The organism is Pseudomonas migulae NBRC 103157 (assembly GCF_002091715.1).
Classification (GTDB): Bacteria; Pseudomonadota; Gammaproteobacteria; order Pseudomonadales; family Pseudomonadaceae; genus Aquipseudomonas; species Aquipseudomonas migulae_A.
This window is the reverse complement of the sequence record NZ_BDAG01000013.1, coordinates 1-55,932: the sequence shown is the minus strand read 5'-3', so window position 1 is coordinate 55,932 and position 55,932 is coordinate 1. Positions and strand designations below refer to the sequence as shown.

Annotated in this window: 55 protein-coding genes and 4 pseudogenes (1 of these 59 only partly in view); 23 read left to right on the top strand and 36 right to left on the bottom strand. The window is 59.3% G+C overall.

Features of this window, described 5'->3' with window-relative positions:
• The 5 genes from ubiD to PMI01S_RS12380 all read right to left on the bottom strand — a co-directional run.
• Positions 1-154, bottom strand: partial view of a 4-hydroxy-3-polyprenylbenzoate decarboxylase gene (gene ubiD, locus PMI01S_RS12400; protein WP_084320292.1) — the start only. It extends 1,313 nt beyond the left edge of the window; only the first 154 of its 1,467 coding nucleotides appear in the window; the start codon lies at positions 152-154; its stop codon lies off the left edge, out of view.
• Between the two features lie 61 nt (positions 155-215).
• Complete coding sequence (locus PMI01S_RS12395; RefSeq protein ID WP_084320290.1) at positions 216-2,171, bottom strand: acyltransferase family protein; 1,956 nt, start codon at positions 2,169-2,171, stop codon at positions 216-218.
• A 139-nt stretch (positions 2,172-2,310) separates the two neighbouring features.
• Positions 2,311-3,570, bottom strand: a complete 1,260-nt coding sequence (rho, locus tag PMI01S_RS12390) for a transcription termination factor Rho (RefSeq protein ID WP_007942421.1) — start codon at positions 3,568-3,570, stop codon at positions 2,311-2,313.
• A 250-nt stretch (positions 3,571-3,820) separates the two neighbouring features.
• A complete protein-coding gene (gene trxA / locus PMI01S_RS12385; protein ID WP_003206727.1) occupies positions 3,821-4,150 on the bottom strand; it encodes a thioredoxin TrxA in 330 nt (109 codons plus the stop codon).
• Positions 4,151-4,270: 120 nt separating this feature from the next.
• Positions 4,271-4,978: a FadR/GntR family transcriptional regulator gene (locus tag PMI01S_RS12380; protein ID WP_084320288.1), complete on the bottom strand. Its 708-nt coding sequence runs from the start codon at positions 4,976-4,978 to the stop codon at positions 4,271-4,273.
• A 255-nt stretch (positions 4,979-5,233) separates the two neighbouring features.
• On the opposite strand from PMI01S_RS12380, the gene PMI01S_RS12375 reads away from it, so the two are divergent.
• The 5 genes from PMI01S_RS12375 to ppx all read left to right on the top strand — a co-directional run bounded on the left by PMI01S_RS12375 (position 5,234) and on the right by ppx (position 9,817).
• Positions 5,234-6,019, top strand: a complete 786-nt coding sequence (locus tag PMI01S_RS12375) for a transporter substrate-binding domain-containing protein (RefSeq protein WP_084320286.1) — start codon at positions 5,234-5,236, stop codon at positions 6,017-6,019.
• A gap of 21 nt (positions 6,020-6,040) precedes the next feature.
• Positions 6,041-6,709, top strand: a complete 669-nt coding sequence (locus PMI01S_RS12370) for an amino acid ABC transporter permease (protein WP_084320284.1) — start codon at positions 6,041-6,043, stop codon at positions 6,707-6,709.
• The gene (locus PMI01S_RS12365; RefSeq protein WP_084320282.1) at positions 6,706-7,356 is read left to right on the top strand and encodes an amino acid ABC transporter permease; all 651 of its coding nucleotides are present in this window, start codon (positions 6,706-6,708) and stop codon (positions 7,354-7,356) included. Before PMI01S_RS12370 ends, PMI01S_RS12365 begins: the two co-directional genes overlap by 4 nt.
• Entirely contained in the window at positions 7,343-8,080 is a 738-nt protein-coding gene (locus PMI01S_RS12360; protein WP_084320280.1) for an amino acid ABC transporter ATP-binding protein, read from the top strand. The genes PMI01S_RS12365 and PMI01S_RS12360 overlap by 14 nt, the downstream gene beginning before the upstream one ends.
• A gap of 234 nt (positions 8,081-8,314) precedes the next feature.
• Positions 8,315-9,817: an exopolyphosphatase gene (ppx, locus tag PMI01S_RS12355; protein ID WP_084320278.1), complete on the top strand. Its 1,503-nt coding sequence runs from the start codon at positions 8,315-8,317 to the stop codon at positions 9,815-9,817.
• Between the two features lie 103 nt (positions 9,818-9,920).
• Here ppx and ppk1 read toward each other — a convergent pair whose 3' ends face one another.
• On the bottom strand, positions 9,921-12,143 hold the full coding sequence (gene ppk1 / locus PMI01S_RS12350; protein WP_084320276.1) for a polyphosphate kinase 1: 2,223 nt from the start codon (positions 12,141-12,143) through the stop codon (positions 9,921-9,923).
• A gap of 18 nt (positions 12,144-12,161) precedes the next feature.
• On the bottom strand, positions 12,162-13,175 hold the full coding sequence (gene hemB / locus PMI01S_RS12345) for a porphobilinogen synthase (protein ID WP_084320274.1): 1,014 nt from the start codon (positions 13,173-13,175) through the stop codon (positions 12,162-12,164).
• A gap of 208 nt (positions 13,176-13,383) precedes the next feature.
• Here hemB and PMI01S_RS12340 point away from each other — a divergent pair, with 208 nt between their 5' ends.
• Positions 13,384-14,016 carry a DedA family protein gene (locus PMI01S_RS12340; RefSeq protein ID WP_084320272.1) on the top strand — a complete coding sequence of 211 codons (633 nt, stop codon included), beginning with the start codon at positions 13,384-13,386 and terminating at the stop codon, positions 14,014-14,016.
• On the opposite strand, the gene PMI01S_RS12335 is transcribed toward PMI01S_RS12340, so the two are convergent.
• A complete protein-coding gene (locus PMI01S_RS12335) occupies positions 13,997-15,232 on the bottom strand; it encodes a sterol desaturase family protein (protein ID WP_084320270.1) in 1,236 nt (411 codons plus the stop codon). The genes PMI01S_RS12340 and PMI01S_RS12335 overlap by 20 nt on opposite strands.
• Positions 15,233-15,347: 115 nt before the next feature.
• On the opposite strand from PMI01S_RS12335, the gene elbB reads away from it, so the two are divergent.
• Positions 15,348-16,016 carry an isoprenoid biosynthesis glyoxalase ElbB gene (gene elbB / locus PMI01S_RS12330; RefSeq protein WP_084320268.1) on the top strand — a complete coding sequence of 223 codons (669 nt, stop codon included), beginning with the start codon at positions 15,348-15,350 and terminating at the stop codon, positions 16,014-16,016.
• 119 nt (positions 16,017-16,135) lie between these two features.
• Here elbB and PMI01S_RS12325 read toward each other — a convergent pair whose 3' ends face one another.
• The 5 genes from PMI01S_RS12325 to PMI01S_RS12305 form a co-directional block, all read right to left on the bottom strand.
• On the bottom strand, positions 16,136-16,591 hold the full coding sequence (locus PMI01S_RS12325) for a YaiI/YqxD family protein (RefSeq protein WP_084320266.1): 456 nt from the start codon (positions 16,589-16,591) through the stop codon (positions 16,136-16,138).
• A gap of 106 nt (positions 16,592-16,697) precedes the next feature.
• On the bottom strand, positions 16,698-18,596 hold the full coding sequence (locus PMI01S_RS12320; RefSeq protein WP_084320264.1) for an FTR1 family protein: 1,899 nt from the start codon (positions 18,594-18,596) through the stop codon (positions 16,698-16,700).
• 261 nt (positions 18,597-18,857) lie between these two features.
• Entirely contained in the window at positions 18,858-19,490 is a 633-nt protein-coding gene (rhtB, locus tag PMI01S_RS12315; RefSeq protein ID WP_084320262.1) for a homoserine/homoserine lactone efflux protein, read from the bottom strand.
• Positions 19,491-19,728: 238 nt separating this feature from the next.
• Positions 19,729-20,310, bottom strand: a complete 582-nt coding sequence (locus PMI01S_RS12310) for a mechanosensitive ion channel family protein (RefSeq protein ID WP_084320260.1) — start codon at positions 20,308-20,310, stop codon at positions 19,729-19,731.
• Complete coding sequence (locus PMI01S_RS12305; RefSeq protein WP_084320259.1) at positions 20,310-22,220, bottom strand: ATP-binding cassette domain-containing protein; 1,911 nt, start codon at positions 22,218-22,220, stop codon at positions 20,310-20,312. The genes PMI01S_RS12310 and PMI01S_RS12305 overlap by 1 nt, the downstream gene beginning before the upstream one ends.
• 50 nt (positions 22,221-22,270) lie before the next feature.
• On the opposite strand from PMI01S_RS12305, the gene PMI01S_RS12300 reads away from it, so the two are divergent.
• On the top strand, positions 22,271-22,735 hold the full coding sequence (locus PMI01S_RS12300) for a TIGR02444 family protein (RefSeq protein WP_084320257.1): 465 nt from the start codon (positions 22,271-22,273) through the stop codon (positions 22,733-22,735).
• Here PMI01S_RS12300 and PMI01S_RS12295 read toward each other — a convergent pair.
• Entirely contained in the window at positions 22,732-23,934 is a 1,203-nt protein-coding gene (locus PMI01S_RS12295; protein ID WP_084320255.1) for an AlgP family protein, read from the bottom strand. The genes PMI01S_RS12300 and PMI01S_RS12295 overlap by 4 nt on opposite strands.
• A 192-nt stretch (positions 23,935-24,126) precedes the next feature.
• On the opposite strand from PMI01S_RS12295, the gene PMI01S_RS12290 reads away from it, so the two are divergent.
• Positions 24,127-24,792: an FKBP-type peptidyl-prolyl cis-trans isomerase gene (locus PMI01S_RS12290; RefSeq protein ID WP_084320253.1), complete on the top strand. Its 666-nt coding sequence runs from the start codon at positions 24,127-24,129 to the stop codon at positions 24,790-24,792.
• Positions 24,793-24,856: 64 nt separating this feature from the next.
• On the opposite strand, the gene PMI01S_RS12285 is transcribed toward PMI01S_RS12290, so the two are convergent.
• The 8 genes and pseudogenes from PMI01S_RS12285 to PMI01S_RS32400 form a co-directional block, all read right to left on the bottom strand.
• On the bottom strand, positions 24,857-25,315 hold the full coding sequence (locus PMI01S_RS12285) for an Rsd/AlgQ family anti-sigma factor (protein ID WP_007899333.1): 459 nt from the start codon (positions 25,313-25,315) through the stop codon (positions 24,857-24,859).
• A gap of 178 nt (positions 25,316-25,493) precedes the next feature.
• Positions 25,494-26,045, bottom strand: a complete 552-nt coding sequence (locus tag PMI01S_RS12280) for a disulfide bond formation protein B (protein WP_084320251.1) — start codon at positions 26,043-26,045, stop codon at positions 25,494-25,496.
• Between the two features lie 330 nt (positions 26,046-26,375).
• Complete coding sequence (locus PMI01S_RS12275) at positions 26,376-27,614, bottom strand: heme biosynthesis protein HemY (RefSeq protein WP_084320250.1); 1,239 nt, start codon at positions 27,612-27,614, stop codon at positions 26,376-26,378.
• Complete coding sequence (locus PMI01S_RS12270) at positions 27,611-28,765, bottom strand: uroporphyrinogen-III C-methyltransferase (RefSeq protein WP_084320248.1); 1,155 nt, start codon at positions 28,763-28,765, stop codon at positions 27,611-27,613. The genes PMI01S_RS12275 and PMI01S_RS12270 overlap by 4 nt, the downstream gene beginning before the upstream one ends.
• 16 nt (positions 28,766-28,781) lie before the next feature.
• The gene (locus PMI01S_RS12265; RefSeq protein ID WP_084320246.1) at positions 28,782-29,549 is read right to left on the bottom strand and encodes a uroporphyrinogen-III synthase; all 768 of its coding nucleotides are present in this window, start codon (positions 29,547-29,549) and stop codon (positions 28,782-28,784) included.
• Positions 29,546-30,487, bottom strand: coding sequence for a hydroxymethylbilane synthase (gene hemC / locus PMI01S_RS12260; protein ID WP_084320244.1), 942 nt, complete (start codon positions 30,485-30,487; stop codon positions 29,546-29,548). Before hemC ends, PMI01S_RS12265 begins: the two co-directional genes overlap by 4 nt.
• A 138-nt stretch (positions 30,488-30,625) precedes the next feature.
• Entirely contained in the window at positions 30,626-31,372 is a 747-nt protein-coding gene (locus PMI01S_RS12255; RefSeq protein ID WP_008024350.1) for a LytR/AlgR family response regulator transcription factor, read from the bottom strand.
• A pseudogene (locus PMI01S_RS32400) lies at positions 31,369-31,578 on the bottom strand (sensor histidine kinase); the annotation flags it as partial. The pseudogene PMI01S_RS32400 and the gene PMI01S_RS12255, both read right to left, overlap by 4 nt.
• A 242-nt stretch (positions 31,579-31,820) precedes the next feature.
• Between PMI01S_RS32400 and argH the strand changes: the two are divergent.
• Entirely contained in the window at positions 31,821-33,215 is a 1,395-nt protein-coding gene (gene argH / locus PMI01S_RS12250; RefSeq protein ID WP_017341432.1) for an argininosuccinate lyase, read from the top strand.
• Between the two features lie 129 nt (positions 33,216-33,344).
• Here the strand turns inward: argH and PMI01S_RS12245 are convergent, their stop codons facing one another.
• A complete protein-coding gene (locus tag PMI01S_RS12245) occupies positions 33,345-34,004 on the bottom strand; it encodes a glutathione S-transferase family protein (protein WP_084320394.1) in 660 nt (219 codons plus the stop codon).
• A 125-nt stretch (positions 34,005-34,129) separates the two neighbouring features.
• Here PMI01S_RS12245 and PMI01S_RS12240 point away from each other — a divergent pair, with 125 nt between their 5' ends.
• The 3 genes from PMI01S_RS12240 to PMI01S_RS12230 all read left to right on the top strand — a co-directional run bounded on the left by PMI01S_RS12240 (position 34,130) and on the right by PMI01S_RS12230 (position 38,064).
• Positions 34,130-34,426, top strand: a complete 297-nt coding sequence (locus PMI01S_RS12240; protein ID WP_017341434.1) for a hypothetical protein — start codon at positions 34,130-34,132, stop codon at positions 34,424-34,426.
• Positions 34,427-34,790: 364 nt separating this feature from the next.
• Positions 34,791-35,036, top strand: coding sequence for a TIGR02647 family protein (locus PMI01S_RS12235; RefSeq protein ID WP_084320242.1), 246 nt, complete (start codon positions 34,791-34,793; stop codon positions 35,034-35,036).
• 184 nt (positions 35,037-35,220) lie between these two features.
• Positions 35,221-38,064 (top strand): class I adenylate cyclase, encoded by a 2,844-nt coding sequence (locus PMI01S_RS12230; RefSeq protein WP_084320240.1) that lies wholly within the window; start codon positions 35,221-35,223, stop codon positions 38,062-38,064.
• A 7-nt stretch (positions 38,065-38,071) separates the two neighbouring features.
• Here the strand turns inward: PMI01S_RS12230 and rnk are convergent, their stop codons facing one another.
• The 3 genes from rnk to cyaY all read right to left on the bottom strand — a co-directional run bounded on the left by rnk (position 38,072) and on the right by cyaY (position 39,303).
• Positions 38,072-38,482 (bottom strand): nucleoside diphosphate kinase regulator, encoded by a 411-nt coding sequence (gene rnk / locus PMI01S_RS12225; RefSeq protein WP_084320238.1) that lies wholly within the window; start codon positions 38,480-38,482, stop codon positions 38,072-38,074.
• Between the two features lie 265 nt (positions 38,483-38,747).
• Positions 38,748-38,966 carry a DUF1289 domain-containing protein gene (locus tag PMI01S_RS12220; protein ID WP_084320236.1) on the bottom strand — a complete coding sequence of 73 codons (219 nt, stop codon included), beginning with the start codon at positions 38,964-38,966 and terminating at the stop codon, positions 38,748-38,750.
• 4 nt (positions 38,967-38,970) lie between these two features.
• The gene (cyaY, locus tag PMI01S_RS12215) at positions 38,971-39,303 is read right to left on the bottom strand and encodes an iron donor protein CyaY (protein WP_084320234.1); all 333 of its coding nucleotides are present in this window, start codon (positions 39,301-39,303) and stop codon (positions 38,971-38,973) included.
• Between the two features lie 328 nt (positions 39,304-39,631).
• Here cyaY and lptM point away from each other — a divergent pair, with 328 nt between their 5' ends.
• From lptM to PMI01S_RS12175, 6 genes are read left to right on the top strand one after another with little or no spacing between them, the layout of a single operon-like run.
• Positions 39,632-39,805 (top strand): LPS translocon maturation chaperone LptM, encoded by a 174-nt coding sequence (gene lptM / locus PMI01S_RS12200; RefSeq protein WP_084320232.1) that lies wholly within the window; start codon positions 39,632-39,634, stop codon positions 39,803-39,805.
• 9 nt (positions 39,806-39,814) lie between these two features.
• Entirely contained in the window at positions 39,815-41,062 is a 1,248-nt protein-coding gene (gene lysA / locus PMI01S_RS12195) for a diaminopimelate decarboxylase (RefSeq protein ID WP_084320230.1), read from the top strand.
• 4 nt (positions 41,063-41,066) lie between these two features.
• Complete coding sequence (gene dapF / locus PMI01S_RS12190) at positions 41,067-41,897, top strand: diaminopimelate epimerase (RefSeq protein WP_084320228.1); 831 nt, start codon at positions 41,067-41,069, stop codon at positions 41,895-41,897.
• A 13-nt stretch (positions 41,898-41,910) separates the two neighbouring features.
• Positions 41,911-42,636: a DUF484 family protein gene (locus tag PMI01S_RS12185; protein ID WP_084320226.1), complete on the top strand. Its 726-nt coding sequence runs from the start codon at positions 41,911-41,913 to the stop codon at positions 42,634-42,636.
• Positions 42,637-42,638: 2 nt separating this feature from the next.
• On the top strand, positions 42,639-43,538 hold the full coding sequence (gene xerC, locus PMI01S_RS12180) for a tyrosine recombinase XerC (RefSeq protein WP_084320224.1): 900 nt from the start codon (positions 42,639-42,641) through the stop codon (positions 43,536-43,538).
• On the top strand, positions 43,535-44,242 hold the full coding sequence (locus PMI01S_RS12175) for an HAD family hydrolase (protein ID WP_084320222.1): 708 nt from the start codon (positions 43,535-43,537) through the stop codon (positions 44,240-44,242). The genes xerC and PMI01S_RS12175 overlap by 4 nt, the downstream gene beginning before the upstream one ends.
• A 202-nt stretch (positions 44,243-44,444) precedes the next feature.
• Here the strand turns inward: PMI01S_RS12175 and sutA are convergent.
• The 4 genes and pseudogenes from sutA to glnK all read right to left on the bottom strand — a co-directional run bounded on the left by sutA (position 44,445) and on the right by glnK (position 47,220).
• Positions 44,445-44,768, bottom strand: a pseudogene (gene sutA / locus PMI01S_RS12170) (dormancy-specific transcriptional regulator SutA).
• 101 nt (positions 44,769-44,869) lie between these two features.
• Positions 44,870-45,295, bottom strand: coding sequence for a secondary thiamine-phosphate synthase enzyme YjbQ (locus tag PMI01S_RS12165; RefSeq protein WP_084320220.1), 426 nt, complete (start codon positions 45,293-45,295; stop codon positions 44,870-44,872).
• Between the two features lie 213 nt (positions 45,296-45,508).
• Positions 45,509-46,846, bottom strand: a complete 1,338-nt coding sequence (locus PMI01S_RS12160) for an ammonium transporter (protein WP_084320218.1) — start codon at positions 46,844-46,846, stop codon at positions 45,509-45,511.
• Between the two features lie 35 nt (positions 46,847-46,881).
• Positions 46,882-47,220 (bottom strand): P-II family nitrogen regulator, encoded by a 339-nt coding sequence (glnK, locus tag PMI01S_RS12155; RefSeq protein ID WP_002555808.1) that lies wholly within the window; start codon positions 47,218-47,220, stop codon positions 46,882-46,884.
• Between the two features lie 418 nt (positions 47,221-47,638).
• On the opposite strand from glnK, the gene PMI01S_RS12150 reads away from it, so the two are divergent.
• Together PMI01S_RS12150 and PMI01S_RS12145 are read left to right on the top strand one after the other, a co-directional pair.
• Positions 47,639-47,899 (top strand): accessory factor UbiK family protein, encoded by a 261-nt coding sequence (locus tag PMI01S_RS12150; RefSeq protein ID WP_008030504.1) that lies wholly within the window; start codon positions 47,639-47,641, stop codon positions 47,897-47,899.
• 439 nt (positions 47,900-48,338) lie between these two features.
• On the top strand, positions 48,339-48,860 hold the full coding sequence (locus PMI01S_RS12145) for a BRO-N domain-containing protein (protein ID WP_084320216.1): 522 nt from the start codon (positions 48,339-48,341) through the stop codon (positions 48,858-48,860).
• 51 nt (positions 48,861-48,911) lie between these two features.
• On the opposite strand, the gene PMI01S_RS12140 is transcribed toward PMI01S_RS12145, so the two are convergent.
• Complete coding sequence (locus PMI01S_RS12140; RefSeq protein WP_054617025.1) at positions 48,912-49,217, bottom strand: HigA family addiction module antitoxin; 306 nt, start codon at positions 49,215-49,217, stop codon at positions 48,912-48,914.
• Between the two features lie 8 nt (positions 49,218-49,225).
• Positions 49,226-49,504, bottom strand: coding sequence for a type II toxin-antitoxin system RelE/ParE family toxin (locus PMI01S_RS12135; RefSeq protein ID WP_084320214.1), 279 nt, complete (start codon positions 49,502-49,504; stop codon positions 49,226-49,228).
• 597 nt (positions 49,505-50,101) lie between these two features.
• Here PMI01S_RS12135 and PMI01S_RS12125 point away from each other — a divergent pair.
• Positions 50,102-50,749: pseudogene (locus PMI01S_RS12125) on the top strand (magnesium chelatase domain-containing protein); the annotation flags it as partial.
• A gap of 94 nt (positions 50,750-50,843) precedes the next feature.
• Here the strand turns inward: PMI01S_RS12125 and PMI01S_RS12120 are convergent.
• The 4 genes and pseudogenes from PMI01S_RS12120 to PMI01S_RS12100 all read right to left on the bottom strand — a co-directional run.
• A pseudogene (locus PMI01S_RS12120) lies at positions 50,844-51,005 on the bottom strand (recombinase family protein); the annotation flags it as partial.
• 524 nt (positions 51,006-51,529) lie between these two features.
• Entirely contained in the window at positions 51,530-51,751 is a 222-nt protein-coding gene (locus PMI01S_RS12110) for a hypothetical protein (RefSeq protein WP_084320209.1), read from the bottom strand.
• Positions 51,752-51,800: 49 nt separating this feature from the next.
• Positions 51,801-52,460 carry a hypothetical protein gene (locus PMI01S_RS12105; protein WP_084320207.1) on the bottom strand — a complete coding sequence of 220 codons (660 nt, stop codon included), beginning with the start codon at positions 52,458-52,460 and terminating at the stop codon, positions 51,801-51,803.
• A gap of 510 nt (positions 52,461-52,970) precedes the next feature.
• Positions 52,971-53,540: a recombinase family protein gene (locus PMI01S_RS12100; protein WP_084320205.1), complete on the bottom strand. Its 570-nt coding sequence runs from the start codon at positions 53,538-53,540 to the stop codon at positions 52,971-52,973.
• 353 nt (positions 53,541-53,893) lie between these two features.
• Here PMI01S_RS12100 and PMI01S_RS12095 point away from each other — a divergent pair, with 353 nt between their 5' ends.
• Positions 53,894-55,771 carry a replication endonuclease gene (locus tag PMI01S_RS12095; protein ID WP_084320202.1) on the top strand — a complete coding sequence of 626 codons (1,878 nt, stop codon included), beginning with the start codon at positions 53,894-53,896 and terminating at the stop codon, positions 55,769-55,771.
• Positions 55,772-55,932: the final 161 nt, after the last annotated feature.

Genomic DNA, 55,932 nt, shown 5'->3' with positions numbered 1-55,932 from the left:
GGTTCTCGAACAACAGTGCCGGGCCTTTGGCCCGTAGCGTGCGGTCGCAGACTTCCGTCATCTCCAGCACTGGAGAGACGGGAATCTGGATGCGTTTCAACTCTCCGCGCTGCTCAAGTTGCTGCACGAAATCCCGAAGGTCCTTGAATTTCATTGAAGATGCCACCCCGAAAATAGGCGTACATCCTACCTGCTCTGGCGTTAAAACAGCACGATCAATTGTGATTTGCACCCAGCAGCATCGGCGTAAACAGCGGGCTCAGTCGGGCGCTGCCAGTGTCCGAAAGATGGTCCTCATCCTTGTACTTCGAATGACCATTGACCTCGATGCTGCAGACTTGGTCCGCACACATCAGTGGCGCTGGATCAATGACATGCACACCGGGGTCGGCTGCGCTCATCGAATCGAACAAGCGGCTGAGAAAATGCTGGCGAGCCAGGTGCTCTTCGAGCGGCCGCCCCAGTCCGTCGGCCGAACGCCCGATCCGGGCCAGGCTCGTCAATCGGCTGATCGCACCCTTGCGCTGCAGCGGTACTTCCTTGAACAGCCAGACTTGCGCGCCCGCGGCCCTGATCGCCGCCACCCGCGCTTCGATCGCCAAGGCCATGCGCGCCTCGGCCTGGGCCGTATTGTCGTGGGCGTTGAGCAGGACCTTTTTATCGCCGTCTTCACGCCCGTAAACGTAAAGACTCCAGTTGGATGCCAGCACCACATCCTTGATCTGCAGGCGACGAACCTGCTCCATGGTCTGTTCGTTGAAGTCCTTGCAGCGCTGGCGCGGGTCATCGCTGAGGATCGGCGGGCAGGCGCTCATGCTGTAAAGCCACACCGGGCGCCCCTCACGCTTGGCACCACTTTCGATCGCCGGCATCAGCGCCGCAGCGTGGCTGTCACCCCAGACCAGTCGGGTCGCCGGGACCTCTTGGTTGCCACCGAGCAGACAAGCCTTGTCGAATTTCTTGTCCTTGGTCACCAGCATGCATTTCATCTGCCCGGCCTGCCATTCCCGAGCCTGCGCATATTCCAGCGCTTTGCCGGTCAGACGTTGAGGGAAGCCCTCTTGCGAACGCACGACGGAACCCGTCACCGCGAGGACAGCCATCGCCATCAAGCCGCCGACCAGCACGGGCTTGCGTCCAGCCAGCAGGCGCTTTTCACGGAACGGCAACTCGACGAAGCGCCAGCTCAACCAGGCCAGGCCCAGCGCCAGCAACATCCAGCCAGCAGCCTCCCAGGGCTGAATACCATCGATGGAAATGGCATTGGCGTAGACGTAGACCGGCCAGTGCCACAGATACAAGGAATAGGAAAGTAAGCCGATCCAGACAAAAACACGCGCACTCAACAGCTGGCCGGCCCAGGTCGAACCCTGGCCGCCCGACCAGATCAGCGCGGTGGCACCGAGTACCGGCAACAACGCGGCCCAGCCTGGAAACACCGTACCCCGGTCAAACGTGAACACCGCCAGTAGAACAGCCCCCAACCCGGCCGCACCCACAGACTGGGCGAGCCAGGGTCGAACAGCGTGCTTGCGCGCTGGCAGGACCGCGAGCATGGCCCCGCACAACAACTCCCAGGCACGCGTTGGCAGCGAGAAGAACGCCACGTCGGGTTTGCGCTCGATATAGGCGATGTTCAGCCCGAAAGAGATCAACAGCACAGCAAACAGCATCCAACGCCAATGGCGAACATGGCGCATCAACAGCACCATCAGCAGCGGAAAGAAGATGTAGTACTGCTCTTCAACGGCCAGGGACCAGGTGTGAAGCAGCGGTTTCAAATCCGACGCGGGTTGGAAGTAACCGTCTTCGCGCATGAACAGAATGTTTGAAATGAACAGCGACTGATAACGAACCGTCCTTCCCAGCTCGGAGAAGTCCTTGGCCGTCAGCAACAACCAGCCGAGTGCCAGCGTCACCAATAGCACCACGCTTAGTGCCGGAATGATGCGTCGGGCGCGCCGCGCCCAGAAATCGACGAAGCTGAAACCCTGCGCGCTGATGTCGCGGAACAGGATGCTGGTAATCAGGAATCCGGAAATGACAAAGAAAACATCAACACCGACGAAGCCACCGCTGAACGTGCTGAAACCGAAGTGAAAGAGCACGACCGGAATAACGGCCAGAGCCCGCAAGCCGTCAATGTCACGGCGACTGCCAAATGTGTGCATAACATCCCTTGTCGTATCTGATACAAAAACGATCCGAAAGGGACATCGTGGCGGCATGAAAGTTATCAATCAAGACACAAATCTCATGCACAAAAAAAAGCGCCCGGTTAGGGGCGCTTTCTTTGCAGCGGACTGCGTGTTACTTGCGTTTCATCGACAGGAAGAACTCGTCGTTGGTCTTGGTCGTTTTCAGCTTGTCGACCAGGAACTCGATGGCGGCGATTTCGTCCATCGGGTGCAGCAGCTTGCGCAGGATCCACATGCGCTGCAACTCGTCGTCGGCGGTCAGCAACTCTTCGCGGCGGGTGCCGGAACGGTTGATGTTGATGGCCGGGAAGACGCGTTTTTCAGCGATACGACGATCCAGCGGCAGTTCCATGTTGCCCGTGCCTTTGAATTCTTCGTAGATCACTTCGTCCATCTTCGAGCCGGTTTCAACCAGCGCGGTGGCGATGATGGTCAGCGAGCCGCCTTCTTCGATGTTCCGTGCAGCACCGAAGAAACGTTTCGGTTTCTCCAGGGCGTGAGCATCGACACCACCGGTGAGCACTTTGCCGGAGCTCGGGATCACGGTGTTGTAGGCGCGAGCCAGACGGGTGATGGAGTCGAGCAGGATCACCACGTCTTTCTTGTGTTCGACCAGGCGCTTGGCCTTCTCGATCACCATTTCGGCAACCTGCACGTGGCGGGTCGGCGGCTCGTCGAACGTCGAGGCAACCACTTCGCCACGCACGGTGCGCTGCATTTCGGTCACTTCTTCCGGACGCTCGTCGATCAGCAATACGATCAGGTGAACTTCAGGGTTGTTACGTGCGATGTTCGCCGCGATGTTCTGCAGCATGATCGTTTTACCGGCTTTCGGCGGTGCAACGATCAGACCGCGCTGGCCTTTGCCGATCGGAGCGCACAGGTCGATGACACGACCGGTCAAGTCTTCGGTGGAACCGTTACCGGCTTCCATCTTCATGCGCACAGTCGGGAACAGCGGGGTCAGGTTCTCGAAGAGAATCTTGTTTTTCGCGTTCTCGGGACGATCGTAGTTGATCGTGTCGACCTTGAGCAGCGCGAAATAACGCTCGCCTTCCTTCGGAGGGCGGATCTTGCCAACGATGGTGTCACCGGTGCGCAAGTTGAATCGGCGGATCTGGCTCGGCGAGACGTAGATATCGTCCGGGCCGGCGAGATAGGAAGCGTCAGCGGAGCGCAGGAAGCCGAAGCCGTCCTGGAGAATCTCCAGCACGCCATCACCGGAGATTTCCTCGCCGCTTTTAGCGTGCTTTTTGAGCAGGGAGAAAATCACGTCCTGCTTGCGCGAACGGGCCATATTTTCTATGCCCATCTGTTCGGCCAATTCGAGCAGTTCGGTAATCGGCTTTTGCTTGAGTTCAGTCAGATTCATATAGGAATGACGTAATCATTTATGGAGGGGGGGAAATTAAGCTTTTGGCTTAATGAGGCCGCGCCGCAGAGAAGGCGACAGGATCGCGTACTTATTCGAAAAGGAGTGCGTCGGCGACGGCTAGCAGGGGGCAGTGGAGAAACCAGTGCGGGGCCGAATGTAACACCTGAGTTTCGGAGCGTCTAGCCCTCAATAACGAAAAAGCCCCGCAATATGCGGGGCCTTTTTTCGGACACTTTACAAACGACGCTTAGATGTTGGCGTCGAGGAAAGCAGCCAGTTGCGACTTCGACAGTGCGCCGACCTTGGTCGCTTCAACGTTGCCGTTCTTGAACAGCATCAGGGTCGGGATACCACGCACGCCATGCTTGGCCGGGGTTTCCTGGTTTTCGTCGATGTTCAGTTTGGCAACGGTCAGCTTGCCTTTGTAGGTTTCAGCAATCTCGTCCAGAACAGGAGCGATCATTTTGCAAGGGCCGCACCATTCAGCCCAGTAGTCGACCAGTACAGCGCCTTCGGCCTTGAGTACGTCGGCCTCGAAGCTAGCGTCGCTAACGTGTTTGATAAGATCGCTGCTCATGGAAGTCTCCAGGTTGTAAGCAAAAAAACGTGGCCCATCATAGCCGCCCTTCCTTCGTTCAGGAAGGTGCAGATGATTGAGTCTCGCTATGGTGGTGCATGAGTTTGGGTATAGCTCAAGTCAGGACGTGGCGGGAGCGACGAAGGCAATGCCGGTACGCAGGGCGGCGTTGCGCACATGTTCGTGCATGGCCTTCTGCGCCGCGCCGGACGAGCGCCGGGCCAGCGCGCGGAGGATTTTGCGATGCTCCTGCCAGGTTTCCATGGCCCGCTCTGCCCGGATGAACGGTAGCTTCTGGCTCTCCAGAAAGATGTCGGCGCTGGCGCTGAGAATGCTCAGCATCGCCTGATTGCCGCTGGCCAGCAGGATGCGCCGGTGAAATTCGAAGTCCAGGCGTGCCGCCGCCTCAAAATCGCCAACCTTCAATTCATTGCGCATCGCGGCGACGTTGTCCTCCAAAGCATCGAGCTCATCGGTGCTCAAGGTCACGGCAGCGAGACCGGCGGCAAAACCTTCAAGGGCATAACGCAACTGGAAGATATCCAGCGGCGAAGCCTGGGCCGCGAAGGGCCAGCCCGGTGCCGCATCGGATCGAGGCAATTCCACCGGCGCCTGCACGAACACGCCCTTGCCCGGCTGAATGCTGATCACACCCAACGCACTCAATGACGACAACGCCTCCCGCAACGACGCCCGGCTCACCCCCAACTGCACCGCCAGGTCGCGTTGCGAGGGCAAGGCATCCCCCGGCCCGAAACCTTGCTCGGTGATCAGTTTGCGGATGGCTTGCAGCGCCACTTCAGGTACGGCTCGAGAGATCGAGTTCATGGTTTTCAGATGAACCAGGCGAATGAGCGGCTAGTTTTAAAGCTATTCGTGGCGCCCGGCAAGTCGTGCCCCACTGGGGTTCGGCGAGGGTCGAAGATGCGCTATCGGAGTGCGTAACGCGGCGCGACTGTTCAGACCAGTAAGACCGTACAACGCCAGCAAAACCGTGGCTTCGCACCGCTAAAACCCGATGTTGGCATGGCCCGTGCTCTGTCGATCCGCAGAATTCTTTCCTCGCCGATCCGGAGATTTGCCATGACCCTGCGTTACAGCGCCCTCCTCGCTTCACTGTTTGCCAGCCTGATGCTGAGCCAGATGCCCGCCCACGCCGACGGCCTGGAGGAGGTGGTCAAACGCGGCGTCCTCAAGGTGGCCGTGCCTCAGGACTTCCCGCCGTTCGGCTCGGTCGGCCCGGACATGAAACCCCGCGGCCTCGATATCGACACCGCGAAACTGCTGGCCGACCAGCTCAAGGTCAAACTCGAACTGACGCCGGTCAACAGCACCAACCGCATCCCGTTCCTCACCACCGGCAAAGTGGATCTGGTGATTTCCAGCCTCGGCAAGAACCCCGAACGCGAGAAAGTCATCGACTTCTCCAGCGCCTACGCACCGTTCTACCTCGCCGTGTTCGGTCCGCCGGATGCCGATATCAAAGGCCTGGACGACCTCAAGGGCAAAACCGTCAGCGTCACCCGTGGCGCCATCGAAGACATCGAGCTGACCAAAGTCGCGCCTGAAGGCGTGACCATCAAGCGCTTCGAGGACAATAACTCGACCATCGCCGCCTACCTCGCCGGCCAGGTCGACCTGATCGCCAGCGGCAACGTGGTGATGGTGGCGATCAGTGAGAAAAACCCGAAACGCGTGCCGGCATTGAAAGTGAAACTCAAGGATTCGCCGGTCTACGTGGGCGTGAACAAGAACGAGCCGGCGCTGCTGGGCAAGGTCAACCAGATCCTCGCCACTGCCAAGACCGACGGTGCGCTGGAAAAGAATTCACAGACCTGGCTCAAAGAGCCACTGCCGGCCGATCTCTGATCGTCGCTCGGGAGACTTGATATGTCTTATCAGTTCGACTTCATACCGGTGGTGCAAAACACCGACCTGCTGCTGCGCGGTGCGCTGTTCACCCTTGAGCTGACGGCCATCGGCGCGGTGCTCGGCGTGGGCCTGGGCATCGTCGGGGCGCTGGTGCGGGCCTGGAATATCCGCCCGTTCTCGGCGATTTTCGGGGTCTACGTCGAGTTGATCCGCAACACACCGTTTCTGGTGCAGCTGTTTTTCATTTTCTTCGGTTTGCCATCGCTGGGCCTGCAGATTTCCGAATGGCAGGCGGCGGTGCTGGCGATGGTGATCAACCTCGGGGCTTACTCCACCGAGATCATCCGCGCCGGCATCCAGGCGATTCCCCGCGGACAACTGGAAGCCGCTGCGGCGTTGGCGATGACCCGGTTCGAAGCCTTCCGCCATGTGATCCTGCTGCCAGCGCTGGGCAAAGTGTGGCCGGCGCTGAGCAGCCAGATCATCATCGTCATGCTCGGCTCGGCGGTCTGTTCGCAGATCGCCACCGAAGAGCTGAGTTTTGCCGCCAACTTCATTCAGTCGCGCAACTTTCGCGCCTTTGAAACCTACGCCCTGACCACGTTGCTTTACCTGTGCATGGCGCTGCTGATCCGCCAATTGCTGAACTGGATCGGCCGTCGATACATAGCGAGGAGTGGCCAATGAGCGATTTCACCTTCTGGGACGTCGTACGCAACCTGCTCACGGGCCTGCAATGGACGCTGGCGCTGTCGCTGGTGGCGTTTATCGGCGGCGGGTTGATCGGCTTGCTGATCATGGTCATGCGCATTTCAAAGAAAGCCCTGCCGCGCAGTTTCGCCCGCACCTACATCGAGTTGTTCCAAGGCACGCCACTGCTGATGCAGTTGTTTCTGGTTTTTTTCGGTGTGGCATTGGCCGGCCTGGAGATTTCGCCATGGATGGCGGCAGCGATTGCCCTGACGCTGTTCACCAGCGCTTACCTGGCGGAAATCTGGCGCGGTTGCGTCGAGTCGATCCCTCATGGTCAGTGGGAAGCCTCGTCAAGCCTGGCACTCAACCCGCTGGAGCAATTGCGTTACGTGATCCTGCCGCAAGCCTTGCGCATCGCCGTGGCGCCCACCGTGGGTTTCTCGGTGCAAGTGGTCAAAGGCACTGCCGTCACGTCGATCATCGGTTTTACCGAGCTGACCAAGACCGGCGGCATGCTCGCCAACGCGACGTTCGAACCGTTCATGGTCTACGGCCTCGTGGCCCTCGGCTATTTCCTGCTCTGCTACCCCTTGTCCCTCAGTGCGCGCTACCTGGAAAGGAGACTGCATGCCTCTGCTTAGAATTTCCGCCCTGCATAAATATTACGGCGACCACCATGTGCTCAAAGGCATCGACCTCAGCGTCGAGGAAGGCCAGGTGGTGGCGATCATCGGCCGCAGCGGCTCGGGCAAATCGACGTTGCTGCGCACGTTGAACGGTCTGGAGTCGATCAACGACGGCGTGATCGAGGTCGACGGCGAATACCTCGATGCCGCCCGCGCCGACTTGCGCAGTCTGCGACAGAAGGTCGGGATGGTGTTTCAGCAGTTCAACCTGTTCCCGCACCTGACCGTAGGCGAAAACGTGATGCTCGCGCCCCAGGTGGTGCAAAAAGTGCCCAAGGCCAAAGCGGCGGAGTTGGCGCGGGAGATGGTGGAGAGGGTCGGGCTCGGGGAGAAGTTTGATGCGTTCCCGGATCGACTGTCCGGCGGGCAACAACAGCGGGTGGCAATTGCCCGAGCGCTGGCGATGTCGCCGAAGGTGTTGCTATGCGACGAGATCACCTCGGCGCTGGACCCGGAATTGGTCAATGAGGTGCTGAGCGTGGTCCGGCAACTGGCCAAAGAAGGCATGACATTGATCATGGTCACCCATGAAATGCGCTTTGCCCGGGAGGTTGGGGATAAGTTGGTGTTCATGCACCTGGGGAAGGTGCATGAGGTGGGGGATCCGAAGATTTTGTTCGCGAATCCGCAGACGGCGGAGTTGGCGAATTTCATCGGGACGGTCGAGGCGACAGCCTGAAAGATCTTCAATACCTGTGAGGCCGTCTTCGCGAGCAAGCCCGCTCCCACAGTTGGCCGCGTCCGTCGGGATAACTCGGTCAACTGTGGGAGCGGGCTTGCTCGCGAAGAGGCCATCAGCGGCACTGCACATGCTCCCGCGCCAAAAGATCGCAGGTTCCAATAACGCCTACGCGTTGGCGTCAGCCTTTGATCGTGGCACGATGTCCGGGTTATCGACCGAGACCCCCTGACCATGCCGCAATCCCAAGCCAAGAATCTGTCCCTGATCGCCGCAATCGACCTGGGCTCCAACAGCTTTCACATGGTCGTGGCCAAGGCCCAGAACGGCGAAATCCGTATTCTCGAGCGTCTCGGGGAGAAGGTTCAGCTGGCCGCCGGCATCGACGAAGAGCGCAAGCTCAGCGAAGAATCCATGCAGCGCGGGCTCGATTGTCTCAAGCGCTTCGCCCAACTGATCAACGGTATGCCCCAGGGCGCCGTGCGGATCGTCGGCACCAACGCCCTGCGTGAAGCCCGTAACCGCAATGAATTCATCCACCGCGCCGAAGAAATCCTCGGCCACCCGGTGGAAGTTATCTCCGGTCGTGAAGAAGCGCGCCTGATCTATCTCGGCGTGTCGCACACCCTCGCCGATACACCAGGCAAACGCCTGGTAGCCGACATTGGCGGCGGCAGTACCGAATTCATTATCGGCCAGCGCTTCGAGCCACTGCTGCGCGAAAGCCTGCAAATGGGCTGCGTCAGTTACACCCAGCGCTATTTCAAGGACGGCAAGATCACCCCGGCGCGCTACGCCCAGGCCTACACAGCGGCGCGGCTGGAGATCATGAGCATCGAACACGCCCTGCACCGCCTGACCTGGGATGAAGCCATCGGCTCCTCGGGCACCATCCGTGCCATTGGCCTGGCGCTGAAGGCCGGCGGTCATGGCACAGGCGAGGTCAACGCCCAGGGCCTGGCGTGGCTCAAGCGCAAGCTGATCAAACTCGGCGACGTCGAGAAAATCGACTTCGAGGGCATCAAGCCTGATCGCCGGGCGATTTTCCCGGCGGGCCTGGCAATTCTTGAAGCGATCTTCGATGCCCTCGAACTCCAGCGCATGGACCACTGTGAAGGCGCGCTGCGCGAAGGCGTGCTCTATGACCTGCTGGGTCGTCATCATCATGAAGACGTCCGTGAACGCACGCTCAGCTCGCTGATGGAGCGTTATCACGTCGATCTGGAACAAGCGGCACGGGTCGAGCGCAAGGCGCTGCATGCCTTCGATCAGGTGGCCGAGGATTGGGATCTGGATGACGGCGTCTGGCGCGAGTTGCTGGGCTGGGCTGCCAAGGTCCATGAAGTGGGCCTGGACATCGCTCACTATCAGTATCACAAACACGGCTCGTACTTGATCGAGCATTCGGACCTGGCCGGGTTCTCCCGCGAAGACCAACTGATGCTTGCGCTACTGGTGCGTGGCCACCGTCGCAATATTCCCAAGGACCGGTTTGCCGATTTTGGCGACGACGGCATCAAGCTGATTCGCCTTTGCGTGCTGCTGCGCTTTGCGATCCTGTTCCATCACATCCGCGGCACCCAGGAAATGCCTCAGGTGGTGCTGCACGCCAATGGCCACAGCCTGGATGTGCAGTTCCCGGAAAACTGGCTGGACGAAAACCAGCTGACCCAGGCTGACTTCGCCCTGGAGGCAGAATGGCTGACTCGGGTGGGGTTCGTCCTTAACGTCCGTTAAACACGGTGGCGAGGGAACTTGCTCCCTCGCCACAGGTTACTCAGGCGGAACTAAAAAAAATGGCGATCCGCAGGGATCGCCATTTTTTTATGCAGCGTGTGGGTTAACGCACGGCCAGGATTGGACTGCCCAACCGCTCCAGCAACGTGGCCTGCGCACTGCGCGGGTTCTGGTTGCCGGTCGGTGTGTTGCGGATGTAACGACCATCCGCCTGCAGGCTCCAGCTGTGAGTGTTATCGGTGAGATAAAGCTCCAGCTCCTTCTTGACCCGCATGATCAGCTTCTTGCCTTCCACCGGGAAGCAAGTCTCCACGCGCTTGTCGAGGTTGCGCTCCATCCAGTCGGCACTGGACAGGAACATCTGCTCGTCACCGCCATTGAGGAAGTAGAAGACCCGCGTGTGCTCCAGGAAGCGACCGATGATCGAGCGCACATGGATATTGTGCGAAACCCCGGCGATGCCCGGACGCAGGCAGCACATGCCACGCACCACCAGATCGATGCGCACGCCGGACTGGCTGGCCTTGTACAACGCACGGATGATCTTCGGATCGGTCAGCGAGTTGAACTTGGCGATGATGTGCGCCGGCTTGCCCTCTAGGGCGAACTGGGTCTCGCGGGCAATCATGTCGAGCATGCCCTTCTTCAGCGTGAACGGCGCGTGCAGCAGCTTCTTCATGCGCAAGGTTTTACCCATGCCGATCAGCTGGCTGAACAGTTTGCCGACGTCTTCGCACAAGGCGTCGTCCGAGGTCAGCAAGCTGTAGTCGGTATACAGACGAGCGTTGGCGGCGTGGTAGTTACCCGTCCCCAAATGCGCGTAACGCACAATCTCGCCAGCCTCGCGACGCAGGATCAGCATCATCTTGGCGTGGGTCTTGAAGCCGACCACACCGTAGATCACCACCGCACCGGCCGCTTGCAGACGGCTGGCCAGTTGCAGGTTGGACTCTTCGTCGAACCGCGCGCGCAATTCGATCACCGCAGTGACTTCCTTGCCGTTACGCGCCGCATCAACCAGCGCATCAACGATTTCCGAGTTGGCACCGGAGCGGTACAGCGTCTGGCGGACCGCCAATACGTGCGGGTCCTTTGCAGCCTGGCGCAACAAATCGACAACAGGCGTAAACGACTCGAACGGGTGCAGCAGCAGGATGTCCTGCTTGCTGATCACGCTGAAAATGTTCTCGCTGTTCTGCAGCAGTTTCGGGATCTGCGGAGTGAACGGCAGGTATTGCAGATCGCGCTGACTGTCGAGGCCGGTGATGCTGAACAGGCGGGTCAGGTTGACCGGGCCGTTGACCTGGTACAACTCGGTCTCGTGCAGGTTGAACTGCTTGAGCAAATAGTCGGACAGGTGTTTCGGGCAGGTGTCGGCCACTTCCAGCCGCACCGCATCACCGTAACGACGGGAGAACAACTCGCCGCGCAGCGCGCGGGCCAGGTCTTCCACGTCTTCGGTGTCGACGGCAAGGTCGGCGTTTCGGGTCAGGCGGAACTGGTAGCAGCCCTTGACCTTCATGCCCTGGAACAAGTCATCGGCGTGCGCATGGATCATCGACGACAGGAATACATAATTGTCGCCAGGGCCGCCGACTTCTTCCGGCACCTTGATGATTCGCGGCAGCAGACGCGGTGCCGGGATAATCGCCAGACCGGAATCGCGACCGAAGGCGTCGATGCCTTCGAGCTCGACGATGAAGTTCAGACTCTTGTTCACCAGCAACGGGAACGGGTGCGTCGGGTCGAGGCCGATCGGAGTGATGATCGGCGCGATCTCGTCGCGGAAATAACGGCGAACCCAGGTCTTGAGCTTGGTGGTCCAGTAACGGCGACGGATGAAGCGGACCTGATGTTTCTCCAGTTCCGGCAACAGAATGTCATTGAGGATCGCGTACTGGCGGTCTACATAACCGTGCACCAGTTCGCTGATCCGGGCCAGGGCCTGGTGCGGTTGCAGACCATCGGCGCCGGCCTGTTCACGGGCGAAGGTGATCTGCTTCTTGAGGCCGGCCACACGAATTTCGAAGAACTCATCCAGGTTGCTGGAGAAAATCAGCAGGAACTTCAGCCGCTCCAGCAACGGGTAGGACTCATCCAGCGCCTGTTCCAGCACGCGGATGTTGAACTGCAGTTGCGAGAGCTCGCGATGGATGTACAGGCTGCTGTCATCCAGGCCAGGAACAACAATCGCTGGCGCCGCCGGCGCGGTTTCGACCACTACCGCGGGTGGAGCAGGCTCCAGCTCCGGCGGGGTTTCGGCGATTTGCTCCACCACGGGTTGAGCCTCTTGTACTGCAACTTCAGTGAGTCCTTCGGTATTCATCGAATGTTCCTGGGAGGGCTATTTTTGCTCTCGTAACAATTGAGCAGCACGAACGGCAAAGTAAGTCAGGATGCCATCAGCGCCTGAACGTTTAAAAGCGGTCAGGGATTCGAGGATAACCCCTTCGCTCAACCAGCCATTCTGGATCGCCGCCATGTGCATGGCGTATTCACCGCTGACCTGATAGACAAAGGTCGGCACTTTGAATTCTTCCTTGACCCTGTAAAGGATGTCCAGGTACGGCATGCCTGGCTTGACCATGACCATGTCCGCGCCTTCTGACAAGTCCGCCGCCACTTCGTGCAGGGCTTCGTTGCTGTTGGCCGGGTCCATCTGATAGGAGGCCTTGTTGGCCTCGCCCAGGTTCAGTGCCGAACCCACCGCATCGCGGAACGGGCCGTAATAGGCGCTGGCGTACTTCGCCGAATAGGCCATGATCCGCACGTTGACGTGATCGGCCAGTTCGAGGGCTTCGCGGATCGCCTGGATGCGACCGTCCATCATGTCCGACGGGGCCACCACCTGAGCGCCGGCTTCGGCGTGGGACAGGGCCTGCTTGACCAGCGCATCGACGGTGATGTCGTTCTGCACGTAGCCTGCTTCGTCGAGGATACCGTCCTGACCGTGGGTGGTGAACGGGTCCAGCGCAACGTCGGTGATCACCCCCAGTTCAGGAAACTGCGCACGCAGGGCGCGGGTGGCGCGCTGGGCAATGCCATCGGGATTCCAGGCTTCGGCGGCATCCAGCGACTTGAGTTCGGGGGGTGTGACCGGGAACAGCGCCACGGCCGGGATGCCCAGTTCGACCCACTTGGCTGCTTCTTCCAGCAACAGGTCGATGGTCAGGCGTTCAACGCCCGGCATCGAGGCCACCGCCTCGCGACGGTTTTCACCGTCCAGCACGAACACCGGCAGGATCAGATCATCGACAGTCAGAACGTTTTCACGAACCAGTCGACGCGAGAATTCATCACGGCGGTTACGACGCAAGCGGGTTGCAGGAAACAAACGGTTGGCAGGGGTAAAGCTCACGGCAGACTCCTGAGCCCGCGCTAACGGGCGAGCGTGACAGTTATAAGCGGCCATTATGACCAACGTATTACAGTTATGTGCATCCCTGCGTCACGTAGCCGCATTCCATTGTCCTTGTAGGAAATGTTCACGTCGAGACACATTTGGACACTTTCATGAATGTGCACGAAGGGTTAGGCTGCGCGTTCATTTCGCCAGCACCCAGACAATGCTCCAACAATTTCTGCATGACTTCGGCTACTTTGCCCTTTTTCTCGGCACGTTCTTCGAAGGCGAAACCATTCTGGTGCTCGCAGGCTTCCTCGCGTTCCGTGGATACATGGATATCAACCTGGTGGTGGTCGTGGCTTTTTTCGGCAGTTATGCCGGCGATCAGCTGTGGTACTTCCTGGGGCGTAAGCACGGCCGCAAGTTGCTGGCGCGCAAACCCCGCTGGCAGATGATGGGCGACCGGGCTCTGGAACACATCCGCAGGCACCCGGACATCTGGGTGCTGAGCTTCCGTTTTGTCTATGGTTTGCGCACGGTGATGCCGGTGGCGATCGGCCTGTCAGGCTATCCACCAGGACGTTACTTGTTGTTGAACGGGATTGGCGCCGCGATCTGGGCGAGCGCCCTGGCCGCCGCGGCCTATCACTTCGGCGCGGTACTCGAAGGCATGTTGGGCAGCGTCAAGAAGTACGAGCTATGGGTGCTTGGCGCCCTGCTGGTGCTGGGCTTCGTGCTGTGGCTGCGCCGGCGATTCAAGAATGCCCGTCTGGCGAAGCAGATCTACGCCGACGAGCAGGCCTTGAAAGCCGAACAGGCCAAGGCCGCCGAGGTCAAGACGCCAACCGAGTGAAGCGGTTTCTGCAGCAGTAGAGACCGATTCCGCTGAGCAGGCTGTAACTCAGCAGGCCGACCCAGCCCACCGCGCTGGCCGGCCACAGCCCGACCATCGGCGCCAGCCACACCAGCGGCACATTCGATGCCAGGCGCAGCAGCTCCAGCTTCAACGCCCATGGGCGATTCTCCAGGGCCACGCCCAACGTAAACAGACCCAATGCCACCGCACTCCAGCCGAGCACCAACGCAGCGGTCGGTAAATGCTGCTCGACGTTCATCAAGTAGCTGCCCAGCGCGATGTAGACGCAGAACTGCAGCACGACGTAAATCTGCTGGCGCCCGTCCAGCGGTACTTCGAATTTGCGGAACTGGCTCAAGTCCGGCTTGTTCATCGGGTACTTCGCCGCCACGTCGGCCGGACGCCAACCGGTGCGCATGAACCAGATCCGCAGCTTGTCCCATTTGCTTTCAGCCCGTCGCGCGTCATCCCAGAGCTGCGCGTAAAACTGCACGTTTGCCCACAACGGATTCCAGCTCGCCAGTGGCGTGGTCACGCCGAAAATCACCGGTTCGTTGTCGTCCTCTTCCTGGAACGAGCCAAACAGACGGTCCCAAATAATGAACACCCCGCCGTAGTTGCGATCCATGTAGAGAGCGTTCTGTGCATGGTGGGCCCGATGATTGGACGGCGTGACGAAGAACCACTCGAACCAGCCAAGCTTGGGAATGTGTCGCGTATGCACCCAGAATTGATACAGCAGGTTAAGCGCGGCGACGCTGATGAACACCAGCAGCGGCACGCCGAGCACGGCCATCGGCAGGTAGAAAATCCAGCTCAGCAGAAACCCGGTACTGGTCTGGCGCAACGCCGTGGAGAGGTTGTAGTCCTCGCTCTGGTGATGCACCGAATGCGCCGCCCAGAGAATATTGCGTTCATGGCCCATGCGATGCAGCCAGTAGTAGCAGAAGTCATAGAGGACGAAGGCAAACACCCAGACCCAAACGCTGTCGGCCGAGAGCTCGAACAGCGCCAGGTGCTTGAGGGCAAATGCGTACGTCACCAGCCCCACACCCTTGGTCAACAGGCCCGTGGTGGTGGACAGCACGCCGGTGCTGATGCTGTTGATCGCGTCGGCCACCCGATAATTGCTCACCCCGCGCCAACGGTCGGCCAGCAGTTCGACGGCAATCAGCACAAAGAAGAACGGCACCGCATACAGAATGAAGTCCATGACGCGCCCTGATCGGAATCCTGAGGACAGATCCTATGTTTAGCCGCGAATTAACCCTATGGCAACGAGTGACAAATTAGTGGACATTTAACGCCATGAATCTGGAGAAAAACCCATGAGCAAAAAAATTGCAGTGATCCTTTCCGGCTGTGGTGTCTACGACGGCGCCGAGATCCACGAAAGTGTGATCACCCTGCTGCGCCTGGACCAGCGTGGCGCTCAGGTGCAGTGCTTTGCCCCCAACATCGCGCAATTGCATGTGATCAACCACCTGACCGGCGAAGAGATGCCCGAGACACGCAATGTGCTGGTGGAATCGGCGCGGATCGCCCGGGGCAACATCAAGGATATCCGTGAGGCCGACGTCGAGGATTTCGACGCGCTGATCGTGCCGGGTGGTTTTGGCGCGGCGAAGAACCTGTCGAACTTCGCGATCGAAGGCGCCGGCTGCACGGTTCAACCGCAAGTCCTGGCGCTGGCTGAAGCGTTTGCCGAAGCGGGTAAACCGGTCGGGCTGATCTGCATTTCCCCGGCGCTGGCCGCGAAGATTTATGGGCCGGGCGTGACCTGCACCATCGGCAACGATGCCGACACTGCCGCGGCGATGAACAAGATGGGCGCCACACATGCAGACTGCGCGGTGACGGACATCGTTGAAGACAAGGCGCGCAAACTGGTGAGCACTCCGGCTTACATGCTCGCGCAATCGATCAGCGAAGCCGCGTCAGGCATCAACAAACTGGTCGACCGCGTCCTCGAACTGACCCACGAAAACGACGCCTGACACGGATCAAATGTGGGAGCGGGCTTGCTCGCGCATGCGGTGTATCAGTCAACATCAATGCTGAATGACTCACCGCATTCGCGAGCAAACCCGCTCCCACATTTTGAATATTGCCAGGCTCAAGACTTGCGCGATAACCGCGTGAGTATTCGGTCCAGCGCATTGGCAAACGCCTGCTTCTCACGCTCGCCAAACGGCGCGGGGCCGCCGCTCATCTGCCCCTGTTCACGCAAGTCGGTGAACAGGTTGCGCACCGCCAGCCGATCGCCCATGTTCTGCGCGTCGAACTCCTTTCCCCGAGGGTCCAGCGCTGCAACGCCTTTCTTCACCAGCCGGTCGGCCAGTGGCACGTCGCTGCAGATCACCAGTTCACCGGGCACCGCGTACTCCACCAGATAGTCGTCCGCCGCATCCGGGCCACTCGGCACCACGATCAGCTTTACCAGCGCCAGCCCCGGCTTGATCTGCGGCTGCCCCGCCACCAGCACCACTTCGAACTGGCGCTTGAGGGCGAACTTCACCACCAGATCCTTGGCCGCCCGCGGGCAGGCGTCGGCATCAATCCACACACGCATTGTGTTCCTCCTCTTAAAAGCATCGCGGGCAAGCCCGCTCCCACAAGGTTAGCGTTAATCCCTGTGGGAGCGGGCTTGCCCGCGAATGTGAGCGCAGCGAATGCTTTTAAGAAACCTGCACCCGCCGCTTCTCCGCCATCCAGCTACGACCATACAACACAATAATCGCAATGATCGCCACCGCCTGAGCACTCAGCGAATACGCATCCGCATGGATGCCCAGCCAGTCGAACTCAAAGAACGGCACCGGCCGCGTGCCAAAGATCCCGGCTTCCTGCAACGCCTTCACGCCGTGGCCGGCAAACACCACCGACAGCGCGCACAGCAGCCCGGCATTGATGCTGAAGAACAGCGACAGCGGCAGTTTCGCCGAGCCCCGCAGAATCACCCACGCCAGCCCCACCAGCAGCACCAGCGCCGTGGCACCACCCGCCAACACCGCGTTATGCCCCGCTGGCCCGGCCTGCAACCACAAGGTCTCGTAGAACAGGATCACTTCAAACAGCTCGCGATACACCGAGAAGAATGCCAGCGTCGCAAAGCCGAAACGCCCGCCGCCGCCCACCAGGCTGCTCTTGATGTAATCCTGCCAGGCCGCTGCGTGGCGACGGTCGTGCATCCACACGCCGAGCCAGAGCACCATGACCGCGGCGAACAACGCCGTCGCGCCTTCCAGCAACTCACGCTGCGAGCCACTGACGTCGATCACATACGCCGCCAGCGCCCAGGTCCCCAGACCGGCCAACAGCGCCAGGCCCCAACCGGCGTTGACACTGCGCACCGCCGATTGCTGGCCAGTGTTGCGCAGGAACGCGAGGATTGCCGCCAGCACCAGGATCGCTTCCAGACCTTCGCGCAGCAGAATCAGCAGACCGGAGATGTAGCTCAGCGACCAGCTCAAACCCTCGCTGCCCAGCAGGCCGGCAGATTGCTTCAACCTGGCTTTGGCTGCATCCAGACGCTGCTGGACCTCGGCCACCGGCAAGCCATCCTGCAACGACTGACGGTAGGCCATCAGGGATTTTTCAGTGTCTTTGCGCACGTTGGCGTCGACGTTGTCCAGAGAGCTTTCGACCAGTTCGAAACCTTCCAGGTACGCCGCGACCGACAAGTCATAAGCCTGATCGTGATCGCCGGCGCGATAGGCCGCGACGCTCTTGTCCAGGGTTGCAGCGGTGTAGTCGAGCAGTTGCGCCGGGCCACGTTTGACCTGCGGCGGTTGCGAACGCTGGGCGCGGAAGGTCGCTGCCGCTTGCGGACCTTCGGCGGCCAGCACTTCGGCCGGGGTCTGACGGGCCAGGTCGGCGATGTTGTAGGTTTTTTCGGATTGTGCCGCGGCCGGATCGGCACTGAAGCTGGCGATATAGGTCGCCAGGTCCCAACGCTGACGGTCGTCCAGCTGATCGGCGAAGGCCGGCATGTCTGTGCCTTCTACGCCCATCCCCAAGGTGTTGTAGATCCCGTAGAGGCTCAATCGATCCTGGCGCCCGACGTCGCGCAGATTGGCCGGCGGCGGCGTCAGGCCGACACCGGCCGGACCATCCCCGGCCCCCGTATCGCCATGGCAGACCGAACAATGCTGGGCGTACAGCGGCGCACCCCGGGTCGGATCCGGTGTAATGATCGGCGCCTGACTGACTTCATAAGCCACGGCCAGCTTCGCGCCCAATTGCCGAGTCTGACGGGCGACGTCCGCGCCGTCCTGCCGAGCAGCGATGGCGCTGTGCAGCGTGCTGACGCCCTGCTCCAGCCCCGCCTTTTCCGGTTTGTCCGGCATGGCGGCGATCAAGCCTTGCAGCGCCTTGGTAAATTCCAGCTGCTCGCGGTACTCGGACTCATTGATGACCTTGCCCGCTTGCACAGATTGCGGGTAGTCCGCGCCAATGTAGTCGAGCATATGCAGCGCTTGCGGCGCGCCTTCCACGGTGTCGGCCAGCAGGTTGGAACTGCACAAGGCAAACAGCGGCAATACCAGCCAGGCCAGGAAACGGGACGGGGCAGTCATGAATGAATCTCAATTGGAAATACGAAGTAACACATTGTTCACTTCGAATGAGTTTCACTCAAGCTTTGTTGTGTGAAATGCGGAAGCCGCCGGGGATTCTGTGCCGCTCTTTGTAAGAGCCAGCTTGCTGGCGAAGGCATCAACACGGTGTTACTGAAACACCGAGGCGTGTGCATCGCCAGCAAGCCGGCTCCTACAGTTCTATGACATGGGAACGAAAAAAGGCGACCTCAAGGGTCGCCTTTTTTGTGCCTGACGGTTTTACACCGCCGCTTTGCGCAGCGTCGCCATGAACGCCGCCGCGCCAATGAACAATCCTGCAAAAGTCCGGTTCATGCGTTTTTGCTGCTTGGGCGTGCGCAACAAGCGCAGCACCTTGGACGCCAAACCGGTGTAACCGGCCATGACAATCAGATCCACGCAGACCATGGTCACGCCAATGATCAGGTACTGAATCAGCAGCGGCGCATGCGGGTCGATGAACTGCGGCAATACCGCGAGCATGAACACCAGGGCCTTGGGGTTGCTGATGTTGACCAGGAAACCACGGAACACCAAAGCCATCGGCTTGCCGATCTGGCGCACCGCCGCGTCGTCGCTCATGTCGCTGGGCAGCGCGCGCCATTGCTTGATCGCGAGGTAAACCAGGTACGCCACGCCGAACCATTTGATCGCATAAAACGCGGTGGCCGACGCCGTGAGGATCGCGCCAACACCGGCGCCGACAATCGCGATCTGCACCGCCAGGCCCAATTGCAGGCCCAGGGCGTTCCAGTAACCGCGCCAGAAACCGTACTGCAGACCGCTGGACATCGACGCAATGGCGCCGGCACCGGGAGACAGGCTGATCACCCAGCAGGCCGCAAAAAACGCCAGCCATGTTTGAAGCTCCATCGCACACCTCGACTCAGACTCGTGACAGACGTCTAAGCTAATGCGGCTTTGGGCCGATGACTATCGATTTTTTGCAGGATATTGCGACGGCCGACCAGCGTTTTATGACTCCAGGGCCCCTTCTCGAGCAAGCTCGCTCCCACATTGGATCTTTAGTGAACACAAAATTTGTGAACAACACTGATCAAATGTGGGAGCGGGCTTGCTCGCGAAAGCGGTATGTCAGACAACAGAAGGCTTACTTCTCAAACCCGCCGGACGAAAACACATCCGTACCCCGCCAGCGTCGAACCGAGCGCTGGAAGAACAGGCTATTAGGCACCTGCACCATCGCGCTGCCAGTCCCAAGCTCTTCCGCTTCGACCAGCGTGGTGTAAAGCAGATTGATCGCCACCACCCGGCCTTTGACGCCAGGCTTGTCTGTGGTGTCCACCAACTCGACCACGTCACCGATACGGAAGGGGCCGACGGTAAAGATCAGGATCGCGCAGAGCAGATTGGAGAGCACGCTCCACATGGCGAAAAACGCCACCGCGGCCACCGCGACAAAACCGGACAACGCGGTCCAGAGTACAGTCGCCGACACGCCCAGGCGCTCCAGCACGAAAATCAGTGCACTGCCCATGATCAGCCAGCGCAAACCGCCCCGAAGCGGCATCAGAAACTGCGGCGGAAACGGGTAGCGCTCGCCCAATCGAGTCAGGCATTTAGCGACGACGCGCTGAGCGATATAACCGGCCAGCAGGATCAGCAGAATTTGCACGACCAGCCAGATCGGCTCGACCCACATCGCCGGCAACGGCAGCTTGAAGGCTTCCATCAGGACAGCGCCTCCAGCTCCGCCTGCATGCTTTCGAGCAATTCCAGCGCTTCCATCCAGGCTTCTTCCAACTCGGCTTCGCGCACCTTCAGCTTGGCTTGTTCAGCCAGCAGATCACGCAGGTCGTTCTTGCGCGCCGGCTCGTAAATATCGCTGTCACCGAGGCTGGTATCGATCTTCGCCAGTTTCTCGTGGAGCTTGCCGAGTTCGGCTTCGAGCTTGTCAGCCTCACGCTTGTGCGGCGCCAGTTGCTGACGCAATGCGGCGGCGGCCTGACGCTGGGCCTTCTTGTCAGTCTTGTCCGGATTGACCGGCGTGTTGCTGACCGGGGCATTGCGCTGACGGTAGTCGACCAGCCAACGGGCGTAGTCTTCCAGGTCACCGTCAAACTCCTCGACCTTGCCATCCGCCACCAGATAAAAATTGTCGGTGGTGCTTTTGAGCAAATGACGATCGTGGGAGACCACCAGCACCGCACCACTGAATTCCTGCAGGGCCATGGTCAGCGCCAGGCGCATTTCCAGGTCCAGGTGGTTGGTCGGTTCGTCGAGCAGCAGCAGGTTCGGACGCTCCCAGGCGATCAACGCCAGGGCCAGGCGAGCTTTTTCGCCACCGGAGAAATTCAGTACCGGCTCGTCGATACGCGCACCGCGGAAGTCGAAGCCGCCGAGGAAGTCGCGCAGGGTCTGCTCGCGTTCGGTCGGCGCCAGGCGCTGCAAGTGCAGCAACGGGCTGGCCTTCGAGTCCAGGGAATCAAGCTGATGCTGGGCGAAGTAACCGACGACGGTGTTTTCGCCACGGGTCAGTCGACCGGCCAGCGGCGAGAGCTCGCCGGCGAGGTTTTTGATCAGGGTCGATTTACCCGCACCGTTGGGGCCGAGCAAACCGATGCGCGCGCCAGGCGTCAGTTGCAGTTTGACCTTCTCCAGTACGGCTTTGTCGCCGTAGCCCAGGCGGGCGTCGGACAGGTCGATCAGTGGGCTGGAAATCTTCGTCGACTCGCGGAAGACGAAGTCGAACGGCGAATCGACGTGAGCGGCGGACAACTCTTCCATCCGCTCCAGCGCCTTGATCCGGCTCTGGGCCTGACGGGCCTTGGTCGCCTGGGCCTTGAAGCGGGCGATGTAGCTTTCCATGTGCGCACGTTGCGCCTGCTGCTTTTCGTAGGCCTGTTGCTGCTGGGCCAGACGTTCGGCACGGGCGCGTTCGAAAGCGCTGTAACCACCGCGATAGAGCGTGATCTTGCGTTGATCGACATGGGCCACATGATCGACCACGGCATCGAGGAAATCCCGGTCGTGGGAAATCAGCAGTAAGGTGCCGGGATAGCTTTTCAGCCATTCTTCGAGCCAGATGATGGCGTCGAGGTCCAAGTGGTTGGTCGGTTCGTCGAGCAGCAACAGGTCCGAGGGGCACATCAATGCCTGCGCCAGGTTCAGACGCATCCGCCAGCCACCAGAGAAATCTCCTACCTGACGATCCATCTGCTCGTTGGTGAACCCCAGGCCAGCCAGCAGCTTGCGGGCGCGAGCATCGGCGGTGTAACCGTCGGCGCTGTCGAGTTCCGAGTGCAGACGGGCCTGAGCAGCACCGTCATGGGCCGCTTCGGCTGCGGCGAGGTCACGTTGCACCTCGCGCAGGCGCAGGTCGCCATCGAGCACGTAGTCGACCGCCAGGCGTTCGAGCGTCTCGATTTCCTGGCGCATGTGGGCGATACGCCAGTCGGCCGGCAGGAAGCAGTCACCCGAGTCCGGGTGCAGCTCGCCCCGAATCAAGGCGAACAGGCTCGATTTGCCGGCGCCGTTGGCACCGATGAGGCCGGCTTTGTGGCCGGCGTGCAGGGTCAGCTCGGCGTCTTCTAGCAGACGTTGCGGGCCACGCTGTAAAGTCAGGTTCTGAAGTCGAATCATAATGGCGGCGGAGTCTACCAGCTTCGCTCGCAACTGGCGCGAGTAGCACTATGTCCTCTGACCTGTGGAGCTTTTCCCTTGGCACTTACGCCCGTCCTGGCGTTGAAGCCGCATGCCTGACCTTGCAGTCGGCGGGGGTGAATGTGTGCCTGTTGTTGTGTGGGCTGTGGCTCGGGAAGCGAGGAATCGCCTGCAACGAACAACGATTGCAGCAGCTTCGCAACGTGGCTGAACCCTGGGACACGGATGTCGTTCGACCGCTGCGCGCCTTGCGCCTGCAATGGAAAGTCATCGCGACTGGAGATGCGGAACTGAACGCGTTACGCGAACAAGTGAAAGCGCTGGAGCTGGAAGCCGAACGGCATCTGTTGTTGCGACTGGAGCGATCGGCGCAGAGTTGGCCGCAGAATGAGGCGACCGATTTATCGGCCTGGCTTGAGGGTGTGGCGGCGAACGCCGCCCACCCGGACCGCGACGCGCTGCATCAGCTGCGCGTCGCGGCAACCGGCACTTAGGAAGCGCTGGTTGGGGTGATGCTTGTGCTCGACGGTGCCACTGGCGTTGGCGCAGTGGTGGCTGTCGAGGTGGAGGCTGCTGGTGCAGGAGCGGCCGAAGCGGATGGCGTCGGCGCTGGCGTCGCTGGTTTGGCAGCAGGAGCCGGGGCTGGCTTGGCAACGGCGGCCGGTTTTTTCACGGCTGGTTTTGCCGCCGGTTTGGCTGCAGCTGGTTTGGCTGCGGCTGGTTTTGCGGCTGTCGCTGGTTTGGCGGCGGCTGGCTTGGCAGCAGCCGTTTTTGCAGCTGGTTTTGCGGCCGGTTTAGCAGCGGGTTTCGCGGCTGGCTTGGCAGCGGTCTTTGCCGCGACTGGTTTTGCAGCAGGCTTGGCAACAGGTTTCGCAGCGGCGGTTTTAGCGGCTGGTTTGGCAGCTGCAGTTTTCGCCGCAGCAGGTTTGGCAGCAGCGGTTTTTGCAGCCGGTTTAGCGGCCGCGGTTTTCGCCGCAGCAGGTTTGGCAGCGGCGGTTTTTGCAGCCGGTTTTGCAGCCGCAGTTTTCGCCGCAGCAGGTTTGGCGGCAGCGGTTCTTGCAGCCGGTTTAGCGGCGGCTGTTTTGGCAGCGGCTGGCTTGGCGGCAGGTTTGGCGGCGGCCGATTTAGCAGCCGGTTTTGCAGCGCTGGCAGCGACCGGTTTTTTCGCCGCAGGCTTGGCGGCAGGTTTTGCTGCAGCTTTCACCGGCGCCTTGGCAGCAGGTTTGGCCGGTGCTTTTGCAGCAGCCGGTTTGGCAGCGGCTTTCTTGGCGGGGGCCGCAGCAGGCTTGGCCGAACGCAGGGACAACGCCTTGCCGACAGCCTCTTGTACACGACCGACGCCCTGGGCCAGTTTCAGGCTTTCTTGAGCATCGCGCTTGAGTTGCAGAATGTAGGCGCGGGTCTCGGACTGACGATCCTTGAGGGAGTCGAGCAAGTCTTCGAGTTGCTTCACTCCGTCCTTCGCCTTGGCTTGTGCCTTGGCCTTGCCGGCCGCCGCAGCGTCCTGCAATTTGGTGCGGGATTTGTGCAATTTCTCCTGCGCTTTTCCTCGCTGTTTTTCCAGTTTGGCGAGCAGTTTTTCAGCATCAGCCAAGGCTTGTGAACAAGCGGTTTCCAAATGCTCGAGCAGGCTGCCCGAGAGTTGTTGGAGTAAGTGCAACGGGGTATTTACAGGCTTCTTGGTGGCCGACATGGTTTACCTCCTGGCTGACGTGGGTGCGGCTCATACTAGACCTCTGCTGCTACCGCCGCTAGGGCATGTTGACAGTATCGAAAGCGCTGCGTTGCAACGGATCGAAAATCTTCCGGGCTTGCGTAAAACAAGTTCACTGTCGCACGCATTCACACTGGCATAATCTGCCGCATCTCAGGTCGGAGAGTGCCGATGTCGCGCTACCTTTTTTTATCGCTGTGCGTGTTTTTTTCCGTGGCCCAGGCCGCCGAAAAAACCACGGCAAATGAAGCTCACGATCTCGCGTACAGCCTGGGCGCAAGCCTCGGTGAGCGCCTGCGCCAGGAGGTTCCCGACCTGCAACTTCAGGCACTGGTCGAAGGATTGCAGCAAGCCTATCAAGGCCAACCCCTAGCCCTGAAAGATGAGCAGATCGAACAGATTCTGGCCGAGCATGAAGCGCAGGTTGCTTTGCAACAGAGCGCACCGCAGAGCGAAGTCGCCCTCGAAAAAGAGAAACGTTTTCTCGCGGTGGAAAAAGCCAAACCCGGTGTACGCGAACTGGCCGATGGTGTGTTGCTGACCGAGCTGGTGCCAGGTACCGGCGCGAAAGCCGGTCCGAATGGCAAGGTCCAGGTCCTGTACATCGGTCGCCTGCCCGACGGTACCGTGTTCGATCAGAACAGTCAGCCGCAGTGGTTCAGTCTCGACAGTGTGATCAGCGGATGGCGCAGCGCCCTGCAAAACATGCCGGTCGGTGCGAAGTGGCGGCTGGTGATTCCATCGGCGCAGGCCTATGGCGCCGACGGTGCCGGCGACTTGATCGAGCCATTCACGCCGCTGGTATTCGAAGTCGAATTACGCGGTGCCACCGGCTGAACAGCGCAAACGAAAAACGGCGCGCATAAGCGCACCGTTTTTTAAGGGTGTTGCCGGAAGGGGTTCAGGCTTGAACCGAATCCTCTTCCTTGTGAGCGGTGTGCAGCACTTCGATCAGGCAGTCTTCCAGTTCGAAGCGTTCGTGCAACAGGCCACCCAGTTCCTTGAATTTCTCTGCCACGCACTTGCCTGCATCGCACAGGTCATTGAACGCGAGCAGCTTCTCGGTGATGACGTCGATACGCGGGTAGATCGTCTCGGCCAACTCGAGGCCGCGAGTGTCGCCAAATGCCTTGGCTTCGCCCGTCAGCTGTTCGTAGATCTCGAAGTGCCCGGCAGACACGTAATCGACCAGCACGCCGCAGAATTCCTGCAATGGCTTGCGGTTCTCGCCCAGAGCCTCAGGCTTGGCGCCGAGAGCATCATAGGCCCGAACCAGTTCGTGACGCTCCTGCAACCAGCGATCGATCAGCAGATGCACTCCACCCCAGCGTTCCTGAGCATTCTGACAACTTTCGAGCATGGTGATCTCTCTTCCCTTGTGGGTCATGCTGCCCTACACCTGTCGCACACTTGAAGATCAAGAATCGGCCAGGCAGAGCGTCATTCGAGCAACACAATTCCAATGACACGTGCGGGCCAGATTATGCCCGCGCGACTGTGGCTTCAAGGTACGCAGGAGATAAAGTTCATACAAGTGTTTAATCGCCCGCCAGCGCAGGGTGCGACGACTCGCCGCTGAGCGGTCGCCGCCAAGCGATCCAGACAACGCGCAGCAGTTGCTGAACACTGAGAATTGTCATCGCGACAAAGAACAGCAGGCTCCACTCCGGCAGGCTCAGATCGAACAGCGTCCATGAAATCCGGGCGCAGTCCGCCGTACCGTTGAACATCTGCTGCACAACGTAAACCCAGGGATTGCTTGCGAACAGGTCGGCCAGATCGGGCGAACACGTGGACAGCTGTTGCAGTGGGTCGCCTTGCAACAACACCTGACGCCACGCTGTCACGGTTCCCGTCAGACTGCAGAGCAAACCCAGTAGCCAATACAGGGAAGAACCAAAACGGCCGGGCCCATGCACCGAAGCCATCAGACAGACACCCGTGAGCAACGCCAGACACATCCGCTGCATCAGGCACATGCCGCACGGCTGGAGGCCGACCGCATATTCCAGGTAATAGGAAACGCCCAAGGCCAGGGCGCCGGCAACGAAAACCATGAAAAACAAGGAGCGTGAGCAGGCCAGCGACATGGCTTTTCCGTACCAGTAGAGACAAGTGGTTACGGTAGAGGAAAGCGCGCCAGCCTTACAAGACGGGTCAGCAGGGACACTTCAACAGAAGTGTAGGGAATTCCCGACAGAATCGAGAGGATCAGAGGTAGCCCTCTGTAGGACTATGCCGATCACCTTGGACAATTGTAGGAAAGCGCCACAAATCGCTTACGCGTGGCGAGTGGGCGTGCCCCCGCTCGACCGCAAAGCGGTCGAATCGTGGATGGGTTTTAAACGAATAAATGGGCGTGTCGGTTCAGGGCTGCTGCGCAGCAGCCCAGCGGGGGCAAGCTCCGTCGCCACACACAATCAGGCGTGAACCGGAACGGGCAACGGCGCTGCCAACAGGCGTTCATCCAAGAGGCCGAGGCCTTCCTGAAACAGCTGATTACTGCGCTCGGTGTCACCCAGTTGTGCCAGCAATCGCGCCAGCTCCGCACAGGCTTCCGGGTTGCGCTGCACGCGCAGGCTGCTTTCCAGATAATCCCGGGCCTTGCCCCACAGACTGTTTTGCAGACACAGGCGACCCAGTGTCAGCAACAGGCTCGGGTCGGCCGGATGGTTTTTCAGCCAACCCTCGGCGGTTTGCAGCTGACGTGCCGGATCACTGCCACGAACCAGTCCGTAAAGGCGCGCCAGATGGCTGTCGTAGTTACGCTTGAGCGCCGTTCGCAGAACCTCTTCGGCCTCTACCTGGGCACCGACTTGTCGAAGCTGCTCGGCATACGCCAATACCAGTTGCGGTTCCTGGCGCTGCGCCGAGGTGAGTTGCTGCCAGGCGCGGTTGAGCGATTGCAATCCGACGGTTCCGTCTTCTTCCCGACGCGCTGCCAGGGACAGGTTCTCCCCCCAGGCCCGGCGCTCCAGTTCGGCCAGCTCGGCCGGCGGCAGCACCTTGTCCTTGCGCAGCTCCGGCAGCAGGCGAATCACGGCGGACCAGTCACCGCGTTGCTGATGCAAACGCTGCAACTGGCGCAAGGTCTGGACGTTATGAGGGTGACGCTCATGCATGGCCTGCAAGGTCACCAGGGCACCGTCGGTGTCGCCGCGATCGGTCTGCAGTTGAGCGTGGCTCAAGGCGATCGCCAACTCGGCCTGGGGTTGGCGTTCCAGCGCACGCTCCAGCAAGTTGTCGCTTTCCTCGTAGTGGCCTTGTTCGTTGGCGGCGCGAGCAGCGCCGAGGTAGTAAAGCAATGGCTGGCGCTCGGCTTCGGCGGCGCGATGCAAATGACGCTGTGCGCTGGCCCAGCGACCTTCGGCCAGGTCCAGCTGACCGTGTTCGATCGCCACTTGAACCCGACGGCTGCGATTGCGCCGCGACCAGGGATTGACCACGCCGCTGGAGGTCGTGACCAGTTCGACCAACGCCTTGATGCCCCAGAACACCAGCCACAACACCGCCACCAGGGCCAGAGTCGCCCACAGGCTCGATTCGAAACGGAAGCTCTTGTAAGCGATCAGCACGTAGCCGGAATGCTCGGCAATCGCCAACCCCAGAGCGGCGGCAGCGGCGATGACCAGAAACACGATCACATAGAGACGCTTCATGGCGTGGCCTCCTGCTGAGTGCTTGCGGCAGGCTTGGCCATCGGTTTGATCGAGTCCTCGGCGTTGACGTTGCGTCGCTCGAGATAGCCCTGAACCGCGCTGAGCGTGCCGGTCAGGTCTGGCGTGACGACAGTGACCGGCTGCTTGCTCAGCTCGACCACCTGCTCAAGCATCACTTTGCTCTGCGGGTTGTCCGGATTGAAGTTGCCTTTGAGCACGTCCCGCGCCTCGTCCAGTGCCTGGGTGTAAACCGCGGCCTGACCGTTGAGTGCCGCCCACTGCGCCTGTTCCAGCGCCAGGCTCAGGGCCAGACGCACTTGACTCAGGCTTTGGCCTGCAAGCAGCGGACGCACATTTTTATCGGCGTTGAAATCGATGCGAATGTAACGCGAGATCTGATCCCACCACTGCGCCCAACGGCTCGCGCCGTCGCCATCGGCGGTCAGGCCCAGCAGGGATTCGCCACGGTCCTTGTACTCGGGCGCCAGCTCGGTGAGGTTGATCACCTGATCGCGCAGCGCACCCAGTCGCAGGAAAAGACCGGTGCGATCCGGCTGTTCGGTGCTGCGCAAGGCGACCAGGGTTTTCGCCACTTGCTCGCGTGCGGCAAAGGAACCCGGGTCGTTCTGTTCGCGAAGAATTTCGTCGGCGCCCTGCACCAGGGCCTGAGCGCTGCTGATGTCCTGCAACGCCGAAAGCCGCAGGCTGGCCAGACGCAGCAAGTGCTCGGCCTCGGCCAGACGCCAGTCCTTGCGACTCGCGCCGAGGACGGTTTCCAGACGTTGATTCAAACGCTGCTGATCGCCTTGCAGTTGAATCACCAGACGACTGCGAGCGTCCAGCTCTTCAGCGGCAGGCATTTGCTCAAGCCGTGCACTCAGGCGCTGTTCGTTCAACTTCAGACTTTGCGCCTGATCGTTCAGCGCCTGCACCTGGCTCAACTGCTGCTGCGTGCTGGCTTGCAGGTGACGCACCTGCCAGACGCCCCAACCGCCCACCGCCACACCGGCGGCGCCCAACAGCAACGCGACTATTGCCAGCCCGTTGCCTCGGCGCTGCCCGACAGCAGGTGGCGCAGTTTCAACCGGAGCTTCAGCCGGCGCATCAAGCACTGGCTTCACGTCATCTTTAGGCAAGGCTGTTTCGTTCACGTATCCATCCTTTGCATTAGAGAACGGGTTCGGGATGCTCCCGCAACGCCGTTAGCAAAGCCGCGGCACTGGCGCCGCGACAATCCACAACTGTTTGGGCCCCGGCGGCACGTGCCAGCTCGGCGACCCTGGGGCTTGGAACAAACAACGGCAACCGCGCCAATTGCGGCCAGGCAGCGCCGGCCAATTGGTGCAGGTGCTCAAAACCCTGTCCACTGCTGACCACCAGCCCGTTCAAGCGTTCCGCCTTGATACGCTCCGGCAGTGCTGCTGGCGGGTACTGCGGCAGTTCGCGGCGGTACAGCTCCAGATACTCGACACTAGCACCAAGCTCGCGCAAACGCTCAGCGAGCAACTCGCGGCCGCCCTCTCCCCGCATGATCAACACCCGTGGATCGGGTCGTGCGACAGCCTCACGCAACGACGCAAGCTCCAGCAAGGCTTCACTGTCATCACCTTCGGACGGGAAACTCGCGTCCAACCCGTGATCATCGAGGATCTGTGCAGTCGCGGCGCCCACGCTGAACCACTTCAGGCGGGGTGGCTGCGGCCAATATTGACTAACCAGATCCACCGCGATTCTGGCGGCCGGCTTGCTGACCACGATTACCGCGCAGTACCGATCCAGATGCTGAATCACCTCGCGCATTGTGTCAGAGGCGGGAATCGCTTCAATTTCCAAAAGCGGCAAACGGCTGCTGAAAATCCCCGCTTCGGCCAAAACCTCGCTCAGCGCCACCGACTCATCCGCGGGACGGGTCAGCAGCAGGCGCCAACCCGTCACTCGTGACCTGCCTCGCCGTAGACCGCTTTCAGAATGTCATTGGCGCCCTGATTCAGCAGGTCTTCGGCCACTTGCACACCCAAGGCTTCTGCATCGCTGCGCGGCGCACGAGCCTCGGCGCTGAGCAGCAGGCCGCCGCTCGGATCGCCCACCAGACCGCGCAACCAGATCTGCTCGCCTTCCAGCACGGCGTAGCAGGCGATCGGCACCTGGCAACCGCCATTCAGATGTTTGTTGAGCGCACGTTCGGCCGTCACGCGGGTGGCGGTGTCCTGATGGTGCAGAGGTGCCAGCAAGGCGTGGATTTCAGTGTCGGCGGTGCGGCATTCGATACCGACGGCACCCTGGCCACCGGCCGGCAGGCTGTCGTCGACGCTGATGGCCGAGGTGATTCGTTCTTCGAAGCCCAGGCGAATCAGGCCGGCAGCCGCGAGGATGATGGCGTCGTATTCACCGGCATCAAGCTTGGCCAGGCGCGTGTTGACGTTGCCGCGCAGGAAACGGATTTCCAGGTCCGGGCGACGGGTCAACAACTGGGCCTGTCGACGCAGGCTGGAGGTGCCGACGATGCTGCCTTGTGGCAGTTCATCGAGGCTGGCGTAGGTATTGGAGACGAATGCATCACGCGGGTCTTCTCGCTCGCAGATGCAGAACAGGCCGAGGCCTTCGGGGAAGTCCATCGGCACGTCTTTCATCGAATGCACGGCGATGTCGGCTTCGTTCTCCAGCAGCGCGGTTTCCAGTTCCTTGACGAACAGGCCCTTGCCACCGATTTTCGATAGCGGCGAGTCCAGCAGCTTGTCGCCGCGACTGACCATGGGTACCAGTGTCACGAGCAAACCCGGATGGGCCGCTTCAAGACGGGCTTTGACGTATTCGGCCTGCCACAGGGCGAGAGCACTTTTGCGGGTGGCGATGCGGATTTCGCGAGAGGACATGGATCAATCCGTACTGAATAGATACGGCGGATAATAACAGCTCAGTCAAATCCACTTTGACTTGTATCAGGTATTGCCTGGCCTCCCTGGCCCCGGATGTCCGGCAATCGGGTGAGAAATTCGCCTGCGGATGGCGAATTAAAGCTGTTGCATCATTTTGCGCACACCCGCCACATGGCGTCGGCTGACGATCAGGGCATCGCCGTTCAGGCCTTTGAGAAACAGCTGAAAGTGTCCCAGCGGCGTGCGTTGCAGGCGCTCGATGCGTTCGCGAGCGACCAGGGCGTTGCGGTGGATGCGCACGAATCGGTCACCGAATTCATCTTCAAGGGCCTTGAGCGGTTCATCCAGCAGCACTTCGCCGCCTTCATGGCGCAAGGTCACGTATTTATGGTCAGCAATGAAGTAGACCACCTGACCCAACGGGATCAGCTCAATACCCTTACGGGTACGCGCGCTGATATGGCTGCGCGGGCCGCTGCCGGTTTCGGCGGCGGGACGGGTCAAAGCCGCAAGCTGGACACGATTGGGTCGCTCGGCTTTTTTCAACGCATCATGCAATTGTTCTGTACGCACAGGTTTCACCAGATAGCCTACGGCGCTGGCCTGTAAGGCTTCCACGGCAAATTCATCGGGCCCTGTGCAAAACACCACGGCAGGCGGGGTTTCACGTTCGCACAATCGGGCAGCCACTTGCAGGCCATCGAGGCCGGGCATGCGGATATCGAGCAAAACGATATCCGGCTTGTGGCTGTCGATCAGTGCCAACGCTTCTTCGCCGTTCGTAGCGCTGGGCTCCAGGACGCTGTATCCCTCGAGTTCGCCGACCATTCGGCTCAGGCGCTCGCGGGCAAGGGGTTCGTCATCAACGATCAGGACATTCATATTGCGCTGGATTCCTGCGTGAGTCTCGCACAAGGATAGCGTAGACAAGTGGAGTGACGTCCGTCACCGCGATCCACGCTAAGACTAGCGCGAAGGCCAAAAAGTGCCGCCCGTCCGACTGCTAAATTTTTATTCGCCGGGCAATCGGCGGTTGGCGAGGCATCGCCGTAGGGTTTGCTGATACACAATATGAACACCCCCTCTTCTTATTAGTCCGCTGAAGCGCCGAAAATTGCGCTGGTCCTACTGTCCAACTGTAGACGGTTGCCGGGACGTTATTACTCAATTGAAAAATATCGTTGCGCAATTCAGACCTCGCTGGCTTCGAGCATAGGCCCGGGCACGAGAAAAAAACGTGTCGACCAGTGTCAGCGACAGGATTGGCAACCCTGTTATTATCCGCGACAGCTTTCAACGCCATCTTTCTTCAGCCGATACGAGCGAATTCATGAGCACTGACAAGACCAATCAGTCCTGGGGCGGCCGCTTCAGTGAACCCGTCGACGCCTTCGTCGCCCGCTTCACCGCCTCCGTCACCTTCGACCAGCGCCTGTATCGCCACGACATCATGGGCTCGATCGCCCACGCCACCATGCTGGCCAAGGTCGGCGTGCTGACCGATGCCGAGCGCGACAGCATCACCGATGGCCTGAAGACCATCCAGGGTGAAATCGAGGCCGGCCAGTTCGACTGGCGCATCGACCTCGAAGACGTACACATGAACATCGAAGCGCGCCTGACCGACCGCATCGGCGTGACCGGTAAAAAGCTGCACACCGGTCGCAGCCGTAACGACCAGGTCGCCACCGACATCCGTCTGTGGCTGCGTGACGAGATCGACCTGATCCTGGCGGAAATCACCCGCCTGCAAAAAGGCTTGCTGGAACAGGCCGAGCGCGAAGCCGGCAGCATCATGCCGGGCTTCACCCACCTGCAAACCGCGCAGCCGGTGACGTTCGGTCACCACATGCTGGCCTGGTTCGAAATGCTCAGCCGCGACTACGAGCGTCTGGTCGACTGCCGCAAGCGCACCAACCGCATGCCTTTGGGCAGCGCCGCGCTGGCAGGCACCACTTACCCGATCGACCGCGAGTACACCGCACAACTGCTGGGCTTCGACGCCGTGGGCGGCAACTCGCTGGACAACGTGTCCGATCGTGACTTCGCCATCGAGTTCTGCTCGGCCGCGAGCATCGCGATGATGCACTTGTCGCGCTTTTCCGAAGAGCTGGTGCTGTGGACCAGCGCGCAATTCCAGTTCATCGATCTGCCGGACCGCTTCTGCACCGGCAGCTCGATCATGCCGCAAAAGAAAAACCCGGACGTGCCAGAACTGGTGCGCGGCAAGACCGGCCGAGTCTTCGGTGCGCTGATGGGCCTTCTGACCCTGATGAAAGGCCAGCCACTGGCCTACAACAAGGACAATCAGGAAGACAAAGAGCCGCTGTTCGACGCCGCCGACACCTTGCGCGATTCGCTACGAGCCTTTGCCGACATGATCCCGGCGATCAAACCCAAGCACGCGATGATGCGCGAAGCGGCCCTGCGCGGTTTCTCTACCGCCACCGACCTGGCGGACTACCTGGTGCGTCGCGGCCTGCCGTTCCGTGACTGCCACGAAATCGTTGGCCATGCCGTGAAGTACGGCGTGGAAAGCGGCAAGGACCTGGCGGAGATGAGCCTGGAAGAGCTGCGCAAATTCAGCGACCAGATCGATCAGGACGTGTTTGCCGTGCTGACCCTGGAAGGTTCGGTAAATGCCCGTGACCATATCGGCGGGACTGCGCCGGCACAGGTCAAGAAGGCGGTCGCTCGCGGTCAGGCGTTGCTCGCCAGCCGTTAAGCCGCCAAAAGCTTCGCGAACAAGCCCGCTCCCACACTGGGCATGTGGTGTTCACAAAGTATGTGTTCACCATCAATCCAATGTGGGGGCGGGCTTGCTCGCGAAAGCGACCTGAAGGACGCTACAAATCTACTTCTTGGACGCGACCATCGCCATGAACGCTGGCATCGCCGCTTCCTTGTCCGCCGCAATCCGCTGTGCGTTCGGATTCCGCTCCAGACGCTCCAGTAGCGCCTTGGCCGCGGGCATATCCGCCAACAGGTCGATACCGAACAGCTTCTGCCCCACGGCACAGGCCAGCGGCACGCTGTACAGGAAATACAAATCTGCAAGGCTCAGGCTGTCGCCCGCGACATAAGGGGCAAACTTGCCGTGCCGTCCAAGCGAGGCAAAACCCAGCAGCAACTCGGTCTTGGTCTTGTCCTTGATCGCATCCGGCACCGGCATGCCGAAAAACGCTTCGCCGAAGCAGGCGCGAGCCGGCAGTTCGATGTACAACTCGATTTCCTTGGCCAGCGCCAGGGCCTGCGCCCGCTCGAAGGGATCGCTCGGCAACAGCGGTGTACCCTTTTGTGTTTGCTCGATGTATTCGAGAATCACGGCGGTTTCGTTGACGAAACCTTGCTCCACACCCAGCACCGGCACCTTGCCACGCGGGCTGATGGCCAGCGCCTCAGGGCTTGTACCTGCATAAAACGGCACTTCCTCGAACGGCAGTCCTTTTTCCAGCAGCGCCAGTTTCACCATGTTGTAGTAATTGCTGACGGAAAATCCATAAAGCTTGAGCATCACATAGCCTCCGGGCCGTGCGGGGTTGGCAGTGCCTGCTTTATAGAATGCCAAGGCGTTTCTCGCCAGCAGCATCATGGCGCTGAATGCAGGTAAACTGGCCGCCTTTCCTTGAGGAGCCTGCCATGAGCGAGCCAACCCCCGACAACAACCAGGACGATATCGACGAAGAAGAGTTCGCCGAAAACACTCTGGTCGAAGCCATCGAAAACCAGATCGAAAGCGACAATCCGCCTGCCGCCAAGGCGACCTTCAACAAGTTGACCCTGGTGGGCTACGAGCGTGAAGAAATCCTCAACCTGATGGCTCACGTTTTGGCGGTGGAAATCGACGCGATCCTCGAAGAAGACCGCGCGTTCAACACCGAATGGTACGAAGCGGCGCTGCGCGCGCTGCCAGAGTTGCCGCCGGAAAAGAAATAAGCCCGACACCTGTGGCGAGGGGATTTATCCCCGTTGGGTCGCGGAGCGGCCCTAAAACCAGTGATCGCGGTGTTTCCAGTAAATCGCGCTCACAGGTTTTACGACTGCTGCGCAGCCGAACGGGGATAAATCCCCTCGCCACAATGAGCTCCACAGTGCCATTCGCTCATTGCACACAAATTGTCACCCATCGATCCTGCCTCCCCCCAGACCCTGACTACACTGGAACGCACCCCGCTGCCGCACCACCCGCTGGGGAATGCTTCCCAAGGTGAAAAACCCTGTCGCGAGCACTGGACATGCCGCACGAGTGGGATCACCTTAGGGGCGCTGTCGTCCAATTCCTAGAAAGTCTGGAGTCCTTATGTCGCTTACCCCTGAGTTGGTTGCCGAACTGGAAATCCTCGCACTCTTCAACCTGGACAGTTCCCAGGAAGGTTTGAAAATTCATCAGACCGCTGCCCCGAAAGCCATTGCTGCCGCTCGACGCCTGTACGAAAAAGAACTGATCGACCAGCCCGATGGCGGTTATCTGACCAGCCTGGGTCGTGATGCCGCACAAAATGTGCAAACCGTCCTGACTATTCTGAGCGTCCAGGAAACCGCCTGAGCATCACCGCATCGCCCACGGAAACCCCTGCTACGGGATTTCCGCGGGCACACTTCGTTGCACGACGATAGAAATCTGACGTCAAAAAACAAAATCCGCTTAAACGTCCCGCGACCGAGGCGCTAAACTGCCCTTCATTCTGAGACCTCCGACGTCCGAGCCCCGCGAGCCGGTTTGAGCTGACATGACCCGCACCCATGAAATCCGCCCTGATCTGGACGAGGGGATCGACCGCAAGGTTCTCAGCCAGCTGCGCGCACGCTTTTTAAAACTCAACGAGGGCCGCATGGCCCGCGCCATGGAAGGGTTGTCGACCCGCCAGCAAGGGGTACTGACCCTGCTGCCACTGTTTTTCCACGTCAATCATCCGTTGTTGCCGGGTTACGTTTCAGGCAGCACGCCCGCCGGGCTGTCGAACTTCGAGCCTGACGCCAATGCCCTGGCCGAAGCACAGCGCCTGACCCGCTCGTTTTCATACAAGCCGCGCCACGGCAGCAATCCGCCGCGACCGATTCACGGCCTGTTCCTGATGGGCAGCCTTGGCACCCTCGCCCAGGCCGATCAAAGCGACATGGACGTCTGGGTCTGTCACTCGCCGAACTTGAGCGAAAGCGAACTCAACGAACTCCGTAAAAAGTGCCAATTGCTCGAAACCTGGGCCGCGAGCCAGGGCGCCGAGGCGCATTTCTTCCTGATCGACCCGGCCCGCTTCGTGCTCGGCGAGCGGGACAATCAACTGAGCTCGGAAGACTGCGGCACCACCCAACATTTTCTGCTGCTGGACGAGTTCTACCGCACCGCGATCTGGCTGGCCGGACGCACGCCGATCTGGTGGCTGGTGCCGGTATACGAAGAGGCCGCCTACGACCGCTACACCCACGCGCTACTGTCCAAACGCTTTATCCGCGCAGACGAAACCCTTGATCTGGGGCATCTGGCGTACATCCCGCCCGGAGAATTCATTGGTGCCGGACTTTGGCAGCTGTTCAAGGGCATCGAGTCCCCCTACAAGTCGGTGCTCAAACTGTTGCTGATCGAGGTCTACGCCAGCGAACACCCCAGGGTTCAGTGCCTGAGCCTGCGTTTCAAGCAAGCGGTGTTTGCCAATCGGCTCGACCTCGACGAGCTGGACCCGTACGTCGTGGTCTACCGGCGCATCGAGGAATACCTCACCGCCCGGGGCGAACCGGAGCGTCTGGAGCTGGTACGCCGTGCGCTGTACCTGAAGGTCAACCGCAAACTCACCGGTAGCAGTCGCACCCAGAGTTGGCAGCGCTCGTTGCTGGAACGCCTGGCCCAGGAATGGCACTGGGATCATCGGCAACTGGCCCTGCTCGACAGTCGCAGTCAGTGGAAAGTCCGCCAGGTCAGCACTGAGCGCCGGGCATTGGTCAACGAACTGAATTACAGCTACCGCTTCCTGACCGAATTCGCCCGCAGCGAACAGACCGTCAGCCTGATCAACAAGCGCGACCTCAACGTGCTGGGGCGACGTCTATATGCGGCGTTCGAGCGCAAGGCGGACAAGGTCGAGTTCATCAACCCGGGCATCGCCCCGGACCTGGCCGAAGACACCCTGACCCTGGTGAACGCGCCCAACAAGAAAGAATCGGGGCAAACCCAGTGGGGCTTGTACAACGGCAGCCTGACCGCCCACGAGTGGGAGCACTTCGCGCCGATCAAGCGCAGCCGCCAATTGCTGGAGTTGCTGACCTGGTGCCATCGCAACGGTGTCATCGACAGCAGCACCCGCCTGGCCTTGCATCCCGGCGAGAGTGATCTGAGCGAGTTCGAACTGTTCAACCTGCTTGGCAGCCTGCAACAGAGCATCGCCCTGCCCTTGCCCACCGTCGCTGAAGAACCCTTGTTGCGCGCCAGCGTGCCGAGCGAGGTGCTGATTCTGGTGAACGTCGGCGTCGACCCGCTCAAGCATCACCGCGACCTGAACATCCTGATGACCACCGAGCGCACCGACTCCCTGAGTTACGCCGGGGTCCGGGAAAACCTGGTGCTGACCCTCGACCAAGTCACGCTCAACAGCTGGAACGAAGTGCTGGTCAATCGCTTTGACGGCCCCCATGCCCTGCTCGACTGCCTGCGCGATTACCTCAATAACCTGCCGAACGGGCCGCGCCAGCCCAAGTTACGCGTACGTTGCTTCTGCCATAACCGAGCGCAGTTCATCGCGCAGCGGGTCGAAGAAGTAATCGACACCGCGCAGAACCTGCTGCTGAGCAGACTCAACCACCGCTACCTGATTCAGGTCCAGCAGCATTACCACGTGCTGGAACTGGTGCCGGGGCAGGTCAATCACGTCGCCCTCGCCACCCTGCCAGCGCTGTTCGATTACCTGGGCGAAGAGCTGGCGAGCTACAGCCCGCTGCACCTGGACCCGATGGCGCTGGAAGATCAGGACCTGGCGCTGATTCTGCCCATGGGCCAGCCAGACTGTATTCAGGTGTTCTACCGGGTTCACGATGACCAGGCCGACCTGTACGTGATGGATGAATTCAATGCCTTGTGGCAGCAGCGTTTGCCCTATCACGACGAACAAAGTCTACTGGTGCCGCTGCAACGCTTCCTGCAATCGATCCAGTACCGGCGCGATGCCTTGCTGCCGATGGACGCTGCCCAGCCATTGAGCCTGGACACGCTGTATTACCAGCTGTTGCCATCCGGCCCTGGGCGAGCCCGTCGGGTCGAACCCAGAACTGCACCGCAAACCCCGGTCAACAAACCGTTCTACGACGTGCAGGCGATCGTCGGCAAAGCCGCACCAGGCGAGGTGCAGGTCACGTTGTATTGCAATCAGCGGGAATTTTCAGAGCTGGAACATGGCGAGCAACTGTTCAGCGTGGTCGCCCGGGAAATCGTCGAGCAGCGCCGCGAAACCGAACGCTATCGCTGCTACATCACCGACCTGGACCTGTCGGGCCTGCTCGGTGATGGTCAGAGTTCAAGCAATTTGTATTTGCGCTACAAGGCCGATCTGGAGCGCGCATTGAACGACGCGCTCGAGCGGGTCTGAGGGAGGGTTATTCCGGGAAGTCGCCGCCATTGGCTGGCTGCGATTCGACTTCAAGCAGGGTTAGCTTGAGGGTTTTGCCGCCCGGTGCGGGCCAATCGATGTGCTGTCCGACTTTCAGGCCGAGCAATGCACTGCCCACCGGCGCCAGGATGGAAATCTTGCCTTCGTCAGCGTTGGCATGCTTGGGGTACACCAACGTCAGGTGATAGTCCTTGCCACTGCTTTCTTCACGGCAGTGCACTTTGGAGTTCATGGTCACGACGTCTGCAGGCACTTCTTCGTGACTGACCAGCGTATCGGCGCGATCCAGTTCGGTTTGCAGCGCGATAACGCCCGGCAGCGTGTCGTCCAGGCTGTCGATCAGGCGTTCCAGACGTTGAACGTCCAGACGAGTAAGGGTGATGGAAGGTGCGGTCATGATGAAGGCAGACTCCTTTCTTCTGCACAGAAAAAGCAAAACCCCGCCAGAAAAAGGCGGGGTTTTCACGAGCCTCGATGGGTTGAGGCGTTTCTGGACACTATCACAGCTCAATAAATATACAAGTCAGGGGGAGAGGAGCTTCGGACGTGCGGGGAGAAACTCTGTGGCGAGGGGGCTTGCCCCCGTTCGGTTGCGAAGCAGTCGTGAGCTTTTGGGGCCGCTTCGCGACACAACGGGGGCAAGCCCCCTCGCCACAAAAGTCTTATGCCAAGGTTTTGCGCTGGACGGCCTGGGCGCAGATCACACGGCGGCGATCATCATCCGCCGAGCGCCATTCGCGGATGTCTTCGACGTGGCGAAAACACCCCAGGCAGACCTTCTGTTCATCCAGCCGACACACGCCGCTGCACGGCGAAGGCACCGCCGGGCTGACATTGCTGTAAAGCGGTTTGGGCGGACGAACGGGGGCAGGCTGGGTCACGATCTCACAGACCTTCGAAATCGAGTTCGACGTCGGCTTGCTGCTTGACGATGCGCTCAAGCATCTCGCCGAGCTGCTCTTCGCTCTTGTCGCACATCCAGCGCTCGCTCTCTTCGTCGTAATCGAAGTGGAAACCGCCGGACACCGCCGCCAGCCACAGCTGACGCAGGGGTTCCTGGCGGCTGAAGATCAACTGGCTGCCGTTTTCGAACTTGACGGTGAGCACACCGGCCGAGCTCTCCAGGTCGATATCCAGGTCGCTCTCATCGAAAATATCCTCCAGCGATTGCTGGGTGGCATCGACCAGATCGTGGAAACGGGCTTCGGTCAAACTCATTGCGGCAACCTCAAAAAGTGTCTGTTCACGCTCAAGCGCCGCAAGATACGGGCGAGCCCCGGTGATTGCAAAGGATAACGACCAAGCACCGATATAGGTACATCAAACGCGGTCCCTGTGGGAGCGGGCTTGCTCGCGAAAGCGGTGGCTCAGTCAACAAAGCTGTTGAATGTGCCGACCCCTTCGCGAGCAAGCCCACTCCCACAAGGGTTGCGTGATACCGACTGATCTCTGGCAAGCCCCGCCGGACGGGAGCTCCCTCGCATAGGCAAGCTGCCGGGTGGCCGGTATACTCCGGCGCAATTAACGCATTTTCAAGGATTTCGCCATGAAGCGCCTGATCTCTTCCTTTGCCGCGCTCCTCGCGGTTGCCTGTCTTTTGTCGGCCTGTGGTCAAAAAGGCCCGCTGTACCTGCCCGACGAAAACCAGGATCCAGCCGAGCAGGCGCAGTCCTCGCAAAAGCAGCCGTCGAAAGCACACAAGCACGACGTCTACCAATAAGGGAACGCCATGGACGCTTTTAACTACCGTGACGGTGAGCTGTTCGCGGAAGGTGTTGCTCTGTCCGCCATCGCCGAACGCTTTGGCACACCGACCTATGTCTACTCCCGCGCCCACATCGAAGCCCAGTACCTGGCTTTCGCCGATGCGCTGGCCGGCATGCCGCACCTGGTGTGCTTTGCGGTCAAGGCCAACTCCAACCTGGGTGTTCTGAATGTCCTGGCGCGCCTGGGCGCCGGTTTTGACATCGTCTCCCGTGGCGAGCTCGAACGCGTGCTGGCCGCTGGCGGCAGCCCCGACAAGATCGTGTTCTCCGGCGTCGGCAAGACCCGTGACGACATGCGCCGTGCCCTCGAAGTCGGCGTGCACTGCTTCAACGTCGAATCCACCGACGAGCTGGAGCGCCTGCAAGTGGTCGCCGCCGAGCTGGGCGTTCGCGCGCCGATCTCGCTGCGTGTGAACCCGGACGTCGATGCCGGCACGCACCCGTACATTTCCACCGGTCTCAAAGAGAACAAGTTCGGCATCGCCATTGCCGACGCCGAAGACGTGTACGTCCGCGCCGCGCAGCTACCGAACCTGGAAGTGGTCGGCGTCGATTGCCACATCGGCTCGCAACTGACCACCCTGCCACCATTCATCGACGCCCTCGACCGCCTGCTGGGCCTGGTCGACCGCCTCGGCGATTGCGGCATTTACCTGCGCCACATCGATCTGGGCGGCGGTTTGGGCGTGCGTTATCGCGATGAAGAGCCGCCGCTGGCAGCCGACTACATCAAAGCCGTGCGCGAGCGTCTCGACGGTCGTGACCTGGCGCTGGTGTTCGAGCCGGGCCGCTTCATCGTTGCCAACGCTGGCGTGCTGCTGACCCAGGTCGAGTACCTCAAGCACACCGAACACAAGGACTTCGCCATCGTCGACGCGGCCATGAACGACCTGATCCGCCCGGCGCTGTACCAGGCCTGGATGGACGTCACCGCCGTGCGCCCTCGTCAGACCGCAGCGCGAGCCTACGACATCGTCGGGCCGATCTGCGAGACCGGCGACTTCCTGGCCAAGGACCGTCAACTGGCCCTGGAAGAAGGCGACTTGCTGGCCGTGCATTCGGCCGGTGCTTATGGGTTTGTCATGAGTTCCAACTACAACACCCGCGGCCGTGCCGCTGAAGTGCTGGTGGACGGTGATCAGGCAATTGAAGTGCGTCGCCGTGAGACGGTAGCCGAGTTGTTTGCTGGCGAAAGCCTGCTGCCGGAGTAAAACCATGCTGCTGCGTTTTACCAAGATGCACGGCCTGGGCAATGACTTCATGGTCCTCGACCTGGTCAGCCAGCACGCGCACATCCTGCCCAAGCATGCCAAGCAATGGGGCGATCGGCACACCGGAATCGGTTTCGACCAGTTGCTGATCGTCGAAGCGCCGAGCAATCCGGATGTGGATTTCCGCTATCGGATCTTCAACTCCGACGGCTCCGAAGTGGAACAGTGCGGCAACGGTGCGCGCTGTTTCGCCCGCTTTGTACTCGACAAGCGCCTGACCGCAAAACGGCAGATTCGCGTCGAAACCAAAAGTGGCATTATCGAGCTGGATATCCGCAGCGACGGCCAGATCAGCGTCGACATGGGCGCACCGCGCCTGGTGCCGGCCGACATCCCGTTCATTGCCGACAGTCAGGCTCTGAGCTACTCGCTCGACGTCGACGGCACAGCGGTTGAACTGGCCGCCGTGTCGATGGGCAACCCGCATGCGGTGTTGCGCGTCACGGATATCAACAACGCACCGGTGCATGAACTGGGGCCGAAAATCGAACATCACCCGCGCTTCCCTGCGCGGGTCAACGTTGGTTTTCTCCAGGTCATCGACCGCAACCGCGCGCAGCTGCGCGTCTGGGAACGTGGCGCCGGGGAAACCCAGGCCTGCGGCACCGGCGCCTGTGCTGCTGCAGTGGCCGCGATCAGCCAGGGGTGGATGGATTCGCCGCTATTGATCGACCTGCCCGGCGGGCGTCTGTCCATTGAATGGGCAGGCCCAGGCCAACCGGTCCTGATGACCGGCCCGGCAGTCCGTGTTTACGAAGGACAAGTACGTCTTTGAGTGAGTCAAACCCATGACCGACAAGCCCCAGGTTCCCGCCCGACAGCCCGACGAATCCCCTTCCGAAAGCCTTGAGGCGGCGGCGATTGCCGCGTACCTGGAGGCTCATCCGGATTTCTTCGTCGAGCATGAAGAATTGCTCCCGGCGTTGCGCATCCCGCACCAGCGTGGCGACACCATCTCGCTGGTCGAGCGCCAGATGACCATTCTGCGCGACCGCAACATCGAATTGCGTCATCGCCTCTCGCACTTGATGGACGTGGCCCGCGACAACGACCGCCTCTTTGACAAGACCCGCCGCCTGATTCTCGCCTTGATGGACGCCACCACGCTGGAAGACGTAGTGATCAGCGTCGAAGACAGCCTGCGCCAGGACTTTCAGGTGCCTTTCGTCAGCCTGATCCTGCTGGGTGACAACCCGATGCCGGTTGGCCGCTGGGTGACCCACGCCGATGCGCAAACGGCCATTGGCGGCCTGCTCTCGGAAGAAAAAAGTGTCAGCGGCAGCCTGCGCGAGCATGAACTGGACTTCCTGTTTGGCGAAGAGCAGCGCAAGCAGATCGGCTCGACCGCCGTCGTCGCCATCAGCCATCAAGGCATCCACGGTGTGCTGGCCATCGCCAGCCGTGATCCGCAGCACTACAAAAGCTCGGTGGGTACGCTGTTCCTGAGCTACATCGCCGAAGTCATGGGCCGCGTGCTGCCACGGGTCAACAACTCCCTTCGCTCGGTACGCTGATCATGGAACGGCAACTGGACGCTTACTGCGAACACCTGCGCAGTGAGCGGCAGGTGTCGCCTCACACGCTGTACGCCTATCGCCGCGACCTCGACAAGGTGCTGGGCTGGTGCATCAAACAGAACATCGACAGCTGGGCCGCGCTGGACATTCAGCGCCTGCGCAGTCTGATCGCTCGTCTGCATTCCCAGGGGCAATCGTCCCGCAGCCTTGCGCGGCTGCTCTCGGCCGTGCGCGGGCTCTATCACTACCTGAACCGCGAAGGTCTGTGCGACCACGATCCGGCCAACGGTCTGGCGCCGCCCAAAGGCGAACGAAGACTGCCGAAAACCCTCGACACTGATCGCGCACTGCAACTGCTCGAGGGTGCGGTGGAGGATGATTTTCTGGCGCGCAGGGATCAGGCGATACTGGAACTGTTCTATTCCTCCGGCCTGCGCCTTTCTGAGCTGACCGGGCTCAATCTCGATCAACTGGACCTGGCCGACAGCATGGTCCAGGTGCTCGGCAAAGGCAGCAAGACCCGACTGTTGCCGGTGGGCAAAAAGGCCCGCGAAGCACTGGAGTTGTGGTTGCCATTGCGGGCCATGACCAACCCGGCAGATGACGCGGTGTTTGTCAGCCAGCAAGGGCGGCGCCTTGGCCCTCGGGCGATTCAGGTACGGGTCAAGGCTGCCGGCGAACGCGAATTGGGGCAAAACTTGCACCCGCACATGTTGCGGCACTCCTTTGCCAGCCACTTGCTGGAGTCCTCGCAAGACCTGCGCGCGGTGCAAGAACTGCTCGGCCACTCGGACATCAAGACCACCCAGATCTACACCCACCTGGACTTCCAGCACCTGGCGACGGTCTACGACAGCGCCCATCCACGGGCCAAACGCATTAAGAGCGATGATTCATGACGATCCAATTGATCACCTTCGACCTCGACGACACCCTGTGGGACACCGCCCCGGTGATCGTCAGCGCCGAAGCCATCCTGCGTGAATGGCTGACCGAACATGCACCGAATCTGGGCGCGGTGCCGGTGGAGCATTTGTGGACGATTCGCGAGCGTGTTCTGAGCAGCGAACCGGGCCTCAAACATCGCATCAGCGCGTTGCGTCGGCGAGTGCTGTTCCATGCGCTGGAAGAGGCCGGATACGACCATGGCCAGGCGTCCGACCTGGCTGATCAGAGTTTTGAAGTGTTTCTGCATGCGCGGCATCAGCTCGAAGTATTCCCCGAGGTGGAGCCAACGCTGGAGGTGCTGGCCAAACACTACGCGCTGGGCGTGGTCACCAACGGCAACGCCGATGTGCGCCGGCTAGGGCTGGCGGATTACTTCAAGTTTGCGCTGTGCGCCGAAGACATCGGCATCGCCAAACCGGATGCGCGACTGTTTCATGAAGCATTGCAGCGTGGCGGGGCAACGGCCGAGACGGCAGTGCATATTGGCGATCATCCAGGTGATGACATTGCCGGAGCGCAACAGGCGGGGTTGCGGGCGATCTGGTTTAACCCGCAAGGCAAATTGTGGGAAGCGCAGAGGGCACCGGATGCAGAGATTCGCAGCCTGACCGAATTGCCGGCGTTGTTGGCGCGGTGGAACTCCGCGTCGGCGTAAAACCTGCCCCCCAACCAACACCGCCAAACCCTGTAGGAGCCGGCTTGCTGGCGATGGCGTCCTGCAAAACAGCACACATTTCAAAATCTTTCGCCAGCAAGCCGGCTCCTACAAGGGATTGCTCTGGGCTTCAGAGTTTTTCTCCACCCATGAAAAAGCCCGCAGCGACGGCGGGCTTTTTCAGCAAGCAGGAAGCAAGCGCTTAGATAGGCCGGCTGCCGTACTTGTTGTCAGGCTTCTTGGGAGGATCGGCGACCACGTTGGCCTCCACTTCCTACACCTTGCCGCCCTTGGCCAGGAACTCTTCCATGGCCTTGGCCAGAGCATCGCGCTCCTTGTTTTTTGCTTCGACGCTCGGCAGCTCATCGACCGACACCGCAGCCTTGGCCTTGCCTTTGGCGGTCGGAACGGGCGCTTCACCGCCGTCGTCTTCAACGACGTCGTCCGCCGCTGCTTCCAGACCTTCTTCGGTTTCGTCGTCGTCGCCTACTTCGAGGTCGTCGTTTTCCAGATCATCGTCGCTCATGTTCTACCTCATGACTTGCGAAAAGCAGATTAGTTATAGCCCAGCTTCACCGTCTGTCGACAGCCGCCGGAAAAATTCAATAACCGCTGGTGACCAGCGGTTCATGCCTCTTCACCGTGCACGGTGGCGAGGACTTTACGGGCACCGCCAAAATCACGGTGCTCGCCCAGATAAACGCCTTGCCAGGTCCCCAGCGCCAGCCGGCCCGCCGAAATCGGCAAACTGAGCTGACAGCCAAGCACGCTGGCCTTGAAGTGCGCCGGGAGGTCGTCCAGGCCTTCGTCGTTATGCTCATAGCCATCTGTTCCTTGTGGGATCAGACGATTGAAGAATCGTTCGAAGTCGCGACGTACCGCCGGATCGGCGTTTTCGTTGATGGTCAACGACGCCGAGGTATGCTGCAGCCACAAATGCAACAGACCGACCCGGCACGCCTTGATTTCGGGCACGCCGGCGAGTAACTCGTCCGTTACCAGATGAAAGCCCCGAGGCCTTGCCCGCAGGGTAATCAGAGTCTGTTGCCACATACAGTTCTCCGCACGTTCGGGGCGCATTCTAGCGCGCTCTGGGAAAAAACAAAGGCCCTAATATTCCTTCAATCATGTAAGCCATTGGCCGCAGAAAAACGCCCGTCGTAAACGCCACTAAACGTGTACGAAAAAACCTTTCAGCAGTTCCTTCACTGACAAATCCCAGACAAAAAAATGCCCGGCAAGCCGGGCAAATTTTTATGCGCGTGCTTACAAGTTGTAGCCGCGTTCGTTGTGGAGTGCCAGATCGATGCCGACGGCCTCTTCTTCTTCGGTGATACGCAGACCCATGACGGCGTCCAGCACCTTGAGAATGATGTAGGTGACGATCGCGGTGTAGATCACCGTGAAGCCCACGCCTTTGCACTGAATCCAGACTTGTGCGGCGATGTCGGTGACGGTGCCGAAGCCACCCAGCGACGGTGCAGCGAACACACCGGTCAGGATCGCGCCGAGGATACCGCCGATGCCGTGCACACCGAAAGCGTCAAGGGAATCGTCATAACCGAGTTTGCGTTTCAGGGTGGTGGCGCAGAAGAAGCACACCACGCCCGCTGCCAGACCGATCACCAGCGCGCCCATCGGGCCCACGGTGCCAGCGGCCGGAGTAATTGCAACCAGACCGGCCACAACACCCGAAGCGATACCCAGTGCGCTTGGTTTGCCGTGGGTGACCCACTCGGCGAACATCCAGCCCAGTGCGGCAGCGGCAGTTGCGATCTGAGTCACGAGCATCGCCATACCGGCCGTGCCGTTGGCCGCTGCAGCGGAACCGGCGTTGAAACCGAACCAGCCAACCCACAGCATCGCAGCGCCCATCAGGGTGTAACCGAGGTTGTGCGGTGCCATTGGGGTGGTCGGGAAGCCTTTACGCTTGCCGAGCACAATGCACGCGACCAGACCGGCCACACCGGCGTTGATGTGCACCACGGTGCCACCGGCGAAATCAAGCACACCCCAGTCCCACATCAGGCCGCCGTTGCCGGACCAGACCATGTGCGCGATCGGCGCATAGACCAAGGTGAACCAGATGCCCATGAAGATCAGCATCGCGGAGAACTTCATCCGCTCAGCGAAGGCACCGACGATCAGCGCCGGGGTGATGATGGCGAACGTCATCTGGAAGGTGATGAACACCGCCTCAGGGAACAGCGCCGCAGGACCGGTCAGGCTGGCTGGCGTGACACCGGCGAGGAAAGCCTTGCCCATGCCGCCGAAGAACGAGTTGAAGTTGACGACGCCCTGTTCCATGCCGGTGGTGTCGAACGCGATGCTGTAGCCATAAATGACCCACAGAATGCTGATCAGACCGGTAATGGCGAAGCACTGCATCATCACGGAAAGAATGTTTTTGGAGCGAACCATGCCGCCGTAGAACAGCGCGAGGCCGGGAATGGTCATGAACAGCACAAGGGCTGTCGAGGTCAGCATCCAGGCGGTATCGCCGGAATTGAGGACTGGGGCCGCCACTTCGTCTGCCGCCATGGCCAGGCTGGGCATTACGAGGGACAACAGGGCTCCTAGCCCTGCTAATTTACGCAGAGTCATATTGTTTTCTCCTGGGGCGTTGGGTTTGTGGCGGCTTAGATTGCGTCGGTATCGGTTTCGCCGGTACGGATGCGAATCGCCTGTTCCAGATTGACCACGAAAATCTTGCCGTCACCGATCTTGCCGGTGTTGGCCGCCTTGGTTATCGCCTCGATAACCCGGTCCAGATCCTTGTCGTCAATGGCGACATCGATCTTCACCTTAGGCAGGAAATCGACCACGTATTCCGCGCCGCGATACAGCTCGGTGTGACCCTTCTGCCGACCGAAGCCTTTGACTTCAGTAACGGTAATGCCCTGCACGCCGATCTCGGACAACGACTCGCGCACGTCGTCCAACTTGAACGGCTTGATGATGGCAGTGACTAGCTTCATGAAAACTCTCTCCCGAATTGGTGGACTTGCCCCAGGAAAACAAACCCGACTCAAGTCTAAGCGCAGTGCCTGGCTTTGTAACGCATCGTCGGCCTTACCTGCCCGTCCGACGCCAGCTAACCGCTCCGTACGAAACACTTCCCCCGTTCCGCTTGGCGCACTGCATTCGTCACATCGACTGCATCAGTGCATGGGTCACTACCGACTAAGCAGAAAGCTTGCCATCTCGCCAAAAGCCCCTGATATCAAGCGCTTGCCTGCAATGGGGTGCTACTGCGCTCGATTGCTCGATACGTAACGCACAACAACAGTGCGACGCCGTCCGTCCGCATGCGCGAAAAGCGTGCATCCCTGCGGTCGGGATTGACTATAGACACTGCGTGATACACTGCCCGCCATTGTTTTCAGGACATTTCCCATGCTCGCGCCCAAAGACTTCCTCGACGCCCTGACCGGCACCGCCTCCCGCCTCTTTAGCGGCGACACCCCACTGCCGAAAAGCGAAATCGAAAGCCAGTTCAAGGCGTTGCTGCAGAGCGGCTTCAGCAAACTGGACCTGGTGAGTCGGGAAGAGTTTGATAGCCAGATGGTCGTGCTGGCACGGACTCGGGCACGCCTGGAAAGCCTGGAAGCGAAGGTTGCCGAGCTGGAAGCGAAGCTCAATCCCCCAACCGAGTAACCCCGCAAATCCCACTTTGAAGCCCGATCCCATGTGGGAGCGGGCTTGCTCGCGAATAAGGTCGGAACGACCTTCAGATTCATCTGTAGTAGCTGCCGCAGGCTGCGATCATTTGATCTTCAGCCCCGCAAAAATCCCGGCAACGTCCTACAACAAAACCACCGCCGTCCGATTGCGTCGCCAAGTATCCGGCCTCTAAGCTCATCCCCAGCTGAATATTCAGCTCTGGGTTTGGCGACCCGGAAGACCCCGACGCACCGCGACCACATTCGACCGAGGAACTTATTCCCATCTCGAATTATGGCGGCTATGCGTGGGAGACCTTCGGGTCTGCCGGTTCTCGGGCGTCACCGGTTCGCCAACCCGCGCATGGCTGCCACCCTTTTCGTTTGGCGACGATCAGAGGCAGTTTTCTTCATTTGATCCCGAGAACTGCACGATGGACGAAAACTATCTGATCCCCCACGTCTTCACCCGCCACAAACTCCACCTCCACGCCCTCCTCCTCGAAAACCAACCCTGGTTCAGCGCCCGCGACCTCGGCCGCTTCCTGCGCCTCCACCTCGACGACCGCGCCGTCCGCAAACTCGACCCCGACCAACGCCAGTCCGCGCAAATGCTTATCCACGGCAGCATCGAAAACACGCTATTGATCAGCGAATCCGGCATCTACGCACTACTGATCTACCACTACTGCCCCGAATACCGGGCCCTGCGCGAATGGCTGACCCACGACGTAGTGCCTGCCCTAAGAGACGCGGAACACCTCACCCCAACCGAACGCCCGATCCTGAGCCTGCTGAACTGGCCGGAAATGTCGCTGAGTCTGCTGCACTGGAATAACCAGCCGTGGATTCGACTGCAGGATGTTCCGCACGTTCTACCTGATCAGGAGTCTTCAAGGTCTGCTATCAGTGCGCCTTGGTGGAAAAGAGCCGCGAAAATGCTTCACGCATTCTGAATAAAAAACCCCACGCTTTTTGCGTGGGGTTCGGTAAATCCAAGACAACAATCAGGCGCAGTGTGCAAGCCGCTCGACCTGATCCCGAATCGCGGCCCCTCGCTCAATCTCGGCTTTACGCAAATCGTAGGTCGATTGAAGGTTGAGCCAAAATTCCGGGGTCGTATCCAGACAAATAGATAGCCGTAGAGCCATATCAGCACTGACACCCCGACGCTGAAGCACAATATCGTTGACCGTAGGTGTCGACACGCTCAACGCTCTGGCCAGAGCGGCAGCCGTCAGGCTCAAAGGCTCCAGGTATTCCTCTTTGAGGATCTCGCCAGGGTGCACCGGGCGCATACCATTTTTAGTCATTACTCACCTCAGTGATAATCGACGATTTCTACATTCTCCGGCCCGTTGCAGCCCCAGACAAAGCAAATTCGCCATTGAGCGTTGATGCGGATGCTGTGCTGACCTTTTCGATTTCCCTCCAACGCCTCCAGGCGATTACCCGGCGGAGATCGAAGGTCTTTCAGCACGACAGCATCATCAAGCATCGTCAGCTTTCGTTCCGCGACACTCAGAATGGCTGACCACAAACGGGTCTTACCGTTGCAAAACAGGTACTCGGTCTCAGAACACTTAAAGCTAACGATCATAATTTAAAGCTTAACGTTATGCATTAACCTTGAGTGTATAAGGCAAATTCATGAATGCAAACTCGCTGCTATGAGTATTTCCCCCCCTCTTTCAAAACTCTAGGAAAAGGACTACCCACGCCCTTCAGAAGGCCCCAAAAACCAAGCTTGGTCCTACAAAAATATGGGTCCATTCTGATTGCATCAAAACTGTCTTCGGCGCTCGAGTTGACTGGCCTAACAACTAAACCATCAATCAAAGGCAGGTCGCTGTGAAGCCCAAAAAACGGCAAGCAAAACTGTTACTCATCGCTGAGCTTCATGCCGAGGCGCTCCGTTTAGCCGGGAACGTTTCTGCCAGCCAACATCGTTTTTTTAAAGTGGCAGCAATGTATGGCAAAGAGCTCGAACCTGATGGCTGGCTTGCAGGCACGTGTCGGACCAGGCTCCCCGAATAAACCGCCCAAGTGGCGGTTTTTTTCGCATCCAAAGCAGCGCAACAAAGCTCGCAACATCCTGCGAAAGTTTCGCGGCTCAGCCGCCGCACCAAATCATCACCTCCCGACTACCCTTAAAAAACCCGCAGGAAGCGGCCCCCGTAAAGCTCAAGGAACGACCATGTCCCTCTCCATCGTCCACAGCCGCGCCCAAATCGGCGTGGATGCGCCCGCCGTCACCGTCGAAGTCCACCTGGCCAACGGCCTGCCATCGCTGACCATGGTCGGTCTGCCCGAAGCGGCGGTGAAGGAAAGCAAGGACCGGGTGCGCAGTGCGATCATCAACTCAGGCCTGCAATTCCCGGCGCGGCGTATCACGCTGAATCTCGCCCCCGCTGATTTACCGAAGGACGGCGGACGATTCGATCTGGCGATTGCCCTGGGGATTCTGTCCGCCAGCGTGCAGGTGCCAACGCTGACACTGGATGATGTGGAATGTCTGGGAGAATTGGCGCTGTCAGGCGCGGTACGTGCCGTGCGGGGCGTGTTGCCGGCCGCACTGGCAGCGCGCAAGGCCGGGCGTTCGCTGATGGTGCCGCGGGCGAATGCCGAGGAGGCGTGCCTGGCGTCGGGGTTGAAGGTGATAGCGGTGGATCATTTGCTGGAAGCGGTCGCGCACTTCAATGGGCACACACCGGTCGAGCCTTACGTGTCCAACGGTTTGCTTTACGCCAGTAAACCCTATCCAGACTTGAACGAAGTACAGGGCCAACTTTCAGCCAAGCGCGCATTGCTGATCGCGGCGGCGGGCGCTCATAACCTGCTTATGTTGCATATCAATACACCCAAGATACGATTCCCGGAGCCCATCCCTCCCCACCAGAGGTTGACCAAGAGGAATGAAGGAAGGGCTAACTCTGACCCAGTAGACGGCCCAGCACAGGCCGATCCCGCTTGGCCCCGTTGGCTTTCTCTTCAAAAATTCGCTGGCAGCTGCACTGGCCCAGCATGACGCGTTGTTGCTGTAGATCCTGACCTTGCGTCGAAACCCGAGCGTAACTAACCCGGTGCCCTTCGTTTTCCATAGAGCACCTGTCGCAAGTGATTTGTAATGTGCGACAGATTTATGCGACAACTCCGAACCAACGAATCCAGCAGATCATGGCTTTTCGCATGACTTAGTAGTTGTGCAACACATGGACTGCTAGGAGATAGCGGGGAAGTCATATGTTACTGTCCGCCGATCACACCCAAATTAACCAGCAAGAAAGGGACACCAATGCGCATCATCGGATGGATATTGAGAACTTTGGGCTGCGTATGGGCCCTCTTTGGGAGCATGCGAATTTTCCTCGCAGTTGTGGGAGCGGAGCCCGGCCCTGGTAAGAATTTCGTCGCAGGTCTAATCACCCTCGCGCTAGCGGCACTCGCTATCTGGGGAAGCGGTAAACTGCTAGACAAGGCAGACAAGGCAAAGGCGTTAAAAACGATTAACTGATCTGGAGAAGGCTCCGTAACGAGTTGAGGCCGGTCTGCGAATGCATTCGAGCTAGGGCCGAGGCTCAGCCGTGACCGGATTTACCATATTTCTCGTTATTCGAAGTCCTGGCTACTTTTCCGGCGGCGCAGGCCAGTTTTCTCTGGCTCGCGCCCGTTTGGCGCGCTCTCGGTGCCCCTCCCACAGGCAGAACATGACCAGCAACCAGGTGCCCACCAATATCCAGCGCAAGCCGACGGGCCAATGGGTTACGTCGAAGTCACTGTACCCCCCTGCAAATAGATACAGCGCCAAGGCGTACAGCAGACCATCACGGCACAGTTTCAGCAGCATGGTGGGGGTTCCCTTCTTAAGGACATTAAGCGCCGTTAATCTTTGAAAATTAGTTGCAATTTGTTTGTACGGTCGATCCGTAAGAATAGCTTGTGCAGTTTATTCCAGGGGTGACCCTATTGTTAATTCGGTCTATGGCTTTGTTATTGTTATCATTGAGCATTTGCATGGCCCCCATTGCATTTCTGTCCGAAGCCTCCCGCCGCTGCTGAGCCAATGCTGCCTCAGAGCGCTCGTCACTTGCCGCTTGGGCTGACTGCTCCCGCTCATGCTCAATACTCTGCCGCTGTATTTGCAGTAAGCAATTGCCAAATTCAGGGGTGTTAGGTGTGAATCCAAAGTCTTGCTGGCAGGTTGATTTTGCGTTCTGAATAACGGCCTTCATTTGCTGGTTTTTTATTTCTGCAATTTGCCTTTGCTTTAATTCGGCATCCTTAGCGCTAATGCATTGAAAATCTATATCAGCCGTAGCATAGCGACCATACCCAGATGGTTCTGATGCTGTTTTTCCTATAACTGTGGGAGCCCCAGTTAGCTGACAGAACTGATCGATTTTTTTACGGCACTCTGCAATTGCAGTTTCCCCTGAAAAATCAAAAAAGTTGCCAGTGGCTCTACACCCGTAATGTTCCTCATTAAGTGTGCTAATCGTGCCCGATGCACAACCAGCCAACGTCATGAATGTCATTGTGACTAAAAGTACCCTCATTTCTTCCTTCCTGAATTATCAGAGTCATGGCCGTTACGGAATGTATCGCAAGCCTAGCAGATTGGGATTGGATATTGCGTAAACCCGAAAACGCCGTTATGCGCAGTGCTGTGGCCGTTCTGGGGTGATGGGCCGGCGCAGGCTTGACCGCGTCCGCGTCGTGACGACAGGCCCAGGGCGTGGAAAAAACCCAAGAGGGCCGCCGGTTTTTTCTGCCGCAAAATTGTTGCTGAAGGGGGCTTCTGGCACGCAGGTCGTGACAGCACTGTTCAGGCTTCGCAGATCAATGATTGAGGTGACCGGATGCAACAGAAAGGACGATGGAAACACCAGGCCAGTGGCTGGCTGAGCGGGCGGCCAGGGGCAGTCCATCAGGCGCTCTTTTCAGTCGACTACTGATCGGAACTAACGTCAGTGCTGGGCTCCCTGATACCCTCGTCGCCTCACCACATATAGGGTCGGTAGGACGATGAGCTGGACGGACATCACAGACAACGGACGCGTCTCTACTCAAGCTTTATTCCAATGCCGCTTGATTGTAGCAATGCCTAAACCCAGCTCCGCTGCTGCCTGGGCCTGCGTCATGTCCTTTGCTTTGAGTCGTTGCACTGCTGCTGTGGTGCTAGTGGCCTCAGGCCTACCCAGTTTTTTGCCCTCAGCCTTTGCACGAATCAAACCCTGCTGGGTACGTTCAATCAGTAAGTCACGCTCAAACTCAGCTACAGCGCCCAGCACTTGCATGGTCATCTTGCCCGGTGCTGATGTTAGGTCTACGCCGCCAAGGGCGAGGCAGTGAACACGGATGCCATTAGCAGCTAGATGCTCAACGGTCTGCCGCACATCCATAGCGTTACGACCTAGACGGTCAAGCTTGGTCACGACCAGCACGTCTCCTGACTCCATACGCTCTAGGAGCTTCTGAAAGCCGGGGCGTTCATTGGCAGCGATGCTGCCTGAGATTGTTTCCTCAACCACACGACTAGCCCGCACATCAAAGGCAGCGGCTTTGACTTCCTGCACTTGATTCTCGGTGAACTGGGTTGAGGTGCTGACGCGGCAGTACAGGAAAGCGCGGGACATGGCAGGTAGCTCCTTTGGTATCATTTAACGTGGAATCAGTGTACCAGCGTATCAATAATGATAGAAGTCTATTTAGATGATCCCTTATACCACCTGTTAGACTGGTATCGTTTAACGGTCGTTATTTGATACCTAGACCGACAATGCTGGCGGGTAAGGCGCGACGCCCCATGCTGAAATACCTTCAGAGCTAAAATCTATCCTTGACTATCTGTCAATAGTCTAACGCTATCATAGCAGCTGTCTCATTGCATTTTTTCAACTAGCCAGGGGCGGTTAGCTTTGAGACAGTTCCCGCGCTAGAAGCCATCAATCAACCCACCCGAGCACGACGCTTTTGTTAGAGCGACGTCGTGCCTGGGATTCAGCCTTCCTTCAGTTACTCCCCTCCGTCCCTGGAAGAGTTATTAAAGTTTCCCCCTGAAGCGATTAGGAAGGTTGCGACCAACATCGCCCGCCGACACTGGGTGCTTACAGCCAGCGCAACAGAAGAAATCCAAGAATGTCATTCACTGCATGATCACGAGTTTGGCGTATCCGTCGCATCGATTAAGTCGTCGACAATTTCTGGCAGGCTCAAGCGGCTTAGCAGTCAACAGTTTTGGTTGAGCAACCTGGGTCGAATTCTAGACTCAGCAAGGGAGCAGAAGGCCAGGTGCGACGGCGTCCTGGGCGCACAAGAAAAAGGGAAGATGCCGTATTGTTCGGACGCAACTATTGAAATCCTGAAAGCGCGTGAAGAAGAAATCGCTAAGCGTGTAGCCAAAAGCCCAAGGAAAAACCTTGCTGAAATTTATAAAAATTCAGCGAAGTCTACGTTCAATCAGGCATACCTTCAGGCAAAAGCGATGGACATTGTGGCAAAGAAACGAGGGATGAGTTGGGTCTTCGTGACCCTTACCTGCCCACCTGAGTATCACAGTAGCTCTCAATCTTTTGATGGCTCCAGCTTTGATGATGGCCAATCTTACCTCAAAAGGGTCTTCGCTCAGATTGGGCGGTCAATCGGCAATGCTGGTTACAAATCAGGGAAGGACTTCCAGGGGATAAGAGTCGTGGAAGTGCATAAGGACGGCACACCGCACTGGCACGTCTTGTATTATTTTACTGGCGATCTCAACAAGGTAATAGAGCAGAAGCTGTCTAATATTTATGCTCAAGAGCCAAGCCGCCCCTTAAACTATCTAAAAGACCACAAAAACAGTATATTTTTATACCCTAAACCAAACGCAGCAGACACCCAGGGCGGAGCCACGACCCCAGCAATTTCCTATATATTCAAAAAACTTACATACGCATTTCAACTATACGCACATAGTGAAAACGAAGATGCGATTCGTCATCGCTATGCAATTAAGGCTGCTAGGGCAAGGCAGATTCAGCCCTTCGGCGTGACAGGCCATAGCACCAAAATAAAAGTGTTGCGTAAGGCCTTCGATAAAGCATCCCTACCGGAAAGCCTTATGGAGCTTGCCGCTCCACTAAAACCAGCAGTGACCAACCCAGCGCGCAAAAATGCTCAGCTACAGGCAATGGTTGGTGTCCTGGAAGGAAGCCTAGATAGCTTAAAATTGCTATCAGTGGACACACTGAACAAATTTGGCGAAATCGTGCCCAGAATCACATATATCCAAAGCATGGTTAGCTTGGAAATCACCTGTATTGAAGAACCATCCAATGGTTGGCCTGAGCAGCCTAAAAAGTGGGGAAGGGGAGTTAGCATTAATGATTCAAGCTTTTCGTGTGGCTGCGTGAAATGCGACCAAATGCTAGCCGCGAAGCGCGGCATAGCCAATCCGCCAGCCCAGAGCGTTCTTCCCGTGGAGATTGAACATCAACCACAAGCTCAGGGACTAATCGATTCTAAGGCTCCAGGCCTTCTCCCAGCGCATGATGGCGGCTTCCACGCGGCTTGGTCTCCGGCTCGTCACGATCTTTGCACAGAAGGGCCTCTACGAGCCTTACAAGCATCAGTAGCAATGCTTCTAGCACCGTTCTGTTCACTTCTACAGTCTGGTCATATTCGTCTGAGAGTGCTGCTGGCGATGTATCTTTCGCTACTCCTAATTTTACTAGCTGCCGGAAACCCAACCAGAAATCATCAGGGACACTACGTCGCAGGATGGTCACAGTCTCACCACCTTCAGGGCATGCATCCAGAATGTCAGAATTATCCCAAATCAAAGATCTCACACTCTCCGCTGACACATGGTGGGAGAGATCCGCCATGAGTTGCTTTTCTTCCTGTTTCAAAAACTTAGTCATCAGTAAAGCCTCATATAAGAGGCCACGTCGTGCGGCATGTCATAACGTCTTGTTAAAGTAATATATCAGGGGGCAGGGCCATCACGAAGCTGACTTTTCTCCAGCCATACTCTAGCGCTTTTTGGGA

Bases quoted from the DNA above. Each gene is read 5' to 3' on its own strand.
- PMI01S_RS12110 (WP_084320209.1), bottom strand. From the start codon at position 51,751: ATGCTGCTGAAACTGTGCCGTGATGGTCTGCTGTACGCCTTGGCGCTG.
- PMI01S_RS12375 (WP_084320286.1), top strand. From the start codon at position 5,234: ATGACCCTGCGTTACAGCGCCCTCCTCGCTTCACTGTTTGCCAGCCTG.
- PMI01S_RS12380 (WP_084320288.1), bottom strand. From the start codon at position 4,978: ATGAACTCGATCTCTCGAGCCGTACCTGAAGTGGCGCTGCAAGCCATC.
- dapF (WP_084320228.1), top strand. From the start codon at position 41,067: ATGCTGCTGCGTTTTACCAAGATGCACGGCCTGGGCAATGACTTCATG.
- xerC (WP_084320224.1), top strand. From the start codon at position 42,639: ATGGAACGGCAACTGGACGCTTACTGCGAACACCTGCGCAGTGAGCGG.
- PMI01S_RS12105 (WP_084320207.1), bottom strand. From the start codon at position 52,460: ATGAGGGTACTTTTAGTCACAATGACATTCATGACGTTGGCTGGTTGT.
- rho (WP_007942421.1), bottom strand. From the start codon at position 3,570: ATGAATCTGACTGAACTCAAGCAAAAGCCGATTACCGAACTGCTCGAA.
- PMI01S_RS12335 (WP_084320270.1), bottom strand. From the start codon at position 15,232: ATGGACTTCATTCTGTATGCGGTGCCGTTCTTCTTTGTGCTGATTGCC.
- PMI01S_RS12395 (WP_084320290.1), bottom strand. From the start codon at position 2,171: ATGCACACATTTGGCAGTCGCCGTGACATTGACGGCTTGCGGGCTCTG.
- rhtB (WP_084320262.1), bottom strand. From the start codon at position 19,490: ATGGAGCTTCAAACATGGCTGGCGTTTTTTGCGGCCTGCTGGGTGATC.
- PMI01S_RS12290 (WP_084320253.1), top strand. From the start codon at position 24,127: ATGTCGCGCTACCTTTTTTTATCGCTGTGCGTGTTTTTTTCCGTGGCC.
- PMI01S_RS12240 (WP_017341434.1), top strand. From the start codon at position 34,130: ATGAGCGAGCCAACCCCCGACAACAACCAGGACGATATCGACGAAGAA.
- lptM (WP_084320232.1), top strand. From the start codon at position 39,632: ATGAAGCGCCTGATCTCTTCCTTTGCCGCGCTCCTCGCGGTTGCCTGT.
- ppk1 (WP_084320276.1), bottom strand. From the start codon at position 12,143: ATGAATACCGAAGGACTCACTGAAGTTGCAGTACAAGAGGCTCAACCC.
- PMI01S_RS12160 (WP_084320218.1), bottom strand. From the start codon at position 46,846: ATGACTCTGCGTAAATTAGCAGGGCTAGGAGCCCTGTTGTCCCTCGTA.
- rnk (WP_084320238.1), bottom strand. From the start codon at position 38,482: ATGACCGCACCTTCCATCACCCTTACTCGTCTGGACGTTCAACGTCTG.
- PMI01S_RS12370 (WP_084320284.1), top strand. From the start codon at position 6,041: ATGTCTTATCAGTTCGACTTCATACCGGTGGTGCAAAACACCGACCTG.
- PMI01S_RS12165 (WP_084320220.1), bottom strand. From the start codon at position 45,295: ATGTGGCAACAGACTCTGATTACCCTGCGGGCAAGGCCTCGGGGCTTT.
- PMI01S_RS12175 (WP_084320222.1), top strand. From the start codon at position 43,535: ATGACGATCCAATTGATCACCTTCGACCTCGACGACACCCTGTGGGAC.
- ppx (WP_084320278.1), top strand. From the start codon at position 8,315: ATGCCGCAATCCCAAGCCAAGAATCTGTCCCTGATCGCCGCAATCGAC.
- PMI01S_RS12150 (WP_008030504.1), top strand. From the start codon at position 47,639: ATGCTCGCGCCCAAAGACTTCCTCGACGCCCTGACCGGCACCGCCTCC.
- PMI01S_RS12360 (WP_084320280.1), top strand. From the start codon at position 7,343: ATGCCTCTGCTTAGAATTTCCGCCCTGCATAAATATTACGGCGACCAC.
- PMI01S_RS12300 (WP_084320257.1), top strand. From the start codon at position 22,271: ATGTCCTCTGACCTGTGGAGCTTTTCCCTTGGCACTTACGCCCGTCCT.
- PMI01S_RS12275 (WP_084320250.1), bottom strand. From the start codon at position 27,614: ATGAAGCGTCTCTATGTGATCGTGTTTCTGGTCATCGCCGCTGCCGCC.
- lysA (WP_084320230.1), top strand. From the start codon at position 39,815: ATGGACGCTTTTAACTACCGTGACGGTGAGCTGTTCGCGGAAGGTGTT.
- cyaY (WP_084320234.1), bottom strand. From the start codon at position 39,303: ATGAGTTTGACCGAAGCCCGTTTCCACGATCTGGTCGATGCCACCCAG.
- hemC (WP_084320244.1), bottom strand. From the start codon at position 30,487: ATGTCCTCTCGCGAAATCCGCATCGCCACCCGCAAAAGTGCTCTCGCC.
- PMI01S_RS12285 (WP_007899333.1), bottom strand. From the start codon at position 25,315: ATGCTCGAAAGTTGTCAGAATGCTCAGGAACGCTGGGGTGGAGTGCAT.
- PMI01S_RS12100 (WP_084320205.1), bottom strand. From the start codon at position 53,540: ATGTCCCGCGCTTTCCTGTACTGCCGCGTCAGCACCTCAACCCAGTTC.
- PMI01S_RS12235 (WP_084320242.1), top strand. From the start codon at position 34,791: ATGTCGCTTACCCCTGAGTTGGTTGCCGAACTGGAAATCCTCGCACTC.
- PMI01S_RS12230 (WP_084320240.1), top strand. From the start codon at position 35,221: ATGACCCGCACCCATGAAATCCGCCCTGATCTGGACGAGGGGATCGAC.
- PMI01S_RS12320 (WP_084320264.1), bottom strand. From the start codon at position 18,596: ATGACTGCCCCGTCCCGTTTCCTGGCCTGGCTGGTATTGCCGCTGTTT.
- PMI01S_RS12310 (WP_084320260.1), bottom strand. From the start codon at position 20,310: ATGGAAGCCTTCAAGCTGCCGTTGCCGGCGATGTGGGTCGAGCCGATC.
- trxA (WP_003206727.1), bottom strand. From the start codon at position 4,150: ATGAGCAGCGATCTTATCAAACACGTTAGCGACGCTAGCTTCGAGGCC.
- elbB (WP_084320268.1), top strand. From the start codon at position 15,348: ATGAGCAAAAAAATTGCAGTGATCCTTTCCGGCTGTGGTGTCTACGAC.
- PMI01S_RS12245 (WP_084320394.1), bottom strand. From the start codon at position 34,004: ATGCTCAAGCTTTATGGATTTTCCGTCAGCAATTACTACAACATGGTG.
- PMI01S_RS12145 (WP_084320216.1), top strand. From the start codon at position 48,339: ATGGACGAAAACTATCTGATCCCCCACGTCTTCACCCGCCACAAACTC.
- PMI01S_RS12140 (WP_054617025.1), bottom strand. From the start codon at position 49,217: ATGACTAAAAATGGTATGCGCCCGGTGCACCCTGGCGAGATCCTCAAA.
- glnK (WP_002555808.1), bottom strand. From the start codon at position 47,220: ATGAAGCTAGTCACTGCCATCATCAAGCCGTTCAAGTTGGACGACGTG.
- PMI01S_RS12340 (WP_084320272.1), top strand. From the start codon at position 13,384: ATGCTCCAACAATTTCTGCATGACTTCGGCTACTTTGCCCTTTTTCTC.
- PMI01S_RS12255 (WP_008024350.1), bottom strand. From the start codon at position 31,372: ATGAATGTCCTGATCGTTGATGACGAACCCCTTGCCCGCGAGCGCCTG.
- PMI01S_RS12135 (WP_084320214.1), bottom strand. From the start codon at position 49,504: ATGATCGTTAGCTTTAAGTGTTCTGAGACCGAGTACCTGTTTTGCAAC.
- PMI01S_RS12365 (WP_084320282.1), top strand. From the start codon at position 6,706: ATGAGCGATTTCACCTTCTGGGACGTCGTACGCAACCTGCTCACGGGC.
- PMI01S_RS12295 (WP_084320255.1), bottom strand. From the start codon at position 23,934: ATGTCGGCCACCAAGAAGCCTGTAAATACCCCGTTGCACTTACTCCAA.
- PMI01S_RS12280 (WP_084320251.1), bottom strand. From the start codon at position 26,045: ATGTCGCTGGCCTGCTCACGCTCCTTGTTTTTCATGGTTTTCGTTGCC.
- PMI01S_RS12305 (WP_084320259.1), bottom strand. From the start codon at position 22,220: ATGATTCGACTTCAGAACCTGACTTTACAGCGTGGCCCGCAACGTCTG.
- argH (WP_017341432.1), top strand. From the start codon at position 31,821: ATGAGCACTGACAAGACCAATCAGTCCTGGGGCGGCCGCTTCAGTGAA.
- PMI01S_RS12325 (WP_084320266.1), bottom strand. From the start codon at position 16,591: ATGCGTGTGTGGATTGATGCCGACGCCTGCCCGCGGGCGGCCAAGGAT.
- PMI01S_RS12185 (WP_084320226.1), top strand. From the start codon at position 41,911: ATGACCGACAAGCCCCAGGTTCCCGCCCGACAGCCCGACGAATCCCCT.